Annotated in this window: 52 protein-coding genes (2 of these 52 only partly in view); 10 read left to right on the forward strand and 42 right to left on the reverse strand. The window is 60.7% G+C overall.

The genetic code is table 11. The annotated features are described in order from the left end of the window. From ACSQ2W_RS18240 to ACSQ2W_RS18260, 5 genes are all read right to left on the reverse strand, one after another. On the reverse strand, positions 1–224 hold the beginning of the coding sequence (locus tag ACSQ2W_RS18240) for a caspase family protein (RefSeq protein ID WP_436087516.1). Its footprint begins 1,312 nt before the window's first position; 224 of the gene's 1,536 nt are visible here — the first part of the coding sequence; it begins with the start codon at positions 222–224; the stop codon falls past the left edge of the window. Further along, complete coding sequence (locus ACSQ2W_RS18245) at positions 225–1,184, reverse strand: OmpA family protein (protein WP_436087517.1); 960 nt, start codon at positions 1,182–1,184, stop codon at positions 225–227. It lies immediately after the preceding gene. Then, on the reverse strand, positions 1,181–4,426 hold the full coding sequence (locus ACSQ2W_RS18250; RefSeq protein WP_436087518.1) for a c-type cytochrome: 3,246 nt from the start codon (positions 4,424–4,426) through the stop codon (positions 1,181–1,183). The genes ACSQ2W_RS18245 and ACSQ2W_RS18250 overlap by 4 nt, the downstream gene beginning before the upstream one ends. 47 nt (positions 4,427–4,473) lie before the next feature. Next, positions 4,474–5,733 (reverse strand): ferredoxin reductase family protein, encoded by a 1,260-nt coding sequence (locus ACSQ2W_RS18255; protein ID WP_436087519.1) that lies wholly within the window; start codon positions 5,731–5,733, stop codon positions 4,474–4,476. Between the two features lie 405 nt (positions 5,734–6,138). Next, positions 6,139–7,032 carry a dihydrodipicolinate synthase family protein gene (locus ACSQ2W_RS18260; RefSeq protein ID WP_436087520.1) on the reverse strand — a complete coding sequence of 298 codons (894 nt, stop codon included), beginning with the start codon at positions 7,030–7,032 and terminating at the stop codon, positions 6,139–6,141. An 89-nt stretch (positions 7,033–7,121) separates the two neighbouring features. Here ACSQ2W_RS18260 and ACSQ2W_RS18265 point away from each other — a divergent pair, with 89 nt between their 5' ends. After that, entirely contained in the window at positions 7,122–7,742 is a 621-nt protein-coding gene (locus ACSQ2W_RS18265) for a GntR family transcriptional regulator (RefSeq protein WP_436087521.1), read from the forward strand. Between the two features lie 80 nt (positions 7,743–7,822). On the opposite strand, the gene ACSQ2W_RS18270 is transcribed toward ACSQ2W_RS18265, so the two are convergent. The 5 genes from ACSQ2W_RS18270 to cysG form a co-directional block, all read right to left on the reverse strand. After that, positions 7,823–8,638: a ferredoxin--NADP reductase gene (locus ACSQ2W_RS18270; protein WP_436087522.1), complete on the reverse strand. Its 816-nt coding sequence runs from the start codon at positions 8,636–8,638 to the stop codon at positions 7,823–7,825. 138 nt (positions 8,639–8,776) lie between these two features. Next, on the reverse strand, positions 8,777–9,274 hold the full coding sequence (locus ACSQ2W_RS18275; protein WP_436087523.1) for a DUF934 domain-containing protein: 498 nt from the start codon (positions 9,272–9,274) through the stop codon (positions 8,777–8,779). Between the two features lie 32 nt (positions 9,275–9,306). After that, positions 9,307–10,980, reverse strand: a complete 1,674-nt coding sequence (locus ACSQ2W_RS18280; protein WP_436087524.1) for a nitrite/sulfite reductase — start codon at positions 10,978–10,980, stop codon at positions 9,307–9,309. A 13-nt stretch (positions 10,981–10,993) separates the two neighbouring features. Further along, positions 10,994–11,308, reverse strand: coding sequence for a DUF2849 domain-containing protein (locus tag ACSQ2W_RS18285; protein ID WP_436087525.1), 315 nt, complete (start codon positions 11,306–11,308; stop codon positions 10,994–10,996). A gap of 1 nt (position 11,309) precedes the next feature. Beyond that, a complete protein-coding gene (gene cysG, locus ACSQ2W_RS18290) occupies positions 11,310–12,779 on the reverse strand; it encodes a siroheme synthase CysG (protein ID WP_436087526.1) in 1,470 nt (489 codons plus the stop codon). Positions 12,780–13,026: 247 nt separating this feature from the next. Between cysG and ACSQ2W_RS18295 the strand changes: the two genes are divergently transcribed. Beyond that, positions 13,027–13,614, forward strand: coding sequence for a deaminase (locus ACSQ2W_RS18295; RefSeq protein ID WP_436087527.1), 588 nt, complete (start codon positions 13,027–13,029; stop codon positions 13,612–13,614). A gap of 5 nt (positions 13,615–13,619) precedes the next feature. Further along, positions 13,620–14,453: a nucleoside triphosphate pyrophosphohydrolase gene (mazG, locus tag ACSQ2W_RS18300; protein ID WP_436087528.1), complete on the forward strand. Its 834-nt coding sequence runs from the start codon at positions 13,620–13,622 to the stop codon at positions 14,451–14,453. A gap of 82 nt (positions 14,454–14,535) precedes the next feature. On the opposite strand, the gene hflX is transcribed toward mazG, so the two are convergent. From hflX to dusB, 8 genes are all read right to left on the reverse strand, one after another. Continuing rightward, a complete protein-coding gene (hflX, locus tag ACSQ2W_RS18305) occupies positions 14,536–15,861 on the reverse strand; it encodes a GTPase HflX (protein ID WP_436087529.1) in 1,326 nt (441 codons plus the stop codon). Positions 15,862–15,939: 78 nt separating this feature from the next. After that, a complete protein-coding gene (hfq, locus tag ACSQ2W_RS18310; RefSeq protein ID WP_018325164.1) occupies positions 15,940–16,182 on the reverse strand; it encodes an RNA chaperone Hfq in 243 nt (80 codons plus the stop codon). A gap of 111 nt (positions 16,183–16,293) precedes the next feature. Further along, positions 16,294–17,157, reverse strand: a complete 864-nt coding sequence (locus tag ACSQ2W_RS18315) for a D-amino-acid transaminase (RefSeq protein ID WP_436087530.1) — start codon at positions 17,155–17,157, stop codon at positions 16,294–16,296. Between the two features lie 30 nt (positions 17,158–17,187). Then, a complete protein-coding gene (ntrX, locus tag ACSQ2W_RS18320) occupies positions 17,188–18,552 on the reverse strand; it encodes a nitrogen assimilation response regulator NtrX (protein ID WP_436087531.1) in 1,365 nt (454 codons plus the stop codon). Then, entirely contained in the window at positions 18,542–20,815 is a 2,274-nt protein-coding gene (locus ACSQ2W_RS18325; protein WP_436087532.1) for an ATP-binding protein, read from the reverse strand. The genes ntrX and ACSQ2W_RS18325 overlap by 11 nt, the downstream gene beginning before the upstream one ends. A 216-nt stretch (positions 20,816–21,031) precedes the next feature. After that, positions 21,032–22,486 (reverse strand): nitrogen regulation protein NR(I), encoded by a 1,455-nt coding sequence (gene ntrC / locus ACSQ2W_RS18330; protein ID WP_436087533.1) that lies wholly within the window; start codon positions 22,484–22,486, stop codon positions 21,032–21,034. Next, the gene (locus ACSQ2W_RS18335; protein ID WP_436087534.1) at positions 22,483–23,637 is read right to left on the reverse strand and encodes a two-component system sensor histidine kinase NtrB; all 1,155 of its coding nucleotides are present in this window, start codon (positions 23,635–23,637) and stop codon (positions 22,483–22,485) included. Before ACSQ2W_RS18335 ends, ntrC begins: the two co-directional genes overlap by 4 nt. Next, positions 23,634–24,659, reverse strand: a complete 1,026-nt coding sequence (dusB, locus tag ACSQ2W_RS18340; RefSeq protein ID WP_436087535.1) for a tRNA dihydrouridine synthase DusB — start codon at positions 24,657–24,659, stop codon at positions 23,634–23,636. Before dusB ends, ACSQ2W_RS18335 begins: the two co-directional genes overlap by 4 nt. 212 nt (positions 24,660–24,871) lie before the next feature. On the opposite strand from dusB, the gene ACSQ2W_RS18345 reads away from it, so the two are divergent. Together ACSQ2W_RS18345 and ACSQ2W_RS18350 are read left to right on the forward strand one after the other, a co-directional pair. Beyond that, positions 24,872–26,086, forward strand: coding sequence for a bifunctional 2-C-methyl-D-erythritol 4-phosphate cytidylyltransferase/2-C-methyl-D-erythritol 2,4-cyclodiphosphate synthase (locus ACSQ2W_RS18345; protein WP_436087536.1), 1,215 nt, complete (start codon positions 24,872–24,874; stop codon positions 26,084–26,086). Continuing rightward, entirely contained in the window at positions 26,083–26,583 is a 501-nt protein-coding gene (locus tag ACSQ2W_RS18350) for a CinA family protein (protein WP_436087537.1), read from the forward strand. Before ACSQ2W_RS18345 ends, ACSQ2W_RS18350 begins: the two co-directional genes overlap by 4 nt. Before the next feature lie 44 nt (positions 26,584–26,627). Here the strand turns inward: ACSQ2W_RS18350 and ACSQ2W_RS18355 are convergent, their stop codons facing one another. The 15 genes from ACSQ2W_RS18355 to ACSQ2W_RS18425 all read right to left on the reverse strand — a co-directional run bounded on the left by ACSQ2W_RS18355 (position 26,628) and on the right by ACSQ2W_RS18425 (position 41,836). Further along, the gene (locus ACSQ2W_RS18355) at positions 26,628–27,080 is read right to left on the reverse strand and encodes a type II toxin-antitoxin system RatA family toxin (protein WP_436087538.1); all 453 of its coding nucleotides are present in this window, start codon (positions 27,078–27,080) and stop codon (positions 26,628–26,630) included. Between the two features lie 56 nt (positions 27,081–27,136). Next, a complete protein-coding gene (locus ACSQ2W_RS18360) occupies positions 27,137–27,721 on the reverse strand; it encodes an AAA family ATPase (RefSeq protein ID WP_436087539.1) in 585 nt (194 codons plus the stop codon). Between the two features lie 65 nt (positions 27,722–27,786). Continuing rightward, the gene (lipA, locus tag ACSQ2W_RS18365; RefSeq protein WP_436087832.1) at positions 27,787–28,764 is read right to left on the reverse strand and encodes a lipoyl synthase; all 978 of its coding nucleotides are present in this window, start codon (positions 28,762–28,764) and stop codon (positions 27,787–27,789) included. Between the two features lie 103 nt (positions 28,765–28,867). Beyond that, entirely contained in the window at positions 28,868–30,313 is a 1,446-nt protein-coding gene (gene lpdA, locus ACSQ2W_RS18370; RefSeq protein WP_436087540.1) for a dihydrolipoyl dehydrogenase, read from the reverse strand. A 20-nt stretch (positions 30,314–30,333) separates the two neighbouring features. Continuing rightward, positions 30,334–30,915, reverse strand: coding sequence for an N-acetyltransferase family protein (locus tag ACSQ2W_RS18375; protein WP_436087541.1), 582 nt, complete (start codon positions 30,913–30,915; stop codon positions 30,334–30,336). Then, on the reverse strand, positions 30,916–31,557 hold the full coding sequence (locus tag ACSQ2W_RS18380) for an SGNH/GDSL hydrolase family protein (protein ID WP_436087542.1): 642 nt from the start codon (positions 31,555–31,557) through the stop codon (positions 30,916–30,918). Between the two features lie 213 nt (positions 31,558–31,770). Further along, entirely contained in the window at positions 31,771–33,114 is a 1,344-nt protein-coding gene (locus ACSQ2W_RS18385) for a pyruvate dehydrogenase complex dihydrolipoamide acetyltransferase (protein WP_436087543.1), read from the reverse strand. A 14-nt stretch (positions 33,115–33,128) separates the two neighbouring features. Beyond that, a complete protein-coding gene (locus ACSQ2W_RS18390; protein WP_436087544.1) occupies positions 33,129–34,496 on the reverse strand; it encodes a pyruvate dehydrogenase complex E1 component subunit beta in 1,368 nt (455 codons plus the stop codon). A 21-nt stretch (positions 34,497–34,517) separates the two neighbouring features. After that, positions 34,518–35,579, reverse strand: coding sequence for a pyruvate dehydrogenase (acetyl-transferring) E1 component subunit alpha (gene pdhA / locus ACSQ2W_RS18395; protein WP_436087545.1), 1,062 nt, complete (start codon positions 35,577–35,579; stop codon positions 34,518–34,520). Positions 35,580–35,728: 149 nt separating this feature from the next. Further along, positions 35,729–36,037 carry an FtsB family cell division protein gene (locus tag ACSQ2W_RS18400; RefSeq protein ID WP_113006855.1) on the reverse strand — a complete coding sequence of 103 codons (309 nt, stop codon included), beginning with the start codon at positions 36,035–36,037 and terminating at the stop codon, positions 35,729–35,731. A gap of 132 nt (positions 36,038–36,169) precedes the next feature. Beyond that, complete coding sequence (gene eno / locus ACSQ2W_RS18405) at positions 36,170–37,444, reverse strand: phosphopyruvate hydratase (protein WP_436087546.1); 1,275 nt, start codon at positions 37,442–37,444, stop codon at positions 36,170–36,172. A gap of 135 nt (positions 37,445–37,579) precedes the next feature. After that, positions 37,580–38,419 carry a 3-deoxy-8-phosphooctulonate synthase gene (gene kdsA, locus ACSQ2W_RS18410; protein WP_436087547.1) on the reverse strand — a complete coding sequence of 280 codons (840 nt, stop codon included), beginning with the start codon at positions 38,417–38,419 and terminating at the stop codon, positions 37,580–37,582. A gap of 2 nt (positions 38,420–38,421) precedes the next feature. After that, a complete protein-coding gene (locus ACSQ2W_RS18415; RefSeq protein ID WP_436087548.1) occupies positions 38,422–39,315 on the reverse strand; it encodes a VOC family protein in 894 nt (297 codons plus the stop codon). Positions 39,316–39,446: 131 nt separating this feature from the next. Further along, positions 39,447–40,019 (reverse strand): transglycosylase SLT domain-containing protein, encoded by a 573-nt coding sequence (locus ACSQ2W_RS18420; RefSeq protein ID WP_436087549.1) that lies wholly within the window; start codon positions 40,017–40,019, stop codon positions 39,447–39,449. Between the two features lie 89 nt (positions 40,020–40,108). Next, entirely contained in the window at positions 40,109–41,836 is a 1,728-nt protein-coding gene (locus ACSQ2W_RS18425) for a GH32 C-terminal domain-containing protein (protein ID WP_436087550.1), read from the reverse strand. 873 nt (positions 41,837–42,709) lie between these two features. On the opposite strand from ACSQ2W_RS18425, the gene ACSQ2W_RS18430 reads away from it, so the two are divergent. Next, the gene (locus ACSQ2W_RS18430; RefSeq protein ID WP_436087551.1) at positions 42,710–43,360 is read left to right on the forward strand and encodes a glutathione S-transferase family protein; all 651 of its coding nucleotides are present in this window, start codon (positions 42,710–42,712) and stop codon (positions 43,358–43,360) included. Positions 43,361–43,590: 230 nt separating this feature from the next. On the opposite strand, the gene ACSQ2W_RS18435 is transcribed toward ACSQ2W_RS18430, so the two are convergent. From ACSQ2W_RS18435 to tpiA, 3 genes are all read right to left on the reverse strand, one after another. Continuing rightward, on the reverse strand, positions 43,591–45,228 hold the full coding sequence (locus ACSQ2W_RS18435; RefSeq protein WP_436087833.1) for a CTP synthase: 1,638 nt from the start codon (positions 45,226–45,228) through the stop codon (positions 43,591–43,593). 145 nt (positions 45,229–45,373) lie between these two features. Continuing rightward, entirely contained in the window at positions 45,374–45,835 is a 462-nt protein-coding gene (gene secG, locus ACSQ2W_RS18440; protein WP_436087552.1) for a preprotein translocase subunit SecG, read from the reverse strand. Positions 45,836–46,040: 205 nt separating this feature from the next. Then, positions 46,041–46,811 (reverse strand): triose-phosphate isomerase, encoded by a 771-nt coding sequence (gene tpiA, locus ACSQ2W_RS18445; RefSeq protein ID WP_436087553.1) that lies wholly within the window; start codon positions 46,809–46,811, stop codon positions 46,041–46,043. A 189-nt stretch (positions 46,812–47,000) separates the two neighbouring features. On the opposite strand from tpiA, the gene ACSQ2W_RS18450 reads away from it, so the two are divergent. The 3 genes from ACSQ2W_RS18450 to ACSQ2W_RS18460 all read left to right on the forward strand — a co-directional run bounded on the left by ACSQ2W_RS18450 (position 47,001) and on the right by ACSQ2W_RS18460 (position 48,943). Further along, positions 47,001–47,606 carry a cytochrome b gene (locus tag ACSQ2W_RS18450; RefSeq protein WP_436087554.1) on the forward strand — a complete coding sequence of 202 codons (606 nt, stop codon included), beginning with the start codon at positions 47,001–47,003 and terminating at the stop codon, positions 47,604–47,606. Then, positions 47,603–48,184 (forward strand): YceI family protein, encoded by a 582-nt coding sequence (locus ACSQ2W_RS18455; protein ID WP_436087555.1) that lies wholly within the window; start codon positions 47,603–47,605, stop codon positions 48,182–48,184. Before ACSQ2W_RS18450 ends, ACSQ2W_RS18455 begins: the two co-directional genes overlap by 4 nt. Positions 48,185–48,394: 210 nt before the next feature. Then, positions 48,395–48,943, forward strand: a complete 549-nt coding sequence (locus ACSQ2W_RS18460; protein WP_436087556.1) for an OmpA family protein — start codon at positions 48,395–48,397, stop codon at positions 48,941–48,943. 37 nt (positions 48,944–48,980) lie between these two features. Here ACSQ2W_RS18460 and ACSQ2W_RS18465 read toward each other — a convergent pair whose 3' ends face one another. The 6 genes from ACSQ2W_RS18465 to ACSQ2W_RS18490 form a co-directional block, all read right to left on the reverse strand. Then, complete coding sequence (locus tag ACSQ2W_RS18465; RefSeq protein ID WP_436087557.1) at positions 48,981–50,447, reverse strand: aspartate aminotransferase family protein; 1,467 nt, start codon at positions 50,445–50,447, stop codon at positions 48,981–48,983. A 17-nt stretch (positions 50,448–50,464) separates the two neighbouring features. Beyond that, entirely contained in the window at positions 50,465–51,475 is a 1,011-nt protein-coding gene (locus ACSQ2W_RS18470; protein ID WP_436087558.1) for an NAD-dependent epimerase/dehydratase family protein, read from the reverse strand. Then, the gene (locus ACSQ2W_RS18475; protein ID WP_436087559.1) at positions 51,472–51,927 is read right to left on the reverse strand and encodes a transporter; all 456 of its coding nucleotides are present in this window, start codon (positions 51,925–51,927) and stop codon (positions 51,472–51,474) included. Before ACSQ2W_RS18475 ends, ACSQ2W_RS18470 begins: the two co-directional genes overlap by 4 nt. 94 nt (positions 51,928–52,021) lie before the next feature. After that, positions 52,022–53,344 carry an FAD-binding protein gene (locus ACSQ2W_RS18480; RefSeq protein ID WP_436087560.1) on the reverse strand — a complete coding sequence of 441 codons (1,323 nt, stop codon included), beginning with the start codon at positions 53,342–53,344 and terminating at the stop codon, positions 52,022–52,024. Then, positions 53,341–54,783, reverse strand: coding sequence for a UbiA family prenyltransferase (locus ACSQ2W_RS18485; protein WP_436087561.1), 1,443 nt, complete (start codon positions 54,781–54,783; stop codon positions 53,341–53,343). The genes ACSQ2W_RS18480 and ACSQ2W_RS18485 overlap by 4 nt, the downstream gene beginning before the upstream one ends. A 130-nt stretch (positions 54,784–54,913) precedes the next feature. Then, positions 54,914–55,798, reverse strand: a complete 885-nt coding sequence (locus ACSQ2W_RS18490; RefSeq protein ID WP_436087562.1) for an alpha/beta fold hydrolase — start codon at positions 55,796–55,798, stop codon at positions 54,914–54,916. Between the two features lie 241 nt (positions 55,799–56,039). Here ACSQ2W_RS18490 and parE point away from each other — a divergent pair, with 241 nt between their 5' ends. Then, a protein-coding gene (parE, locus tag ACSQ2W_RS18495) for a DNA topoisomerase IV subunit B (RefSeq protein WP_436087563.1) crosses the window boundary here: on the forward strand, positions 56,040–57,045 show its beginning. Its footprint extends 1,070 nt past the window's final position; 1,006 of the gene's 2,076 nt are visible here — the first part of the coding sequence; its start codon is at positions 56,040–56,042; its stop codon lies beyond the right edge, outside the window.

Raw genomic sequence — 57,045 nt, forward strand, 5'->3', positions numbered from 1 at the left:
ATATCGTCCTTGCGCGCAGCCGCATCGAAGAAGGTCGCCATCCGGTCGATGCCCGCCCCCCGCAGCGCGCCTTCGACGTCGGTCGCATCCTTCACGGCGCCATCAAGGCTCACCTCATAGGGATAGGCATCAACGCCGACCACCAGGGCATAGGTTTTCGCCGAAGCGGCACTGAGCGGTGCGGCGGAGACCAGAAGGGACAACAGCAGGCCGCGCAGCATCATTCAGTCCTCCACATCGACTTCGACGCGCCGGTGCATCTGGTTGAGCGTTTCTTCGTCATAGGCGCTGGCATCGTCCGCCTTGAAGGGGTCGTCCTCGCCCCTGCCCACGGTTTTCCACTCGCCGGCATATCCTGCGGCGGCAAGGTATTGCCCCAACGCCTCGGCGCGCTCCAGCGACAGCGCGCGGTTGGCCTCAGCACCTCCAATCGGGTCCGTGTGACCGATCAGCGTGATGGCCTTCGGCTTCACCGACTTGAGACACTCGGAAAGGTCCTTGGCCGCACCCAGCCCCTCCGGCGTGAATTCGGCGGTGCCGAAAACGTATCGCACCGGCGTCGATTTCTTCTTCAGCGAAACGCCGCGATAGCTGACCTTGCAGGCGCCGCGCATGGCAAGTTTCACGGGCCGCGGTGCCGCCAGCCGCATTTCGGTCGCCATGCGATCGAGCCGGACAATGTATTTTGCATCCGGGGCCATCCAGCCCGGCGTCAGCACTTCGTTCGACGCATCCTCCAACGCCAACTGATAGTAGCGCGCTGCCGCCTCATAGTCCCGGCGGCCGCGGTTAATATCGCCCAGCGCGTCGAAGACCTGCCAAGGTGCCGCATTGCTTGTGCGGATCGTTTCGAGTTCCGGCTCGAAATCCGTAAGGTCAGCGCCCTGCCCGACGGCGCCGACGATCCGGTTGAACGACGCGAGCGCCGCGACACGATTGATCATCGCCTTGTCATCCGCCCTACAGCCCGGCGCCTGGCCGCCGGCAATCTGCCTTGCCAGCGCCTCATTTCCGGCATTGGTCGCCTCGGCAACCTGCGTAAGCGCATCGCAAGCCGCAAAGGCCGGGCCAGCGACGAATGCCAATAGCGATGTCACAACCACGATCTTCATGGCCCCGTCGTCTCCATTCCACAGTGTTTCGAACATCGCCCGGCCGCCGATAGCGACCGGGCGCTCCGTCATTGCTTGATTTCGAACGTCACGACCTGGAGGCCGCTTGCGCCCTTGTCGTCTTCGGCCTTCTTCGCCAGGTTGATGGCGAGCCCGCGCGTCGGCGGCAGATGCGACGCTGCCACCAGCTGGCGTGCGCGTTCCACTGTGAGCTTCTGATCGCCAAGGCCGCCTTCACGGCAATAAGCGATCATTGTCTCGGCTGGCGCTGGCGTATCGAAGGTGAGGTTGCCGGTGCCTGGCTGCGGGATCTGGCGCTTCTCGCCGGCCTGCAATGTCGTATTGCCGATCATCGCATCCGGTATGACCTCGACATTGCCGGTTTCCTCGACATAGAGCACCTGCAGTTCGCAGGCCTTGTTGGAGCTCAGCTCGAACGAGAGCTGATCGCCAACCTTGGCCGTCGTCGAAGCGACCTGGAGTGCGAGTTCCAGTTTGCCTTCGGCCGGTTTTTCCTGCCGATAGGCCGGTGTTGCCTGCGCAATCGTCTCCGCTTTGACGGGGGTCTGCTGGGCGGTCTGGCCGGCGACCTCCTGCGTCTGCGCCATCGCCGCAACCTTGACCGTCGTCGTGTCGAGCGCCTTCAGCTGCATCAGCGGCGACAGAAGCAGCGGGAATTGCTGTTCGACCTCGACGCGCGGGATGGTTCCGCCCGCTTCCAGCGTCGTCACCCAATCGAGCCCCAGCCGCAGCACATCGACATCCTCGACCCGCTTGATCGTCGCAGAAAACTCGTCCGGCTTCATGTCGAATTCCGCCGCCAGAGCTTCGAAATCGAGCTCGTCCTCATATTTGTCACCGAAATAGGTGACGAGTTCCGCGTTGCCTGGCGCCAGCATGCTTTGCGCGCTGCCATCCGGCGTCGGCTCGGTCACGCCAAGCTTCACAAGAGCTTCGACAAAGCGCTGCCGATCCTTGTTATAGGCAGCGTCGAGCTCTTCCTGCGGCACGTACATGTCAAGCAGGATCGCCTGCTGATCCTTGCTGAACAGCGTTGAGGTCTCGATATGCTCGCGCAGCTGGTCGCGCTTCGACAGGATGCCGTTGGCATGACAGTCGAAGCAGGAGCGGGCATTGGTGATCTCGACGCCCTTGCCGATCGGCCGCTCGCGGAACGAGACGACGCTGGTCGGGCCGACATCGAGCTGCTTTCCTTCCGCGTTGGACAGGTAATATCCTTGCAACCCGTTCGGCAGCGAGAAGATCATTTCGCCGCCGTCATGCTGGAAGGCGGTCAGACCGGCATCGAGCGGCTCGATCTCCTTCGGGCCATGCGGGAAGCGTTTCAACACCTGCTTGCCGACATCACCGCCGAAATCATAGGATTTCCAGTAGTAGCCGCCGAACGGCATGTCATGGCGTTCCAGCATGCGGTTGTGATCCGACACCCCGGACGAACCATCGGCAAAACCGGCTCTGAGCACCTGACGGCGGCGGATGTTCTCATCCACGTTGATCTGGAAACGCTTCTCAAGCTCCCGGATTTGGGTCGGCAGTTTCATCAGCTGATTGTAGATCTTAGGCTTGGCGGCATTGGCCATGAACCAGTCGATGCGCATGATCGGCAGGATGGTATCGGTTTCCTTGGTCAAGGCCAGCAGCGAAGCGTCGCTCGCCGGATCGACGCCATAGAAATATTGCGAGATCAGGAAGTTATAGTCCTCGGCCGACCATTGCAGGTCGCGAAGGTCGACGCGTACCATCAGACCGTTGGTTCCCTCGACTTCCTGCGGCAGCACCAGCTTCGGGCCATAGGACAGCGAGTTCAGGAGCTTCTTGAAGCCGCCGGCCAGCACCTCCATGCGCTTCATGAAGGTCTTGTCCGCCTCGCAGCCCATCATGCCGTTGTACTGGTTGCGATAGGAGAAATAGCGCATGTGTTTCCGGTCGAGTTCGCCGACCAAGGAAATGTCCTTCAGTCCCGCCTCGATGAAGTCACGATAGGATAGCATCGGCCGGGTTCGGTCCGGCTTCGTCGCCGCCGTCTGCGGCAGGTGCGACTGATTGAGCGAATTGATCCAGTCCTCGAGGCTTTTCACCTCCTCGGCGGTCGGGCGCTTGCCGAGCGGCATACGGCCGCTGGTCACGGACGTGAACAGCCGGGATTTCGAGGCATCGCCGGGAACCACGAAGGCGGCGTCTGCGGCGATCGATTTCAGGTCGCCGGCCGAATAGCTGCCCTGCGAGCTTTCACCCGGCCCGTGGCAATTGCGGCAATATTTGCCGATGAAGGCATCAGCCTGCACCGCAAGCGCTGCATTGTCTCCCGACAACGCGGCTTCCGGCGTGCTTTCCTTGCAGACGGCAGTCGCCGATTGTGCGACCGGTTCCGGCGGCTTGACCTCGCGGTCGGACAGGAAGGCATAGATCGCCGTCCTGTCCTTTTCCGTCAGCTTCGACAGGCCGTGCGCGATCTCGCGCATCACCGGATCCGTCAGCGGCGCGCCGGACAGCTTCTTGCCTTCGTCGATCAGCCCAACGGTGAAGACTTCGGGAGAGGCAAGGCTTGCCATGCGCGCCTTGGTGATATCAGGCGCAACCGCACCGGTCAGGCCCTTTTCGCCGGCATAGGCGTTCTCGACATCGAGGCCGTAGGTGGTGGTTCGGGGCGTATGGCAATCGCCACAGCCACCGACGTTTTCGACGAGATAACGACCGCGCTCCATCTGCGTCTCTTCGCGCGACTGATACACGGGTACATTGAAATGACTGCGCTTCCACAGCGTAATCGTCGTCTGGCGGCTATAGGGGAAGGCGATCTCGTGTTCCTGCGAGACGGCATCGGATTGCACCAGCGTGTCGATATAGGCCTTGATGTCGAGAACGTCTTCCGGCTTCATGCCGCCGTAGGACGTATAGGGCATGACCGGGTAGAGATGGTTGCCGTCACGGTCGATGCCCTGCATCACCGCATTGAGAAACTGTGCATTGCTCCAGCCGCCGATGCCATTGGTATGCGGTGAAATATTCGGCGCATAGAACTTGCCGATCGCCGTATCCATCTCCATGCCGCCGGAAAGCAGCTCCGTATTGCTCCCCGACCCGTGGCAGGCGCCGCAGCCGGCTGCGCTGAACAGATATTTGCCGTTGTCCACATTTGCCTTGTAGGTCGCATAGGCATCATCGGCAAAGGCATCGCGCGCGGAGGCTGTCTGCGGACAGTGCGCCATCGCCAGCACGGCCGCCGCCATCGCCAGCATGTGTCGCGGCAGGCTGCGGATCATTTTCCCAGGCATTTGATCGAACATGCGCATGGCTTGTTCCCCTTGCTTTCTCAAACGATAAAATATGCGATGCGGTATCAGCGGAACTCGAACAGCTCGAACTCGACCCGTCCGGGCTTTTTCCCGAGTTCTTTCAGTCCTTTTTCAATGGCTTTTCGTAGAGGTGGCGGGCCGCAGAACCAAAGGTCCGCTCCCGCCGGATCGACTGCGCTCGCGGCCGCGAGTTTCGTCGCATCGAGACGTCCGTCGGTTTTTGAATCATGCAAAGTAAAACTGAAATTCGGAAGTTTTTCTGCCTGCGCCTCGAACGTCTCGAGACCGATCGCCTCGCTTCGATCACGCACGCAATATACCATATGAATGTCCTGGCCCTCGTCACCCTTGAGGCGCCCGGCCATCGCGAGGAAAGGCGTCACACCGATGCCGCCAGCGAGCCAGATCTGCTTCTTGCCACCACGGCGATGATTGAACCGGCCGTAGCCTCCTTCGAGCTTCAATCGATCGCCGACGGCGATGTTTTCACGCAGCGCCATGGTGAAATCCCCCAATGGCTTGATCGCGAAACGGACGATACCGCCCTCCTCCATGCCGGCGATCGTGAAGGGGTGCGGCTCGCGAAGACCCGGCTTGCTGACCCGGAAAAAGCCGAACTGGCCGGGTTTTGCCTTGAGCGGCCGGCCGGTCGGACGCGCCGAAATGATCGTCGCCCCGTCATGGCGCTTGACGTCGAAGACCTCATAGCTGCGCGTGCGCAACCACGGAAATAGCTGCGTGTAGATATAGCTCGCCGTGCCGATCAGCGCGAAGATGTTGAGATAGGTCGCCAGCATCGCGGTGCCGTCATAGGGCCGCTTGATGAAGGTCTGGTGGAAGGCTACCATGATGAACAGCAGCCCGATGAAGCGGTGCGTCAACCGCCAGTAGTGATAGGGGATCTCGATCTTCGTCTTCGGGATGATCTTGAAGATGCTCAAGAGCAGCAACACGACCAGGCCGTAGAACGCGTATTCCCCCATCGATGCCGCCAGCTTGTTCAACCCGCTCGTCAGGGACAGGCCCTTGAAATCCGGCGTGATGAAATAGTGCACGAGGATCAGGATAAAAACCGTTATGCCGACCCGGCGGTGGGTCCGGTAAATCCGGTCGAGGCCGCCGAAAAGGCGCTCCATCAGCGGTGGGCGCGTCGCCATGAACTGGGCGATCCCCATGCCGGTGAAAGCCATCGACGAGGCCATCAGCGAGAGGGTCGTGCCGGCATTGGTGTGACTGACCGCGGGAACGGCCAGAAGCCCCGCGAATCCCATCAACGACCAGACAAGAACACCACCCGCGCTCACAGAATATTCCCCCACAATTCCCGCCGTCGCCGGAATCCCCGAGGCAAGACTGGCAAGCCCCTCGAGCTTCGTCAACAGCTATTGTAGAGCATACGATTTTCGGGCGGGCTTTATTCGGCGTGCTCAAGTTTTTGTGTTTGCGGGCAAATTCCGCTCTGGGCAAAAGCGGCAAGGCAAGACATCCGCAGGTTACTTCAGATCGCCTTTTGCAAGCGCCTCGCGCGCCTTTTCGACCAGCGGATGATCCGGACGGCGACAAGAAGGCGGATTTTGCCGTCCATCTTGATGACGCGATCTCGATGCAGAGGGGCTATTTCGTTCTCTAGCAAGCGCCCGCCATTTGATAAAAAGGGACTTGATCATCACGATCCGGCCCCCTTTTTTTCTTGATCCGACCCGGAAGTCTCAGAGCGTGGGAAGTTCCGGGCGCACGGCAAGCGCCTTTTCGATGATCGCAGCCACGCGCTGGCGCTCGGCACCGGACAGCGGGAGGCGCGGCGCGCGGACGCGGTCGTTGCTGTCGATGGCAAAGACTTCGGCAAGCTTGATGTTCTGGACGAGATTGGTCGAGACATCGAGATCGAGCAGCGGCCGGAACCAGCGATAGATGGCGCGGGCCTCGTCCAGACGGCCGGCCTGGACCAGCTTCCAGATTGCCACGGTCTCCTTCGGGAAGGCCACGACAAGGCCGGCGACCCAGCCGTCAGCACCCATCAGCAGGCTTTCGAGTGCCAGATTGTCGACGCCGGTGAAACAATCGAAGCGGTTGCCGAAACGCGTCAGGACGTCGGTGACGCGACGGATGTCGTCGGTCGATTCCTTCATGGCAACGACGAGATCGTTCTTTGCCAATTCATCGAACATCGAGAGAGTGATATCGACGCCATAGGCGACGGGATTGTTGTAGACCATGATCGGCAGGCCGCCGGCAGCGGCAATTGCCTGGAGATGACCGAGCGTTTCGGCCGGCGCCGACTTGTAGGGAACACCCGGCAGGACCATGAAGCCATCGGCACCGGCCTTGGCAGCCGCCTTCGCGACAGCCTCGCCGCGGCGAGTGGAACTTTCGCAGACGGTCATCAGCACCGGCTTGTTGCCAGCGACCGATTTGGCGATTTTCAGGATTTCCAGCTTCTCTTCCGGATCGAGCGCCATGGCCTCGCCAAGCGAACCACAGACGATCATGCCGTCGACGCCGGCTTCAAACTGCAGCGCAAAGCAACGCTCCATCTCCGCCTTGTCGAGATCGCCTTCACCTGTGAATTTCGTTGTTACTGCCGGGAATACGCCGCGCCACATGGGAACCTCCGTTGCTGTGATATATCAGCATTCTTGCCATTCATTTTCCGTTGTGTCAATGTCTGATATATCAGAGTTCAGGGAAAAGCATGTCGGGATCATCATCACAGGCGCATCTTGCCTATCTGACGCTGGAAAGCCTCATCGTCACCCTGAAGCTCAGGCCCGGCTCGCTGGTGACGGAAAAGCAGCTGATCGATCTGGCCGGCCATGGCCGCACACCGGTGCGGGAAGCAATCCAGAAGCTGTCATGGCAGGGTCTGATCGAGGTTCGCGCCCGCGTCGGGCTGCAGATCACCATGATCAAACCCGACGACCACCGCCATGTCATGCAGGTGCGCCGCACGCTGGAGCCGCTCGCCGCGGGCCTCGTCGCCGAAAATGCAAGTGCGCACGCGCGCGCGGCCATGATCGAATGTGCCCAGACGATGACGGCATGCTCGATCAATGCCGACATGGAGGGCTTTCTTGCTGCCGACAAGGCTTTCGATGAAATCATGGAAGCCACCTGCCCCAACGCCTACCTGACATCGGCCTTGGCGCCCCTGCAGACGCACGCGCGAAGGCTGTGGTTCAGTGCCGCTTCAACGCAACGCATGGACCGCTCGGTGGATCTGCATGTCAAGGTCATTCGCGCCATCAACCAGGCGGACCCGAAGGCTGCATCAGCGGCGATGGAAAAGCTGATGGATTATCTCGGCGAACGGTAGTGCGTTGCCGCGGCTTGCATCGCAAAAACAGAAAAGGCGGCCCGCAAGCCGCCCCTCAACGTCCAAACTCAGCAGTGGCGTCAGCCGACAAAGGCACGCTCGATGACGAATTCACCCGGTTTGTTGTTGGCGCCTTCGGTCAGGCCGGCCGCTTCGAGAATTTCCTTGGTTTCCTTCAGCATCTCGGTCGAGCCGCAGATCATGCCGCGATCGACAGCCCGATCGAAGGCCGGAAGGTTCAGATCGGAGAACATCTTGCCGTCGCGCATCAGGTTGGTGATGCGGCCCTTGAATGGATAATCCTCGCGCGTCACCGTCGCGTAATGCCGCAGCTTGTCGCCGACCAGTTCCGCCAGGAATTCATGGTTACGGATTTCCTCGATCAGGTCGAAGCCGTATTTCAGTTCGGCGACGTCGCGCGTCGTATGCGTCAGGATGACCTCTTCGAACTTCTCGAAGGTTTCCGGATCGCGGATCAGGCTGGCGAACGGCGCAATGCCTGTGCCGGTCGAGAACATATAGAGGCGCTTGCCGGGCGTCAGGGCATCGAGGACGAGCGTGCCGGTCGGCTTCTTGCGCATGAGAACCTGATCGCCGGGCGTGATGCCCTGCAGACGCGAAGTGAGCGGACCATCCTGAACCTTGATCGAGAAGAATTCGAGCTCATCGTCCCAGGCCGGGCTTGCTATCGAATAGGCGCGATAAATCGGCTTACCGTCGACCATCAGGCCGATCATGGCGAATTCGCCCGAACGGAAACGGAACTCCGCCGGACGCGTCATCCGGAAGCTGAACAGCCGGTCCGTATAATGCTTGACGGCAGTCACCGTTTCGGCAAACACGCCGGCGGGCACAGCAGTTGCGGCAAATTCTTCGATCTTGGCAGGAGCATTCATCTCGGCGTCAGGTCCTGTAATGATGACTGTTTATTTCAGGTATCAGCGGATATTCCAAACGGCACGGCTTTGGAAGCAAATCCGTTCCAATTATAGCGCTTTTTGCGAATTGATGCGCGCTTTAGACTGTCGCAGCTCTCAGGAGACCCGGCGCCAGCTGTAGGATTTCGCATCCGCCGACGGGCGGGCCGTCGGCTGGTAGTGATTGTCGATCCCCGGCAGCCGCCCCTCGGATAGGCGCTTGAGCGCCGTTTCGTTGGTGACGGCGAAGCTGTCGATGCCACAGCGCAGCATCAGCGGCACCTGGTCGATCAGAACATCGCCGACGGCGCGGATTTCCTTGCCATAACCGAGGCGTGCCCTGAGCAGCGAGGCATGGCTGAAGGCCCGGCCGTCGTTGAAGGCCGGGAAAGCCACGGCGATCAACGAGATCTGCTCGATAAACGGAAGAAGTCGCGTCACATCGTCCGCCGGGTTGATCAGCACGCCGAGCCCGCTGTCACCGGACGATGCCTTCTCGATGAAGGCATCGAGGCCAAGGATGGCCTTCTCGTTCGAGCCGGCCTTGGTTTCCTCGGTCTCGACGACCCAGGGGTCGTCTGTCACGAAGCCGGTTTCTTTCCAGATTTTCGTCATGTCTGTGTCCTTGCGCCCCATTTCCCCGGGCATTAGGCGGCTTCCTGGGCACTGCCGCCATACAACGCATCCTTGAAGGGCTGCGGCCCGACACGGCGATAGGCATCGAGGAAAATCTCAGATGAATCCTGGCGCAGGCCAAGATAGGTGTTGACGATCGTCTCGATCGCATCCGTCACCTTTTCCGGCTCGAAGCCGCGCCCGATGATTTCACCGATCGAGGTCTGCTCATCACCGGAACCGCCGAGCGTGATCTGGTAGAGTTCGGCCCCCTTCTTCTCGACCCCGAGCAGCCCGATATGGCCGACATGATGATGGCCGCAGGCATTGATGCAACCGGAAATCTTGATCTTCAGTTCGCCGATCTCCGCCTGCCGGTCCGGATTGCCGAAACGGTTGGAGATTTCCTGCGCCAGCGGAATCGAGCGCGCATTGGCAAGCGCGCAGTAGTCCAAGCCGGGACAGGCAATGATATCCGTGATCAGTCCGGCATTGGCCGTCGCAAGGCCTTGGGCAACCAGCCCGCGGTAAAGCGGCTCGAGATCGGCCAGCGCCACGTGCGGCAGGATGATGTTCTGCTCATGGCTGATGCGGATTTCGTCGAAGGCATATTCCTCGGCCAGATCGGCAATCGCATCCATCTGGCTGTCGCTGGCGTCGCCCGGAATGCCGCCGATCGGCTTCAGCGAGATCGTCACCATGCCGTAGTCTGGATGCTGGTGCGGCTGGACGTTCTGCTGCACCCAGCGAGCGAAATCCGGATCGGCCTTCTTCCAGCCGGCCAGATTGGCCCAGCCTTCCGGCCGCTGGTTAAGCGGCGGCAGCGCGAAATAGGTGGTGATCGCCTGGATGTCTGCTTCCGGCAGCTTCAGCTCGGTGTTCTTCAGTTCAGCAAACTCCGCGTCGACCTGCCGCGCCAACTCCTCGGCACCGGTTTCATGCACGAGGATCTTGATGCGGGCCTTGTACTTGTTGTCGCGGCGGCCATGGAGGTTGTACACGCGCATGATCGCGGTCGTATAGGACAGGAGGTCCTCTTCGGCCAAGAAGTCGCGGATTTTCTTGGCGATCATCGGGGTACGCCCCTGCCCGCCGCCGACATAGACGGCAAAGCCGATCTCGCCCTTTTCGTTCTTCTTCAGGTGCAGGCCGATATCGTGTACCTGGATTGCCGCGCGATCACGCTCGGCGCCGGTGACGGCGATCTTGAACTTGCGCGGCAGGAACGAGAATTCGGGGTGAACCGACGACCATTGACGCAGGATTTCGGCGTAGGGGCGCGGATCGGCGACCTCATCGGCGGCTGCACCGGCGAAATGATCGGCCGTGACATTGCGGATGCAGTTGCCCGACGTCTGCAGCGCATGCATTTCGACCGAGGCCAGCTCGGCGAGGATATCCGGCGTATCCGACAGCTTCGGCCAGTTGTACTGGATGTTCTGGCGCGTGGTGAAATGCCCGTAGCCGCGGTCATACTTGCGAGCGATATGGGCGAGCATGCGCATCTGCCGGCTGTTCAGCGTGCCATAGGGAATGGCGACGCGCAGCATGTAGGCATGAAGCTGCAGATAGACGCCGTTCATCAGCCGCAGCGGCTTGAACGCATCCTCGGCAAGTTCGCCGGAAAGACGGCGCGCAACCTGATCGCGGAATTGCTCAACGCGGCCGGAGACAAAGGAATGGTCGAATTCGTCGTAACGGTACATCGTCTTCTTTTCCTCAAGCCGCCTGCACGGGGCCGGTCAGGCCCTTGTATCCCGGCGCATAATCGATCGTCGGCCCTTCGGCGCGAACACGCTCGCGCAAACGTAGCGGCCGCAGGACGCCCGCTACTTCTTCAATATCGATGACATTCACGTCAACCACCTTGTTGTCGGCATAAGCGGCTTTTCCGGTTACTTCCAGTGCGGCAACGGCTTCGGCATGCCGGGCGACGAAGGCGTCCTGCAGCGATTCCACCCAATGGCCGGAGGCATCGAGCCAGACGGAAATTCCGTCCGACAGGCGGTTTGCGGTCAGCACTTTGTCGGCCATGTCAGTTCCTCACTTCGTCTTTATGTTTGCGCGACAGGTCCGCGCTGCGAACAGGAGCGCTCTCGCCACCGGCCTTCGCCCTGACAAGCGGCTCCGAGCGCTCGAAATTCGCGCCGGCGACGGCGTCGCCGATGATCACCATGACGGGACCGTCCAGTTCATCGCGATATTGCAGGTCCGGCAGATCCTTCAGCGTGCCGTGCAGCAGCTTGCGACCCGCGCGGCTGGCGTTTTCGACGACGGCCACCGTGGTTTCGGCGGGAAGCCCCGCCTGCATCAGCCGGGCCGCGACCGACGCGGCGACCGTGCGCCCCATATAGACGGCAATCGTCGCACCGGAAATGGCAAGGCGTGCCCAATCGGGCAGGACATCGCCGGCCAGGTCGTGGCCCGTCGTGAAAATCAGCGAGGAAGCCACACCGCGCAGCGTCAGCGGCAGCTCGAAATCGGCGGCGGCTGCGAAAGCCGAGGTGATGCCGGGCACGATCTCATAGGTAATCCGGGCGTCGCGCAGCGCAGCCATTTCTTCACCGGCACGGCCGTAAACCAGCGGATCGCCCGACTTCAGCCGCACGACACGCTTGCCGTCCTGGCCGAGGCGAACCAGCAACTGGTTGATTTCTTCCTGTGACTTCGAATGGCAGCCCTTGCGCTTGCCGACCGGCAGGCGCTCGGCATCGCGGCGGCCCATATCGACGATCGCCTGCGGCACCAGAGCATCATGGACAATGACGTCGGCTTCCATCATCACGCGCTGCGCCCGCAAGGTGAGCAGATCCTCCGCACCCGGACCGGCACCAACCAGCCAGACATGGCCAGGCACGCGATCCACGGATGTAAGCAGCCGTGACGCTTCACGGCGGGCTTCCGCGACATTGCCGAGCGCGACCTGATCTGCCACGGCACCGGAGAAAAAGCGGCGCCAGAAGACGCGGCGCGACACGCCGCGCGGCAAGAGGCGGTCGGCAGCATCCCGATAGGCCTGCGCCAGCGATGCAAGTGCGCCGAGCGAGGGCGACAGCAGTTGATCGATCTGGGCGCGGATCATCTGCGCCAGCACCGGACCAGCGCCTTCGGTTCCGATCGCCACGGCGACCGGCGCGCGATTGACCAGCGCCGGCGTCAGGAAATCGCAGAATTCAGGTTGATCGACGGCGTTGGCGGGAATTTTCTGCTCGCGGGCAGCCGCGACAATGACACGATCCTGAGCCGCATCGCCGGTGGCGGCAAAGACCAGCGTCGCGCCTTCGAGCTGGACGGCACGAAATGGCTCTTGCACAGTCTCAATGGCATTCACAGCCAGAAAGGCCGCGAAATCCGCTTCCGGTTCATCCGCATAGGCGACGATCCGGGCCTGTGTGTTCATCAGCAGCCGTACCTTGGCAAAAGCCTCGTCGCCATTGCCGAACACCGCCACGCTTTTTTGCGCAACGCGAAAGAAGGCCGGGAATACGGTCAGCTGCTCGGTCATGACGTTAGGAATCTGATCCTGTTACAGGTACTGGGGAATATCCCTTTTATCGGAGGAAAATTGAAGAAACAGAAATTCGCAGGCTTTTGAAGCAACGTATTCTTTTGCTCGACTTCAGCATAAATTGAGCAAATATCTCCGACTATGGCGCGGCTGTAACAGCAGCTTGACGCGACCATGCGGCATTGCGTATTGCGATCCATAGCCTTTTAAATGCTGCCATGCCCCTTTCCGGAGTCACAATACGATGACGAATTCCGATCTCGCCGAACGCCTTCTGACCGTCATCGAAGCCGACATTCTTCCGCTGACGGAAAAGGGCGTTAGCGCCGGCAACAAGGTCTTCGGGGCCGCCATCCTGCGTAAATCGGACCTGTCGCTGGTCATCGCCGAGACGAACAACGAAACCGAAAATCCGCTTTGGCACGGCGAAGTGCACACGCTGAAACGCTTTTATGAAAGAGCAGAGAAGCTAGACACCAAGGGTTTGATTTTCCTGTCCACCCACGAGCCCTGCTCGATGTGTCTTTCGGCCATTACCTGGGCCGGCTTCGACAATTTCTACTATTTCTTCAGCCACCAGGATTCCCGGGACAGCTTTTCCATCCCGCACGACCTGAAAATCCTGAAGGAGGTCTTCCGGCTCGATCCGGGCGGCTATGCGAAAACCAACGCATTCTGGCGATCCTCGTCGATCGCCGATCTGGTCGCGACATCCGACGAGACCGCGAAATCGGCGCTGCGAGCCCAGGACAAGCGCATCCGCGAAAAATACCAGTCCCTGTCCGATGCCTACCAGTCCGGCAAGGACGACAACGCGATCCCGCTGAATTGAGCCCCATGCAGCCATCCAAGGACATCACGCGCCTCCTCGACATCATGGCAGCCCTGCGCCAGCCCGGAACCGGCTGCCCCTGGGATGTCGTCCAGACCTTCGAGACGATCAAGCCTTATACGCTTGAGGAGGCCTACGAGGTCGCCGACGCCATCGAGCGCGGCGACATGGATGATCTTTGCGACGAGCTCGGAGACCTTCTGCTGCAGGTGGTCTTTCACGCCCGCATGGCCGAGGAAGCCGGAGACTTCGCCTTCGGCGACGTGGTCGAGGCAATCACGCGCAAGATGATCCGCCGCCATCCGCATGTCTTTGCCCGTTCGGATGCCGACACGCCGGAAGCGGTCAAGCTGCAGTGGAGCGAGATCAAGCAGGCGGAAAAAGACGAACGTCGCGAGCGGCGCGCGCGGCACGGTTTGCCCGAAGATGGAAACAAGGGTCATCTCGATTCGGTCCAGCGCAGTTTTCCAGCCCTCGTCGAAGCGCTGAAGCTGCAGGAGCGAGCGGCAAAAGTCGGCTTCGACTGGTCATCGCCGGAACCGATCCTCGACAAGATCGAGGAAGAGATCGCCGAACTGCGCGAAGCGCTCGCCGCCGACGATAAGGCCAAGGTGGCGGACGAGCTCGGCGACCTGATCTTCGCCGTGGTCAATATCGGCCGCCATGTCGGCTCCGATCCGGAAATGGCTCTGCGCGGAACAAACACAAAGTTCCGGCGTCGCTTCAGCCACATCGAGACGGAACTAGAGTCGGCCGGAGAAACTCTTGAAGATGCGACGCTGGAGCGGATGGAACAACTCTGGCAGGCGGCAAAGGCGATCGAGCGGCAACTAACGTAACGGCATTCCGCAACGTTACAGCGCCGCGCGTCAAACAGGACGCGTAAACTGTGCAGTAATGCTTTGAAACTGCTGCCGAAACCTACCAATCCCGAGCGGCAGTTTTCGGACCATTGCCCAGCCGGCGCTCGAGTTCTTCCGCCTCGGTGGCCGTCAAGCGTAGATCCAGGCTGACCGACCCGTCTTCCATGTCTTCGCGGCCGTCGACGATTGCGTGCCCGTAAACCCATGACAGCAATTGCAACTTTTCGACCGGCAGCACGACCGTGCATTCGGTCATGACGCCGGAAAGACGGCTGCCGATTTCCTCGAGCAGATGGTCGATACCGTCGCCGGTGATCGCCGAAACAGCCGTGGTATTGTCCGTGTTTTCAGCCTTCTGGACGAGGCCCGCCCGCATTTCGGCGTCGAGCAGGTCGATCTTGTTCCAGACCTCGATGATGCGTTCTGCCCTCGCTTTTTCATCGATGCCGAGATCGGTCAGGATGCGCAGCACGTCTTGTGCCTGCACCTGGTTGTCGGGATCCGCGAGATCGCGGACATGCAGGATAAGGTCGGCTTCCAGAACCTCTTCCAACGTTGCCCGGAAGGCGGCGACCAGATGGGTCGGCAGGTCGGAGATGAATCCGACGGTATCGGACAGGATCACCATGCGCCCATGTGGCAGCTTCATGCGGCGCAGTGTCGGATCAAGCGTGGCAAACAGCATGTCTTCGGCAAGAACGCCGGCGCCGGTGATGCGATTGAACAGCGTCGATTTGCCGGCATTGGTATAGCCGACAAGGGCGACGATCGGATGCGGCACTTTCTTGCGCTTGGCGCGGTGAAGCTGGCGCGTGCGGCGGACCTGCTCCAGTTCCTTCTCAAGCTTGACGATCTTTTCCTGCAGCAGCCGGCGGTCGGCTTCGATCTGCGTTTCACCCGGGCCACCCATGAACCCGGCACCGCCGCGCTGGCGCTCGAGGTGGGTCCAGCTGCGGACCAGCCGGCCCTTCTGGTAGTTCAGATGCGCAAGATCGACCTGCAGCGTGCCTTCCCGGGTTGAAGCGCGGCGCCCGAAGATTTCAAGGATGAGACCCGTCCGGTCGATAACCTTGCAGTTCCATTCCTTTTCGAGATTTCGCTGCTGAACCGGCGTCAGCGGATGATCGACGATCACCAGGCCGGCATTGTTCTCGATGAGCAGATGACCGATCTCCTCGATCTTGCCGCTTCCAAGCAGCGTTCCGGGCTTCGGCTGGGCGATGGGTACGATCGTGCCGTGCACGACCTCCAGATCGATCGCAAGGGCCAGCCCGATGGTTTCCTCGAGCCGGCTTTCGTCGCTGCGCGTCGAGGTCGCGACAATCACGTCCGCGCTCTGCCTGCCGGCCTTTTTCAGGACCGGGACAATGACCACGGCGCGCATGTCATCACGAAGCTTGTCGAGCTCCGGGATGATTGACGCCGATTTTGTATCACGTTTGGTAATGTGCCTTGCTTTCCGTCAGGATGCGGATTCTTCGCTCTCGAACATCTGCATCGGCTGGCCCGGCATGATTGTCGAGATGGCGTGCTTGTATACGAGCTGGGAATGCCCGTCACGCCGCAAGAGGACACAAAAGTTGTCGAAAGACGTGACAACGCCCGTCAGTTTCACACCATTGATAAGAAATATCGTCAGAGATATCTTCTGCTTGCGGACGGTGTTTAGAAAAAGATCCTGCAAGTTCTGAGAACGTTCCGCCATAGCGCCGCTTCTTTCTTATTTGCCGGTTCAATGTAACCGGTTGATTTTTCGTTCTGTTTATCTCGAACGCCGTCAGAAGTCCTCTTCATGGCGTCCCCCAGGATTTTGGTATCAAATCGCAGTCTTTTCCGCAATGTCGAAAAAGACTTCACGAATTTTCTGTGACACGCTGCCTGGGTGACCGTTGGCGATGGTTTTGCCGTTAATCGCCACCACCGGAAAACAGATGCTGGTTGCCGCCGTGATGAAAACCTCGCGCGCAGCAAGCATTTCTTCGACCGAAAAAGCCCGCTCCTCTATGTCGATGCCGGTCGCGGCAGCCACGTCCATCAGCGTCGTGCGGGTGATGCCGCGAAGAATGCCGTGATCGGCATGACGCGTCCTGAGCGTCCCGTCCTTGTCGACGATCCAGACATTGGTCGCAGCGCCTTCCTTCACCGTGCCGTCCGGCTCGACGAAGATCGCCTCCTGGGCGCCCTCCTCCTTCGCCGCCTGCCGGGCGAGAACGTTCGGCAGGAGCCCGACGGTCTTTACGTCGACACGATCCCAGCGGTTTTCCGGCACGGTAATCGCGCGGATTCCAATTGCGTTTTTCTTGGCGATGAGGGAAGCGTCGGTTCGCTTCGCCGTGACGACGAGCGTCGACGGCGTGGCCTCTGCCGGAAAGACATGGTCGCGGCGCGCTGCTCCGCGCGTGACCTGCAGGTAAAAAAGGCCGTTGCGTATTCGGTTGCGCCGCAGGACTTCGCGAATGACGACAACGAGCGCCGCCCGCGTCATCGGCCAGGCAATCCGGATTTCCTTGAGCGATCGGTCGAGCCGGTCGAGATGCCGCGTCAGGTCGACGATGAACCCATGACGAACCTCGCAGACTTCATAGACGCCATCGGCGAATTGAAAACCCCGATCCTCGATGTGGACGGCGGCATCGGCATGACGCCGGTACGCGCCGTTGACATAGGCAATTCTCGACATGGTTGACTTAATTTCAAGAGCCCGCGGTTTTTAGACGCCGAGCGATTTCAGTTTCCGGTGCAAAGCAGAGCGCTCCATACCGACGAACTCGGCCGTGCGCGAAATATTGCCGCCGAAACGATTGATCTGGGCGATCAGATAGTCCCGCTCGAACATTTCACGCGCCTCACGCAACGGCAGCGTCATGATGTGCTGGTCGCCTTGCGCCGAAATCTTCGGCAGACTGTCGCCCACTTCCGTCGGCAGCATGTCGGCCGAGATTGCCGTGTCCGGGCCGTCGCTGCGGGCGAGAATCATCAGCCGCTCGATGTTGTTGCGCAGCTGACGGATATTGCCTGGCCAGTCATGCGCCTGCAGAACGGCCAGCGCATCGTCGCCGATCTTGCGAGCGCGGATACCCGCCTGCTCGCTGACCTGCCGCATGAACATGTCGACCAGGAACGGAATATCCTCGCGGCGCTCCGCAAGCGCCGGCACCCGTACCGGAATGACCGCCAGACGATGGTAGAGATCCTCGCGGAACGCACCCTCGGCAATCTGGCTTTCGAGGTTGTAGGCCGTCGAGGAGATGATGCGAACATCGACCTTGACGCGCTTGGATCCGCCGACGCGCTCGAACTGCTGATCGACCAGCACGCGCAGGATCTTGTTCTGTGTTTCACGCGGCATTTCGCCGACTTCGTCGAGATAAAGAATGCCGCCATGAGCCTCTTCCAGCGCACCGGTCTTGCGCGGCTGGCCTGGCGTTCCCTCCGTGCCGAAGAGGGCAATTTCCATGCGGTCCGGCGTGATCGCCGCCGCGTTCAGCGCCACGAAGGGGCCTGCCATCCGTGAAGACTTGCGGTGGATCATCCGCGCCACGAGCTCCTTGCCCGACCCGGACGGTCCCTGGATCATGATGCGGCTGTTTGTGGGCGCGACCTTCTCGATTGTCTGGCGAAGCTGCGACACGGCAACGGAGGTGCCGATCAGTTCAACGGGATCGCCAGAGCGTTTCTTCAGCTCGGAGACTTCCCTCTTCAGCTTCGAGTTCTCCAGCGCGCGCTCGGCGATCAGAATCAGACGATCGGCCTTGAAGGGCTTTTCAATGAAATCATAGGCACCACGGCGGATCGCCGAAACGGCCGTTTCGATATTGCCGTGCCCGGAAATCATCACAACCGGCAGGTCCGGATAACGGCCCTTGATCTCGTCGAGGAGCGCCAGACCGTCAAGACGGCTGCCCTGCATCCAGATATCGAGAAAGACGAGGCGCGGCAGCCGGTCGCTGATTGCCTGCAACGCGCTATCGCTGTCGAACGCGGTGCGGGTTTCGTGACCCTCGTCGGACAGAATGCCGGAGACAATCTCGCGAATGTCCTCCTCGTCGTCCACAACCAGAATGTCAGCCGCCATGGGAAGTATCCTTGTCCTGTCTGTCTTCACTGCCGCCGCTCTGTCCGGCTGGCGGCAAAATAATGCGAATCATGGCGCCCTGCCCGTGATCGAAATCAGCGGGCGCGTCATGCAATTCCAATTGTCCGCCATGGTCCTCAATGATCTTCTTGACGATCGCAAGGCCAAGGCCAGTGCCCTTCTCCCGCATCGTCATGTAGGGTTCGAGAATCCGGTGGCGGTTTTCGGTCGGTAGCCCCCTACCATTGTCGATGATGTCGACAACGAACTGGCCGCTCGTTTCATTCCGTCGCGAACGGACCATCACGCGGCGGTCGCCGCGAACGGCATCGGCCGGCAAGGCCTCGATCGCCTCGACCGCGTTCTTGATGATGTTGCCGAAAGCCTGGCCGAGCATGCGGCCGTCGAAGGTGCCGTCGAGCGGTTCGTCGCCCAGATCGCGGATGAAGGTCACATGGGTGTTGCCCATCTCGCGCAGGAAGATCGCATCCTTGAGGATGTTGCGCAGGTCCGCCTGTTCTTTTGTCGGCTTCGGCATCCGCGCAAAGCCGGAGAATTCATCGACCATGCGGCCGATATCCTCGACCTGGCGAACGATCGTGTCGGTACATTGATCAAACACGGTCCGGTCGTCCTGATCGATCTGCTTGCCGTAGCGGCGTTTCAGGCGCTCGGCCGAAAGCTGGATCGGCGTCAGCGGGTTCTTGATCTCATGGGCGATGCGGCGCGCGACGTCGGCCCAGGCGGTCGAGCGCTGGGCGATGACCAGATCGGTGATGTCATCGACGGTAATAACGTAGGATTCCTTGGCGTCGTGCGATTCCTCGCGCGTCACCTGAACATTCAGCGTGCGCTCCGTGCCGCCGCGTATGATATTGATCTGCTTGCGATAGTCATTGCGATGGCGGCCCGCGGCTTCGCTCAGCACCTGTTCGATTTCAGGCGCCACGTCGGCAAGTCTTTCCCCGACAAGCTCCAGGATCGGGCGCGAGAGGAAATGTTCGGACGACGGATTGGCGATTGTAATACGCCGGTCATCCTCGACACCGATCACCGCGGCCGTCACGCCGGAAAGAACCGCCTCGATGAACCGGCGCCGGTCGTCCATCTCGTCCTTGGCTTCGAGGATCTGATCGCGCTGTGTGCGGATTTCGGCAATCATCTTGTTGAAGGTACGCGACAGGCTGCCAACGTCGCCATCGACGGCGTGAACGGGCACCACCACATTCAGGTTTCCGCTCGCCACGCTGTCGGCGGCCCCGATCAAAAGCCGGATCGGCCGCACGATCCGGTCGGCGACGGCAATCGCGGTCCAGATGGCAGCCAGAAGGACAATCAGCGCAAAACCGAGATAGAGCACGCCGAAGGCCACCTGCAACGATGTGCGTCCAGCCTCGAGATTCTTGTATTCGGCGGTATTCTCTTCCATCAGCCGCATCGAGCGCATGACCTTGGGGTCAACGCTGCGCACGGTGTAGAGATAGGCACCGTTGATATTGTCGATCGGGATGACTGCACCAACGAGGTTGGTCACGCCGGGCGGGATGAGGGTCGGTTGCCCGGATGCGGTGCTGAGCAACGCATCCTTCGGAATGGCCGGCAATGGCCGCTCGGTCGGGATATTCGCCTGAAGGATGGGCGAGCCGTCCGCGCGCACCAGGAACGCGCCCAACATACCTCGCCCACGGGCCTGGCGTGTCATCAGGTCGATAAAACCGGTCCGGTCGAGACTGTAGAGCTGACGGTTGCGTTCCAGGTCGTTGGCCATGGAGACCGTCTGGCCCTGTAGATAGCTAGCATTTTCAAGCACATAGGCCTGGGCGACGTCGAGCGACGAATTGACGATCGACTGCGTGCGCAGCGAAAACCAGCGGTCGAGACCGACATCTAGCGTGATGCTGGCGAAGAGCGCAACCAGAATGGCCGGCGTGATCGCAACGATCGAAAACAGCGCAACGATGCGGACATGCAGCCGAGCCGCTGCCCGGCCGCGGTTGCGGGCTTTCAGAAGGCGCAGAATTTCTCGGCCGATCAGGAACATCAGGCCAATGACAAACAGCGCATTGATCGCGGCTGAGCCGATGATGATGTTGGTTTCGGGCCTGATCGGCGTCAGGCCGAGAAGAATAAGCAGTGATGCGATCGCGCAGGCGAGCGCGCCGGTCGCCAGAACAAGACCGGGAAACGCGAAGGACGCGCGCCGATCATGGCCGATCATCGTAGCCTCGTCTTTCGCCACTGGCACAACAAGCCCTTCGGCCATCAAACATGCATCCCCCGACCTGCCGTCGTTCCCAATGAACGGCGACAGGCACTTCACGCCTTGCGGTCAAGAAAATGACCTTACCGGCTACTTTTTCCTGTTTGCTTTCATCCGCCGAAACGGATTCAGCGGATGACGCACCACAAGAATCAACGCCACTCGTGTGCTTTCTAAGCAACATATTGTGGCGAAAATGCAACGGTTATCGTGGGGAAGTCAAGCACTGCGTGAGCTACGGTAAACCGAAACGCCAAGCTCTCGAATTTTCTTGCGCAAGGTGTTCCGATTCAAGCCAAGCAGATCGGCGGCCTTGATCTGGTTACCGCGTGTTGCCGTCAGGGCGGCGAGAATCAAGGGATATTCCATCTCGGCCAGCACCCGGTCATACAGTCCGGCGGGCGGAAGGCTGTCGCCGAAGCCGGCGAAATATTGCCGCATATTCTCTTCCACTGCCTGGGAAATCGACATCGACCCCGAGCGGCTCGACGCCTTCTCGATCGGACTGTCGGGAATGTCGGAGCGCAATTCGCTCTCGATGATCTCCCTGGTGATCACGTCCTGTGGGTAGAGCGCGGTCAGCCGGCGGACGACGTTTTCGAGCTCGCGGACGTTGCCGGGCCATGGATGTGCCTTCATCAGCTCAAGCGCTTCCTGGTCGAAACGCTTGACGTCGAGGCCTTCCTTCTCCGCCTGCTGGACGAAATGACGGACAAGATCGGGGATATCCTCGGCGCGATCCCGCAGCGGCGGCAGGCGCAGCGGCACGACGTTGAGACGATAATAGAGATCCTCGCGGAAAAGGCCCTGGTTGATCGACTGTTTCAGGTCTTTGTTGGTCGCAGCGACGATGCGAACATCGGAGCGGATCGGCGTGCGGCCACCGACAGTGGTGTATTCGCCCTGCTGCAGCACGCGCAGCAGCCGTGTCTGCGCGTCCATCGGCATATCGCCGATTTCGTCGAGAAAAAGCGTGCCGCCCTCGGCCTGCTCGAACCGGCCCGTCGATCGGTTTTGCGCACCCGTGAAAGCGCCCTTCTCATGGCCGAAGAGTTCCGATTCGATCAGGTCGCGCGGGATGGCGGCCATATTGATCGCGACAAACGGGCCATTGCGGCGCTTGCCGTAATCGTGCAGCGCACGCGCCACCAATTCCTTGCCGGTCCCGGATTCGCCGGTGATCATCAGCGTCAGGTCTGTCTGCATCAGCCGCGCCAGAACGCGGTAGATTTCCTGCATCGCGGCCGAGCGGCCGACCAGCGGCATGCCGTCCTGCGTGTCGTCGTCCAACTTCGCCGGCTTGCGCTTCGGCTCGGCGAGCGCACGGCCGATGATGGCGATCAGTTCCGTCAGGTCGAAGGGCTTGGGCAGGTAGTCATAGGCCCCCTTCTCGGACGCCTTGATTGCCGTCATGAAAGTGTTCTGGGCACTCATCACCAGCACCGGCAGGTCCGGCCGCGCCTTCTTGATACGCGGCAGCAGATCGAAGGCGTTTTCGTCCGGCATGACCACGTCGGTGACGACGAGATCGCCGTCACCGGCCGATATCCACCGCCACAGCGTCGCGGCATTCGAGGTGATGCGCACGTCGTAGCCGGCGCGGCTGAGCGCCTGGTTGAGCACGGTGCGGATGGCAGCGTCGTCGTCAGCGACGAGTATAGTGGCGCCTGTCATCGGGATTGTCCTTTTACTGTCAGTGGTTCGCTGTCTTCTGCCGTTGGTCCTTTCGACGCGGGCATCAGAACGCGAAATGTCGTGCGGCTCGACTGGCTGTCGCATTCAACGATGCCGCCATGGCCGCCAATAATCTTGGCAACCAGCGCCAGCCCGAGGCCGGAGCCGTTGGTTTTCGTGGTGATGAATGGGTCGAACAGATGTGGCACCAGATCGGACGGAACGCCCGGCCCATTGTCGTGTACGCAGAATTCCAGCGGCAGCGAGATCTTCTCGCGCGTCCCGGCGACGGACAGACGGATGCCCGGCCGATAAGCCGTCGTCAGCATGATCTCGCCATCCGGCTTGTCGGCCACCGCCTCGGCAGCGTTCTTGATCAGATTGAGAAAGACCTGAATCAGCTGGTCGCGATTGGCATAGACCGGTGGCAGCGACGGATCGTAATTTTCGGTGATGCGTATCTTGCGGGCGAAGCCGGCCCTGGCGACCGCCTTCACGTGGTCCAATACGGAATGGATGTTGACCGGATGCCGGTCGACCGGTCGCTCGTCGGAGAAAACCTCCATGCGGTCGACCAGCGAGACGATGCGGTCGGTCTCGTCGCAGATCAGCCGCGTCAGCGCCCGGTCGTCGTCATTGACCGAGGTCTCCAGAAGCTGGGCAGCGCCCCGGATCCCCGACAGCGGGTTCTTGATTTCGTGGGCGAGCATCGAGGCAAGCCCCGTGACCGAGCGCGCGGCGGCACGATGGGTAAGCTGCCGATCAATCTTGTCGGCCATCGAGCGCTCCTGAAAGACGATGACGACGGAACCCGGCTCCGAAAGGACCGGCGCGACATAGAGATCGACGAGCTTGTCGGCGCCGAGCCGCGGCGAGCTTAGATCGACGCGGTATTCGTTGACGGCGGCACGGCGCTCGCGCACCTGTTCGATCAGTGTCAGGAGCGGGCTGCCGAAGGGAATGAAGGCGCTGATGTCGTGGCGGGCGAGATAGTTGGCGCTGGCGCCGAAAAAGGCCTCCGCCTCCCAGTTGGCAAAAGCCACGAGACCATTTTCGTCGACAAGGATGACCGGGTTCTGGATGGCGTTCAGCACCGCCATGGGCAGGGAATCAGTGATCTTCTGCTCCTCGTCGCGCAATTTCTCGGTCATGCCACGTCCCTTTCTTCTTCGTACCCCGATCCCGCAGCGATCGCTGCGACGGCGCGGGAGAGGACGGCTTTCGGGTCGGTAGAGGTCATGATCGCCGCCTTCGCCGGCGACGACAGATGCGGCGCGAAGCGGTCGAGATACCAGCCGATATGTTTTCGGGCATGCCTCAGGCCGATATCGGCGCCATAGAATTCAAGCATCATGCCGTAATGCTCGGCGACGATATCCTGAACCTCCGCGGCTTGCGGATGCATAACCGCGCTCGCAAGCACGCCGGCATGCCAGGGCCGGCCCTGGCTGGAGCGGCCGACCATCACCGCGTCGGCGCCGGAGCGTCGCAGAATCTCCTCAGCATCAGTCGTGGTGGTAACGTCGCCGTTGGCAACAAGCGGAACCGAAATCACGTCGCGAACGGCGCGGATCGCATCCCAATCGGCGCTGCCATTGTAGAACTGCATGCGCGTGCGGCCGTGGATGGTGATCATCTGCACGCCGGCCTCTTCCGCTCTCCTGGCGATGTGTGGCGCGTTGATGGAGTTCTCGTCCCAACCAAGACGCATCTTCAGCGTCACGGGCACATCGACGGCGTTTACAGTCGCCTCGATCAGCGACAGCGCATGATCAGGCTCGCGCATCAAGGCTGAACCGGAGTAACCGCCGGTCACTTTCTTGGCCGGGCAGCCCATGTTGATATCGATGACATCGGCGCCGTTATCCGCGGCGATCCTTGCCGCTTCCGCCATCCAATGCGCCTCACGTCCGGCGAGTTGGACCATATGTGGATCGATGCCGGAGTTCTTGAGGCGCGCCCAGCTTTCCGAAGCGTTACCGACGAGTTCGCGGCTCGCCACCATCTCGGTGACGACGAGACCGGCGCCGTAACGCCAGGCCAACTGCCGGAAGGGCAAGTCCGTCACACCCGACATTGGCGCGAGCACGATGCGGTTCCGAAAGGAAAGCCGCCCAACCCGAAACGGCGATGACAAATCCGGTATCTGCAAATGATTATCTTTCAGGCACATCATTATTCTGCACTATTTTTAGACATAGTTGATAAGCTTGCCAAGCGATTTCAGAGCCGCACGACAAAATTCCCTGGACAACTGGTAAAGGCCCGACCTTCGCGGTAAATCACCCACGGCGTTTGAAGTGACGCGCGCCGAAACGGCCCTTGTTAAGAGGGGTTGACAGGGTATGACCGGCGCATAAGCATTCGCGGGAAGCCATATAGAACATGCAGGCAAAAGAACAGCTTTCCTGTGGTATCGTCCTCGTCGCTGCTGGGCGCGGTGAGCGCGCCGGTTCGCCACAGGACGGCCCCAAGCAGTATCGCTTGATCGGCGGACGGCCGGTTATCTCCCATACCCTTGATGTTTTTGCGACATGGCCGCGGGAAAAAACGATCGTCGTCGTCATTCACCCCGATGACGAGGCCTTGTTCGAGCAGGCTGTTGGCCACATGGCAGGCAACAAAGCGCCCGTCCGGTTCGTCCATGGCGGACCGACGCGCCAACTGTCCGTGCTCGCCGGGCTGAAGGCGCTGGAAAAATCCGGCATCACGCATGTCATGATCCAGGATGCGGTTCGCCCGTTCATCGATCATGCCCTGCTGGATCGGTGCTTCGGGGCACTCGCCGGCGGCGCCGATGCCGTACTTCCCGCCATTGCCGTTCCCGACACGCTGAAGCGAGGCTCGCCCGACGGCAAGGTCATCGAAACCGTACCGAGAACCGGCCTGTTCGCTGCCCAGACGCCCCAGTGTTTCCGCTTCGGGCCAATCCTTTCGGCGCATATTCAAGCGGCGGCTTCCGGCCGCTCCGATTTCACCGACGATGCTTCGATCGCCGAGTGGGCCGGCATGCCCGTGGCGTTGGTCGAGGGCTCCGTCGACAATATCAAACTGACGCTCAAACGGGATATCGCCATGGCGGACGAAAAACTGAGCCGGAACCCCCTTCCCGACGTGCGCACCGGCAATGGCTATGACGTGCACCAGCTGGTCGATGGCGACGGCGTGACGCTCTGCGGCGTTTTCATCCCGCATAACCAGAAACTGCTCGGCCATTCCGATGCCGATGTGGCGCTACACGCCCTGACCGACGCGCTTTTGGCGACCTGCGGCGCCGGTGATATCGGCGATCATTTCCCCCCTTCCGATCCGCAGTGGAAAGGCGCTGCCTCGCGCATTTTCCTCGAACACGCAGCAAAGATCGTTCGCGACAACGGCGGCACGATCATGAACGCCGATATTTCGCTGATCGCCGAAGCGCCGAAGGTCGGGCCGCATCGTCTGGCGATGCGCGAAAATCTCGCTTCCATGCTCGGTATCTCCCTTGACCGGTGCTCGGTGAAGGCGACGACAAACGAAAAGATCGGCTTCGTCGGCAGGCGTGAGGGCATCGCAGCCATTGCGACAGCAACGGTGGTTTATGCGGGAGGCGGAAAATGAGCGGTTGGCCCGAGGATATCGAACGGAAGGCACGCGCGTTGATCGCTGCGTTTTCCGAACAAGGCCTGATGGTCGCGACGGCGGAATCCTGCACCGGTGGACTGATCGTGGGCGCGCTGACCGAAGTCTCGGGCTCCTCCTCGGTGGTCGATCGCGGTTTCGTCACCTATTCCAACGATGCCAAGATACAGATGCTGGGAGTCGATCCGGCAACGCTTGCCGCGCACGGGGCGGTGTCGCGCCAGACCGCGGTTGAAATGGCACGCGGCGCCCTTTCCCATTCGCAGGCCGATATCGCTGTCGCCGTGACCGGCATTGCCGGCCCAAGCGGAGGCACTGACGAAAAACCCGTCGGGCTCGTGCATCTGGCAGCCGCAAGCCGTGGCGGCAGCGTGCTTCATCGCGAAATGCGCTATGGCGACATCGGCCGCGATGCCGTCCGGCTCGCCACGGTGCGCACGGCGCTCGACATGCTGGAGGATGCGGCGGAACGTTGAACCGCCATCAGGGACTGCAGTGAAGAAATAGGCGGCAGCACTCTTTACACGGCGGCGTAGATTGCATCGGCGCGCTCCTCGAATGCTTCGGAAAACATCCGGAAGGCCCGGTCGAACATCGACCCCATCAGGGCACCGAGAATGCGGCTCTTGAATTCGTAGTCGATGAAGAAATTGACCGAACAGCCGCCCACACCGGTGTCTTCGAAACGCCAGAGATTATCGAGATATTTGAAGGGACCATCGATATATTTCACGTCGATCATCCGCTCTGCCTTGTTCAACAGCACCTGTGTCGTAAAGGTCTCACGGATCGCCTTGTAGCCGACCGTCATATCGGCCAGCAGCAACACCTTGCCGTCACGCTCCTTGCGCGAACGAACCGTCAAGGCTTCGCAAAGTGGCAGGAATTCCGGATATTTTTCAACATCGGCGATCAGATCGAACATCTGGTCTGGTGAGTGCTTGACTGGCCGGTGGGTCTCGAACTGGGGCATGGATGTCAGATATTCAATGATTTCTAGAAAAACAAGATGGCGGGATGGCGCAGGCGTCAGGTGCAGGCGGCCGGAACAAGTTGCTTCAGACGATGGAGTAGCCTTTGGGTCTGCGCGTGTGACCTGACGACGAGCACCGGTACGTCGGCGCCGTAGTCTGCCAGTTTCTGCTCGATTTCCGGGCTTTCGGTCTTTTCGAAATTCCAGATATAGCGCAGGAAATCGCCGGTTAACCGCTCGGGGCAATCTTCCGCCATTTCCGGACGCGTGCTGCCACGATGGCGCAGCCAACGTATAATGACGCCGTACAGCGACACGCGCCGTGGCGGCCGGATCCAGAGAACCAGATCCGTTCGCGGCAAGCGCAAGGGCAATGTGCCCGGGCTTGTACCATCCATGATCCATTGCGCCTGCGCCACGATCCGCTCGACGATGCCGAGCGCTTCCGCCCTCGGGCGCTGCTGCCAGCCGGGCAGCCAGAAGACATCGCGATCCATGGAAACATAGGAAATGTGCAGCATTCTCGCGAGCGCCTGCGCAACCGTGCTCTTGCCGCTGCCAGAACAACCGATGATCAGGATTCGGTTCGCCTTGCCAAGAAGGATTGCCGCCGCATCGATGTCATCCAGATATCGTGCCATTCCGGCCTCCCAAAACAAAAAAGCCGCGGTGTTTTCGACCGCGGCCGTTCAAAGGATTTGGATTTCTATTCGGCCGCAGCCAGCAGCTTCTTTTCCCGCGCCGCGCGCAGCCGCGCGAAGTCGTCGCCGGCGTGATGCGACGAACGCGTCAGGGGGCTGGAGGCGACCATCAGGAAGCCCTTGGTATAGGCGACGGTCTCGTAGGACTTGAACTCCTCCGGTGTCACGAATTTCTCGACCTTGTGATGCTTGCGGGTCGGCTGCAGGTACTGGCCGATGGTCAGGAAGTCGACATCGGCGGTCCTGAGGTCGTCCATCAGCTGCAGCACTTCGTTGCGCTCTTCGCCCAGCCCCACCATGATGCCGGACTTGGTGAACATCGTCGGATCGAGTTCCTTGACCCGCTGCAGAAGCCGGATCGAATGGAAATAGCGCGCACCGGGGCGGACCGTCAGATAGTTGCCGGGCACGGTTTCCATGTTGTGATTGAAGACGTCGGGCCTGGCAGCAACGACGCGTTCCAGCGCGCCGGGCTTCTTCAGGAAGTCGGGCGTCAGGATTTCGATGGTCGTTGCCGGCGAAGCGGCGCGGATCGCCCAGATCACCTTTTCGAAATGCTCGGCGCCGCCGTCGCCCAGATCATCGCGGTCGACCGAAGTGATCACGACATGGGACAGACCCATCTGCTTGACGGCCTTGGCGACGTTTTCCGGCTCGGCCATGTCGAGCGCATTCGGCTTGCCGGTCGAGACGTTGCAGAAGGCGCAGGCGCGGGTACAGATCTCGCCCATGATCATGAAGGTGGCGTGCTTCTTGTCCCAGCACTCGCCGATGTTCGGGCAGCCGGCCTCCTCGCAGACCGTGACGAGCTTGTGCTCCTTCACGATCGACCGGGTCTCCTGATAACCCTTCGATACCGGTGCCTTGACGCGGATCCATTCCGGCTTGCGCAGCATTTCGGTATCCGGCTTGTGGGCCTTTTCCGGATGACGGATGCGCTTGGCGTCGCTCTCGATATTGGTGCGGTCGAGAATGGTGACCATCTTGGCTTTCACTTTCTTCGAGCAGTACGGGCTTCGAGCAGTACGGGCCTTCAGGCCGGAAATGCGGCCCGCCTTTTTGAGATGGAGGCGAGCCCTAACACAATCAAGCGTTCAGTGCACGCCCATAGGCGTCGAGCACGCTTTCCTTCAGCGTTTCCGAGATCGTCGGATGCGGGAAGATGGTGTGCATCAGTTCTTCCTCGGTCGTTTCCAGGTTCATCGCCACGACAAAGCCCTGGATCAGTTCGGTGACTTCGGCGCCGACCAGATGGGCGCCGATCAACTCGCCGGTCTTCTTGTCGAAGATGGTTTTGACCATGCCCTGGTCTTCGCCAAGCGCGATCGCCTTGCCGTTGGCGACGAAGGGGAAGCGGCCGACCCGGATATCGCGGCCTTCGGCCTTGGCCTTGGCTTCCGTCAGGCCGACCGAGGCGACCTGCGGGTTGCAATAGGTGCAGCCCGGGATCTTCAGCGTGTCCATCGGATGCACATGCGGCAGGCCGGCGATCTTTTCGACGCAGATGACGGCTTCGTGCTCGGCCTTGTGGGCAAGCATCGGCGGGCCGGCAACGTCCCCGATCGCATAGACGCCCGGCACGTTGGTCCTGCCATAGCCGTCGATGACGATGCAGCCGCGGTCGGTCTTGACGCCGAGCGTTTCAAGGCCGAGGTTCTCGATGTTGCCCTGGACGCCGACAGCCGAGATCAGCCGGTCGGCGGTGATCTTCTCGACCGAGCCGTCCTTCTTCTCGACATGGGCGGTTACCGAATTGGCAGCCTTCTCGACCTTGGTCACCTTGGCATCGAGAAAGATCTTCATGCCCTGCTTGTCGAACTGCTTCTTGGCGAAGGCGGAGATTTCCGCGTCCTCGACCGGCATGACCTGCGGCAGCAGTTCGACGACGGTTACATCGACGCCCAGCGTGCGGTAGAAGGAGGCAAACTCGATGCCGATGGCACCGGAGCCCATGACCAGCAGCGACTTCGGCATAGAGTCCGGGTTCATCGCCTCGAAATAGGTCCAGATCAGCTTGCCGTCCGGCTCGATGCCCGGCAGCGCGCGCGGCCGTGCGCCGGTTGCGATGATGATGTGCTTGGCGGTATAGGTGCCCTCGCCCAGCGTGTTCTTCGGCAGCGGCGCCTGCGGCTGGACGATCGCCTTGCTGGTCTTGGCAACGACGATCTCGTTCGGCTTGGTGAGCTTGGCCTCGCCCCAGATGACATCGACCTTGTTCTTCTTCATCAGGAAGCCGACGCCGCCGTTCATGCGCTCCGCAATGCCGCGCGAACGGGCGACGATCGCCTTCAGATCCGGCGTCACCTTGCCTTCGACCGTCAGGCCGTAATTCTTGGCATGTTGGGCGAGATGCAGCACTTCGGCGGACCGCAGCAGCGCCTTGGTCGGGATGCAGCCCCAGTTGGAGCAGATGCCGGCCAGGTGCTCGCGCTCGACCACGGCGGTCTTCAAGCCCAATTGTGCGGCGCGGATTGCAGCAACATAGCCGCCGGGGCCGGAGCCGATAACGATGACGTCGTAGGAATTTGCCATTCTTGTTTCCTGCCTCTTGCTTAGGTCATGTCCCGGGCAAACAAGACCCAGTCATGCCTTTTGCTGTCCTCAAAGAGCGGCACGGCCGGAAGCCTCGCCTTCTCCACAAATCCGCTGGCTCGATAAAGCGCCTGCGCCGTTTCATTGTGGCTTTCGGTGATCAGGCTGACCTGTCTGCCCTTGGCCTTTTCGATTTCGCGGGCAAGCAGCGCTCGCCCGATACCCTTGCGGCGGTGGTGCCGATAGACACCGAGGCTGTCGATGAACCGGCTGCCGATCACAGTCACCTGCAGATCCAAGAGCGGCTTGATCACCGGATGCGGCGCGACGATATCGCGAACGCTTTCCTCAAGATTGTAGCCGATCGACACGCCGGCAATCTCGCCATCCCACTCCGCCAGCGTCGCATCCTTCCAGGCGCCGGGTTCATGGTCATCGCGCATTCTCGACCGCCCCTGCTCCATGGCGGTGTCCTTGTTCCCCCGCATCACCGCTCCGTACCAGAGCCAGGTCGCAAACCCGTGCGACGCGATTTCGACCAGCACCGCGAGTTCCGCCGCATCCCGCCGCTCCGCCGCACGTAGAACAAGAGCCGCCGTCATTTAGAGCCCGGCCATCATCCGGACCATCGGCTCGAGGCCGCGTCCGATGGCGCGCGTATTCTCGGCATCGAGATGCACTCCGTCGAGCGGCGTGGTCGAAGCAACCGAACCGGCATCGAAGAAACCGCATCCCATTTCGTCGGCAAGATCGGCGTAAAGCGAGGCAAGCATCGACGACTGTTCGACAGCGCCGGCATACATTGCCGCAAAGTTCGCATTCGCCGTCCCGCAGATCGCCGGCGGTGCGACGATCAGAATCTCCGGCGCCTCGGCCTGCACACCCGGCCAGCTGTGATGCCATACGAGCTTAACGAGCCTCTCGATGCCCTTCACCGCGCCGAAAGCGGTCCCGTGCACCACAGGCTTCATATCGTTGGTGCCGAGCAGGATGATCACAAGATCGATCGGCGCATGGCTTTGCAGGATGGTCGGCAGGATGCGCGCGCCATTGCGGTCGCAGTCGGCCAGATGATCGTCGTAAGCAGTGGTACGGCCGTTCAATCCTTCGGCAACAACGTTCACGCCCCCGCCAAGCCCCTTCTGCAAGACACTTGGCCAGCGGTCTTCCAACGCATGGCGACCACCGGTCTCCGCGTCATATCCCCAGGTCAGACTGTCACCGTAGCAGAGGACTGTTTTCATATTGAAACCTAGCGTAGGGGCTCAGGAGGGCGCCCACCCTGACAACGCGGGCACTTCCTGATGTGTATATCGCAACCATTTGCGCCGTATTGATTGTCACATTGGTTGCAGCGCAGTTCCCAAATTCGTTGATTTCCGTGGGTCGTTGAAGAACGGCCGGTGTTCAAAATCACCACCTGACCGTTCTTCGTAATTTGCCCCACCGCTGGCATGCTAAACCAGCATGCCCATCGGATTTTCGATGTAGCGCTTGAAGGCGCCGAGCAGCTCGGCTCCAAGCGCGCCATCAACTGCCCGGTGGTCGGTCGAGAGCGTCACGGTCATGACGTTGGCGACGACCATCTGGCCCTTCTTGACGACGACCCGTTCCTCGCCTGCGCCGACCGCCAGGATCGTCGCGTGCGGCGGATTGACGACGGCGGCGAAGTTCTTGACGCCCATCATGCCCATGTTGGACACGGCTGTGGTGCCGCCCTGATATTCTTCAGGCTTCAGCTTGCGGCTCTTGGCACGGGCGCCGAGATCCTTCATCTCGTTGGAGATCGCCGACAGGCTCTTGGTCTCGGCGCTGCGGATGATCGGGGTGATCAGGCCGCCCGGGATCGACACGGCAACGCCGACATCGGCGTGCTTGTGCTTGACCATATTGCTGTCCGTCCAGGAGACGTTGGCGTCCGGCACGTCACGCAGGGCAAGCGCTATGGCCTTGATGACCATGTCGTTGACCGAGAGCTTGTAGACCGGCTTGCCGTCCTTTTCCGGTGCCGAAGCGTTGAGCTGGGCGCGCAGCGCCAGCAACGCATCGAGCTCGCAATCGACCGAAACATAGAAATGCGGAATGGTCTGCTTGGATTCCTGCAGGCGCTTGGCAATCGTCCTGCGCATGCCGTCATGCGGCACGAGCTCGTAGGAACCTTCGGCGAAGTTCTTGAGGACGGCTTCGTCCGACGGCCCCTTGGCGAGCGGTGCTGCCGCCGGTGCCGGTGCAGCCGCAGACGGGGCAGCCGCCGCGGCCGGCTTGAGACCACCGCCGGCGACAGCCGTTTCGACGTCCTTCTTGACGACGCGACCGCGCGGGCCGGTGCCGGAGACGGCTGAAACATCGATGCCGGCTTCCTTGGCAAGCCGTCGAGCAAGCGGTGACGCGAAGGTGCGGTTGTCGGAGGACGCAGCTGCAGACACCTGGGCAGCAGCCGGAGCGGGAGCGGCCGCGGGTGCAGCCTTTGCAGCCGGAGCGGCTTCAGCCTTCGACGCTTCCGCCTTGGCAGCGGGTGCAGCAGCGCCATTGCCCGAGGCAGCGACTGACACATCCTCACCTTCGGCGGCAAGAACGGCGATCACGGCATTGACCTTGACGCCTCCGGTGCCGGCGGGAACGACGAGCTTGGCAACGGTGCCTTCGTCGACCGCTTCGACTTCCATCGTGGCCTTGTCGGTCTCGATCTCGGCGATCACGTCGCCGGAGGAAACCTTGTCGCCTTCCTTGACCAGCCACTTGGCGAGGTTGCCCTCTTCCATGGTCGGCGAAAGGGCTGGCATGGTGATGTTGATAGGCATCTCTTCACCCTCCCTTACTTGTAGCAGACGGTTTTCACCGCCTGAACGACTTCGCCGACATTCGGCAGGGCCAGCTTTTCAAGGTTGGCAGCGTAGGGCATCGGTACGTCCTTGCCGGCAATCGTCAGGATCGGCGCATCGAGATAATCGAAGGCCTGCTGCATCACGCGGGTGGCGATTTCGGTGCCTACGGAAGACTGCGGGAAGCCTTCCTCGACGGTCACCAGACGGCCTGTCTTCTTCACCGATTCGATCACGGTCGGCATGTCCATCGGACGGATGGTTCTGAGATCGATGATTTCGACGTCGATTCCTTCCTTTTCCAGTTCGGCCGCCGCCTTGATCGCATAGGTCATGCCGATACCGAAGGAGACGATCGTCGCGTCCTTGCCGACCTTGTGGATCCGTGCCTTGCCGATCGGCAGCACGAAATCATCCAGCTTTGGTACGTCGAAGGAGTGACCATAGAGGATTTCGTTCTCGAGGAAGATCACCGGGTTCGGATCGCGGATGGCGGCCTTCAAGAGCCCCTTCGCGTCGGCTGCCGTGTACGGCATGATGACCTTGAGGCCCGGAACGTGGCTGTACCAGGCGGCGTAGCACTGCGAGTGCTGGGCGCCGACGCGAGCAGCCGCACCACTTGGACCGCGGAACACCATCGGCGCACCCATCTGGCCACCGGACATGTAGAGCGTCTTGGCGGCCGAGTTGATGATGTGGTCGATCGCCTGCATGGCGAAGTTGAAGGTCATGAACTCGACGATCGGCTTGAGGCCGGTCATCGCCGCACCGACGCCGACGCCAGCAAAACCGTGCTCGGTAATCGGTGTATCGACGACGCGGCGGGGACCGAATTCCTGCAGCAACCCTTGCGTGATCTTGTAGGCACCCTGGTATTCAGCGACTTCCTCGCCCATGACGAAGACATCGTCGCTGCGGCGCATTTCTTCCGCCATCGCGTCGCGAAGCGCTTCGCGCACGGTGGTCGAGACCATTTCGGTTCCGGCCGGAATATCCGGATCGGAAGCGACTTCGACCTTTGGCTGGGCGGCGACAGGTGCGGCGGCAGGCGCTTCAGCCTTCGCAGGCTCGGCGGCCGGTGCGGCAGCCTTGGGTGCGGCCATATCGCCGGCGCTCTCGCCGTCCTGCAGCAGGACCGCTATCGCCGTGTTGACCTTGACGCCTTCGGTACCGGCGGCAATCAGGATCTTGCCGATGGTGCCTTCATCGACCGCTTCCACTTCCATGGTCGCCTTGTCGGTTTCGATCTCGGCGATCACGTCGCCCGAAGTGACCTTGTCACCCTCGTTTTTCAGCCATTTGCTGAGCGTGCCTTCTTCCATCGTCGGGGACAGAGCAGGCATCAGAATTTCGATAGGCATGATGTTTTCCTCGTCCCGGTCTTAAAGCAGAATGTCGGTGTAGAGCTCGGATACATCCGGCTCCGGATCGGCCTGAGCGAAATCGGCACTGTCGGCGACGATGTCGCGGACATCCTTGTCGATCTGCTTCAGCTCGTCCTCGCTCGCCCATCCCTTTTCAAGGATGCGTGCCTTCACCTGTTCGATCGGGTCAGACTCTGAGCGCATCTTCTGCACTTCGTCCTTCGAGCGATATTTCGCCGGGTCGGACATGGAGTGGCCGCGATAGCGGTAGGTCTGCATTTCAAGGATGATCGGCCCCTTGCCGGCGCGGCAATGCTCGACTGCCTCGTCGCCGGCGGCCTTGACCGCGCGAACGTCCATGCCGTCGACCTGGAAACCGGGAATACCAAGGGCAACGCCGCGCTGGGAGAAGTCATGACCCGCCGAGGCGCGCGCCACAGAGGTACCCATGGCATAGCGATTGTTCTCGACGATATAGATCACCGGCAGATTCCAGAGAGCGGCCATGTTGAAGCTCTCGTAGACCTGGCCCTGGTTGGCGGCGCCGTCGCCGAAATAGGCGAGCGAGACGTTGTCATTGCCGCGATAACGGTTGGCGAAGGCAAGGCCCGTGCCGAGCGATACCTGCGCGCCGACGATGCCGTGGCCGCCATAGAAATGCTTTTCCTTGGAGAACATGTGCATCGAGCCGCCCTTGCCGCGGGAAAGACCGCTGCGACGACCGGTGAGTTCAGCCATGACCCCGCGCGCACTCATGCCGCAGGCCAGCATGTGGCCGTGGTCACGATAGGCCGTGATGACCTGATCGCCTTCCTTCAGCGCCATCTGCATGCCGACGACGACAGCTTCCTGGCCGATGTAGAGGTGACAGAAACCACCGATGAAGCCCATGCCATAGAGCTGGCCAGCTTTTTCCTCAAAACGCCGGATAAGGAGCATTTCGCGGTAAGCCTTCATATCGGCATCGCGATCGAACTCGGCAACGGTACCGTGGACGAAGTCCTTCTTGGCGGGTTTGGCTGTGGCGGGCTTGGCGGCTGCTTTGCGGCTGGAAACGGACGCGGTTTTTCGCGGGGCCATTCATTCCTCCCTGATGGTTGCCTTTTACCGGTACCATAGGGAAAGAATGCCGCCACAGCAATGCCATATTTGCATGGCTTATATTCTTGTTAATTGCTTGATTTAATTTAACAATTTACGATTAACCAGATTTCGGTTAATTCGAAAACTCAATGAAATATCACGATTTCATCGGGGCGCGACATGTTCAGCCCGAAGCGAGCCTTTTCGTCAAGCATGTCGCGTTCGAGCGAACCATCGCTCAACAACGCCACTTCTTTTTCCAGCGTCTTGCGCTGCCCGGTCAGTTCGTCGAGACGCGTCTGGCGCTCGACGCGCTGGCGGTCGAACTTTTCCGTCGCCTTCAGGCCAAACTCGCCGTGGATGGAATGATAGCCGAAATAGGAAAGAAAAGCGACGGCGATCAGCGGCATGACGAACCGCCCGAGCTTCCGTTTTTTATGGTGTTTTGTCCACATGATCATGCCCTGATACGCAATACAAAGGCATCCTACGGGTCATTGATTAACCGACCGTTGACCATAACCGGCGGCAACAAAAAACCCGCGTCCGTTTCCAGACGCGGGTTTCATCATGCGGACGGCGGTGGTTCAGCCGCGCAGGATCGAGCGGCCGGCGTATTTTGCCTGGGGACCAAGCTGTTCTTCGATGCGGATCAGCTGGTTGTATTTTGCGGTGCGGTCGGAGCGCGCCAGCGAACCGGTCTTGATCTGCCCGCAATTGGTGGCGACGGCGAGATCGGCGATGGTCGAATCCTCGGTTTCGCCCGAGCGATGCGACATGACGGCCGAGTAGCGAGCCTTGTGTGCGGTTTCGACGGCATCGAGCGTTTCCGACAGCGAGCCGATCTGGTTGACCTTGACGAGAATCGAGTTGGCGACGCCCATCTTGATGCCGTCCCGCAGGCGGGCGGAATTGGTGACGAACAGATCGTCGCCGACGAGCTGGCATTTGTTGCCGATAAGATCGGTCACGGTCTTCCAGCCTTCCCAATCGTCTTCTGCCATGCCGTCCTCGATCGAGAAGATCGGGTACTTTCCGGCGAGTTCCGCGAGGTATTCGGCCATCGCGCCAGGCTCGAGCGTGCGGCCTTCGCCTTCAAGCACATACTTGCCGTCCTTGAAGAACTCGGTGGAGGCGCAGTCCAGCGCGATATGCACGTCTTCACCCGGGCGGTAGCCAGCCTTCTCGATCGACTTCATGATGAAATCGAGCGCAGCGGGAGCTGATGCAAGACCCGGCGCAAAGCCGCCCTCGTCACCGACATTGGTGTTGTGGCCGTCGGCAGCAAGCTGCTTCTTCAGCGTGTGGAACACTTCCGAGCCCATGCGGACGGCGTCGCGAATGGTGTCGGCACCGACCGGAACGATCATGAATTCCTGGAAGTCGATCGGATTGTCGGCATGGGCGCCGCCATTGATGATGTTCATCATCGGCACCGGCAGCAGCCGCGCGTTCGGACCGCCGACATAACGATAGAGCGGCAGGCCGGCAGCAGAGGCAGCAGCCTTGGACACCGCAAGGGAGACGCCGAGGATCGCATTTGCCCCGAGGCGGGCCTTGTTCGGCGTGCCATCGAGCTCAATCATCGTATTGTCGATCAGAATCTGGTCCTCGGCATCGAAACCGCCGATGGCTTCGAATATCTCGCCGTTAACGGCTTCGACGGCCTTCTCGACACCCTTGCCGAGGTAACGCGTGCCGCCATCGCGCAGCTCGACGGCTTCATGGGCGCCGGTGGAAGCGCCCGAGGGAACAGCGGCCCGGCCGAAGCTGCCGTCTTCGAGATGGACGTCGACTTCGACAGTCGGATTGCCCCGGCTATCGAGAATTTCGCGGCCGATGATGTCGATGATTGCAGTCATGATCTCTTCCCTGCTTCAAACATGGTGGTGGACGGATGGCCCTGTCATAATTCATGGACCGGAAATTACAATGGCGGGCACGGGCAATTGCTCCCCCGCGCCCCGGCCTTCAAGAAAATTTCACAAAGGCCGCATTCAGCGCTTGGCGATCGCATCGAAGGCAAGCAGCGTTTCGAGAAGCCGCGGCATGTCCTTCAGGTGCACCATATTCGGTCCGTCGGACGGCGCGTTATCCGGATCCTCGTGTGTCTCGATGAAGACGCCGGCGACGCCGACGGCAACAGCTGCACGGGCAAGCGTCTCGACGAATTCGCGCTGACCGCCCGAGGACGAGCCCTGCCCGCCCGGCTGCTGCACGGAGTGTGTTGCATCGAAGACGACCGGCGCGCCAAGACCTGCCATGATCGGCAGCGAGCGCATGTCGGAGACGAGCGTGTTGTAGCCGAAGGAGGCGCCGCGCTCGCACAAAAGCACGTTCGGATTGCCGCTTTCGGTAAACTTGGCAAGCACGTTCTTCATGTCCCAAGGGGCGAGGAACTGGCCCTTCTTGACGTTGATGACACGGCCAGTCCTGGCAGCCGCAATCAGAAGGTCGGTCTGGCGGCAGAGGAAGGCCGGGATCTGCAGGATATCGATCGTCGGCGCGACAAGGGCGCACTGTTCCTCGGTGTGAATGTCGGTCAGGACGGGAAAGCCGTATTCCTTCTTCAGGTCAGAGAAGATTTCCATCGCCTTTTCCAGCCCGATGCCGCGCTTGCCGGAAATCGACGTGCGGTTGGCCTTGTCGAAGGAAGATTTGTAGACGAGGCCGATACCGAGCGACTTGCAGAGCTCGGCCATCTTACCGGCGATCATGAAGGCATGATCGCGGCTTTCCATCTGGCAGGGACCGGCGATCAGCGACAGTTTTTGGGTGTTGGAAAACACCACCTGGCCCGCGCCTGTGCCGGCGACCACATTTGCATTTGCCTGCATGATTATTCTCCGAATGCGAAAATGAGACCCTGCCCCGGCGCTTCCGGGACGATCAGGCGATTGCCTTTTCTGGTGAAGGACACCGCGTTGGCGGTGAGGAGATGCTCGATCGCCGACACATCGGCAACCGTGAAGACGACGGCGCGGCCGCGCAGACCGCGCGAATGGCCAGGCGTCTTGCGATCGAAGAAGCCGGACATGCCGGCCTGATTGAGGACGGAAATCTTGACGCCGTTGCGCGTCTCGATGTCCATGCCGAAGGAATGCGCGGAGACCTCGCGCTCATCGACCGCTTCCTGGAGGATGTACTGGAAATCGGTGGGGTTCGGCTCGGACAGAACGACTTCACTGAGACCGATCACGCCGTTGGCATGGGTTTCGAGCGCGGACCTGTCGGACGGAAGCGGCCTTACGCGCTGACAGGTAAAAAAGAAGAAATCCGGCGAACGCAGATCGGCGGCGAAGGCAAGGCGGAAACTGCCGGTTGCCTGCGCGCCATCCGGCAGCGTCATCGGGCGGGAAAATTCCAGCATCTCGCCGGCCGAAATGCCCGCTTTGCGGAAGCGAACATCATCGGCCGCGGCATCATCGGAACTGAGCGCGATTGCCGAGAACCCGTCATGGCCCCGGCGAAAGCGATAGGCCTGATCGCGGGCGACGAAGACGTTGCCAGCCAGCGCTGCGGCCTCGCATTCCTCGCGATTGGCGATCCCGAGCGGTTCGAGATAGGTCTTGTCGGCCAGGAAGACGCAGGCGTTTTCCGTCCCGAAGGGGTGAAGCGCATCGGCGGCGACCGTGAAGCCGAGCGTTTCCAGGCGCTGCCTCGTGACCGCGAGGTCTCCAACCGGCAATACCAGATGGTCGAGCATACGGGCTGTGCGAGTGGCTGCGGTCATGACATTTCCTGAGACTGGCCTTCGGCAGGTGCTTTGCCCGTTTTGACCGGCAATTTCAAGGAAATGTTCAATCGCGATTGTTGCGGGCGACGGGCTAAACGTGAAAGATCCGGTGTTCGGCGCGCCGGGCGTCAGTCGCAGGAGCGCAACTGTTTGCCGTAGGTGCGGGCAATGTTTGCCGAGCGTTGCGCGGCGCGCTGCAGTTGCGCGTTGCCGCGCCAGGCCCCCTTGGCATAGCCGCCATCTCCCAGATAATAGGCGAGATAGAGACTGTAAGCGTCGTCGCGGGCGATGCCGTTCTTCTTGCTGCTCTGGTTGTGGTACCAGGCAACAAAGTGGATGGCGTCGGAGAATTTCGTCCGGCGCGCCAACCAGTCGCCCGTCTCCCGCTGGTACTGCGACCACGTGCCGTTCAGCGCCTGCGAGAAGCCGTAGGCCGTCGATTGGCGCTTCCAGGGAATGAAACCAAAAAGTTTCGTGCGCGGTGGGCGGGCGTTCGGGCGGAAGCCGGATTCGGTATAAATGGTCGCCATCAGGACCGGTACAGCAATGCCGTATTGCCGCTCCGCATGCTTGGCGGCGCGTTCCCAATTGTTGAACCAGCCGTCGCGCTCCTCGAAAATCGCGCAGGCGTTTCTTGTCTCTCTCGGCGCGGTCGCACAGCCCGCCAAAAGCAGCAGGGCGACGATAAACGCAATACGCATCGCTCAGATCTCTCACACTCGGAGAGATTACTAACCGGTAAACGTTAAAGAGACGTTTTTAGATAAATTTTGGCTGCGGTGACGTACCTTCAGCCTCCACGGTTAAGCTTCAGGGCGTGGATCCGGGCGGATCGGATAGCGCCGACACCCGAGGCGAGGCGCACGGACTGGACCGGCTCGAAACCTTCGATCCGCTTCGTTCCGGCCCAGCGGCCGCCATCGGCGAATACTTCGATCGAACCAACATCGAGGAAAATGCGCAGGTTCTGCGGCCGCGCACCGGTCGCAATGTAACTTGGCCCCGTTTCCTGCTCCGGGGCAGCATAGCTGATGGACAGCCCCTGCTCGGTGACACTGACGTCAAGCGTGACCAAGCTATGATCAAATACCAGTTCGAAGGGGGCGCCTGGCCTGATCAGGTCGATAACAATCTCGACGGCGCCATTGTCAAACGCCACCACCTCCCCCGCCATCAACCGGCGTTCATCGACCAGCTCCGCTCGCAAAGTCTCGACCGCCGAAACGGGCGGTGTCAAAATTTCATCGTCCCGAAGCAGAAGATTGCGCGGCAGGGTCATGGCGGTCGGAAAATCGATCGTATGGGAAACATCGGCCCAGTTCGCCAGCCAGCCGATGCCGACCGCCGTGCCCTGATCGACAAAAGCCTGGAAGGCATAGTTGTCGGTCCCGAAATCGAGTTCCTGTTCGAACGCGCGATGGAACCGGACGCCATCGAACCGCCCCACGGCAATGAGGGTCAAGTTCTTGCGTCCCGTCTTCTTTTCGAGGCTGTTCATCAGGCCGTAGATCAGTCCCCAACGGGTCTCGGGGCCATCCGCCGGTCCGTCCAGCGGGATCAAGCAGGGACATTCGATGACGGCCGTCCCGAACCGTTCCTCCAAGAGAAGCGTGCCGATGAAACGCCAGCCATCTGCCGCCGCGGGGTCGTCCGTCTCATAGAGAAGAATGACACCGCCCTGATGGCTGAGGCTGCCGAGAACCATCTTCCACAGACCGTCCGGCCCCTTGACCACGTAAGGGTCGCGGAAATCGAGCGTCAGACCCAGGCCGGACGGCCTGTTCGCCAGGATCACTTCAGCCTGGCTGGCGGTAATGATGTTGTGCGAGGTTGCGGTCAACTGGATCTGTGTTTCCGGAATGCGTTCGCTCACCTGTTCGGTGAAGAAAACGCGGATGCCCGCATCGTTTTCCAGCGGAATTGCAGAGCCGGAAAAGGCCCCGCCCCGCCGGTCCGGCCGCGCGGTGAGATCCTCCGACGGGAACAGGAAGATCGGCATGTGATGCCAATGGATATAGTCGGTGGAGATCGCATGCCCCCAATGCATCGTGTTCCACCGAAGCCCGTGCGAATAATGCTGGTAGAACAGATGCGGACGGCCGCCAAAGCGGCCAAAACCGTTCGGGTCGTTCATCCAGCCGAAGGGCGGGCGGAAATGATAACCGTACGGCACGGGCGCCGGCGCGTTGGCGACACTGGTGTGCATGACGGTAATGCCCTTGTCGACGACCTCCGCCGCATTGAAGAAGTAGGCGACGGAAACAGCCGTGGTCTCCGTGTCGTAGACGCAGGAGAGATCACCGCCGCTCACCGCGGTGAAGGTGCGGAAGACATATTCCTCGCAATTGCTGACCGAGACGTCACCGATCTTCTCGCCGTCGAGAATGAAGGCCATTGTGCCGGGCTCATCGCTGCCTATCGCCTTCAGCCACACATGCAGCGTCGCGCTCACCGGCACCTGGGCCTGCAGCGTCCGTAGTGTCCCGGCCGTTGTCGCCTGCACTGTATCGCCAGTCATGTCCGCTTCACTCCTTCGTCCAAACTCTGCAACAGCGACCTAGTGCCGAAGAGCAGGATGTAAAGACGGCAATCGCCAATTGGGGACAGCAGGAAACCTCCCCGCGCGTTGCCGCCGTGGTCTTCGAAAAATGCATTCACTCGGACGGGGCACTGGAAACCGCCTCTAACGAATGAATATATGTGACGCCTTCCAGCGCCCCGTTTGGCGTTCTCTCGGGAGCTTTCCTCCCTACAGACCCCGACTTCAGACCCTCTGCCTCGGAACGACTTCGTAGCGTAGGTTTCCGGACCGGCATTAAGCATCTCGATCCGGTACGTCACGCGTCCTGTCCCGACATGTGTGCCCCACAGGCACGCCCGCCCCATAAGGACGGAGGGGATCCATTTTCCGGGGGCTCTCCTTCCGGTCCGCCTGACGTTCGCAGCCTCCTTGCCGAAGGCCACGAGGTTTCCCGTGGAGCGCCAGCCTGCCTCGCCGCAAACGTCTTGCGGTGTCTCCATGACAGGACGCCATGATCATGGCACGGGATTTCCGGGCGGGGATGAGCGGGGATAATTTTTTCAGAAGGACGATATCGCCTGGTCGCAAACCGGAGAGGTCGCAAGGGGCGGTCTCGGCGGTATTTGCGACCGATATCCGCGACGGAAATCCCCATGGTTTTCAGAGCCCGTATTTCTGTTTAGGATTTATGCGACGCGTTCTTCCGCTGGCGCCAGAAGCCGACGCTCAACGGCAGTGTCACAATCTCGAGCCAATCGTCTTCAAGAGACAGGCTATGGAGGACAACATTGGCGCCAGAAGCCGACGCTCAACGGCAGTGTCACAATCTCGAGCCAATCGTCTTCAAGAGACAGGCTATGGAGGACAACAATGTCTGCTACTATTACCGCCTTTGAACGATCGCCCGATGGCGGTAAGGGGCTGGCGCGTGATATGCCCGTCCGCTGGGCACTCGAAGAAGTGGGCCAGCCTTACAACGTTCGTCTTCTTTCGTTCAAAGCGCTGAAGGAACCCGCGCATCTCGCGCTTCATCCATTCGGGCAGATTCCGACCTATGAAGAAGGCGAACTTGCCATGTTCGAGTCAGGGGCGATCGTGTTCCATATCGCAGAGCGCCATGCGGGCCTTCTGCCGGACGATGCGAATGCCCGGGCGCACGCGATCATGTGGATGTTCGCCGCGCTCAACACGGTGGAGCCGCCGATCTTCAACCTTACCCTCACCAAAGTCCTTGAGCGCGAAGAGCCTTGGTACGAGCAGCGCCTGCGTGTCCTCGAAAACAACATCCGTAATCGGCTGGGCGCACTTTCCGGTCGCCTTGGCGATGCCAACTGGCTCGACGGCGAGTTCAGTGCCGGTGACCTGCTGATGGTGACAGTACTGCGCAGGTTGAAAGGATCGGGTATGCTGGACGAATATCCGAACCTCTCTGCCTATGTTGCCCGCGGCGAAGCACGGCCCGCATACAAGCATGCTTTTGACGCTCAGCTGGCGGTTTTCACCGCCACATCGGCCGGCTAGGATTGGTCGGCTCCGGGCCGAAAGCAGACCAATCGTCTGCCTCAAAAAATCCTGATAAAAACGCCTGTTCGTGAAGGATTTGCGCCATCACAAAACGGTCTTCTGCAGCGACGGTCGCCCAAGATATCTCAAGGGAATATCAGAACACACCCGCTCGCAACGCCTTGTCGTGAGCGGGTCTGGAATCCTGAATCGGCTGATCAGCGGCCGGCGCTGGCCCGCCGCAATCGTCAGACCAGCCGGCTCTGCTCGACGGCGGCCTCGATGAAGCTTGCAAACAGCGGGTGCGGGTCGAGCGGGCGGCTTTTCAGTTCGGGATGGTACTGAACACCGATGAACCACGGGTGATCCGGGTATTCGACGGTTTCCGGCAGAACGCCGTCCGGCGACATGCCAGAGAAATCGAGGCCGCAGGCCTCCAGCCGTTCCTTATAGTCGACATTCACTTCGTAGCGGTGGCGATGACGCTCGGAAATCTCCGTCGAACCGTAGATTTCCGCGATCTTGGTGCCCTTCTTGAGGCTCGCCTTGTAGGCGCCAAGGCGCATGGTGCCGCCGAGATCGCCGGAAGCGGCGCGCTTCTCCAGCGCGTTGCCCTTCACCCACTCCGTCATCAGGCCAACGACGGGCTCATCGGTCTTGCCGAATTCCGTCGAGGAGGCCTTTTCGATGCCGGCGAGATTGCGGGCGGCTTCGACCACCGCCATCTGCATGCCGAAGCAGATGCCAAAATAGGGTACCTTGCGCTCGCGGGCGAAGCGGGCAGCCAAAATCTTGCCCTCGGAACCGCGTTCGCCAAAACCGCCGGGAACGAGAATGCCGTGAACCTTTTCGAGATAGGGCGCCGGGTCTTCCTGTTCGAAGACTTCCGATTCGATCCACTCGAGCTTGACCTTGATGCGGTTGGCAATGCCGCCGTGATAGAGCGCCTCGATCAGGGACTTGTAGGCGTCCTTCAGGCCTGTGTACTTGCCGACGATGGCAATGGTCACCTCGCCTTCCGGCGTGCGGATGCGGTTTGCGACGTCGAGCCAGTTTTCGATACGCGGCGCCGGCGCCGGCTCGATGCCGAAGGCGGCCAGAACCTCATTGTCGAGGCCCTCCTTGTGATAGGCGATCGGCACGTCGTAGATGCTCGCAACATCGAGCGCCTGGATCACGGCAGACGGACGGACGTTGCAGAACAGCGACAGCTTGCGGCGTTCGGCTTCCGGGATCTCGCGGTCGGCGCGCACCAGGAGGATGTCGGGATGGATGCCAAGCGCCTGCAGTTCCTTGACCGAATGCTGGGTCGGCTTGGTCTTCAGCTCGCCTGCCGCGGCGATATAGGGCATCAGCGTCAGGTGAAGATAGATCGCGGTGCCGCGCGGCAGATCGTTCTTGAGCTGGCGGATCGCCTCCATGAAGGGCATCGCCTCGATGTCGCCGACCGTCCCGCCGATTTCGCAGATGACGAAGTCGTAGTCGTCATTGCCTTCGGTGACGAAGTTCTTGATCTCGTTGGTGACATGCGGAATGACCTGGACGGTGGCGCCGAGGTAATCGCCGCGGCGTTCCTTGTCGATGATGTTCTTGTAGATGCGGCCGGTGGTGATGTTATCGGTCTTGGTCGCCGAGCGGCCGGTAAAGCGCTCGTAGTGGCCGAGATCGAGGTCTGTCTCCGCGCCGTCATCGGTCACGAACACTTCGCCGTGCTGCGTCGGGCTCATGGTGCCCGGATCGACGTTGAGATAGGGGTCGAGTTTGCGAAGCCGCACCCGGTAGCCCCGGGCCTGCAGCAACGCTCCGAGAGCAGCTGCGGCAATCCCTTTTCCAAGGGAAGAAACCACGCCGCCAGTGATGAATACATATCGCGCCATGGGCTTCACCGGATACCGTTTCAAAAATGATTCCGCCACCGAAAAATTCATCTTCCAGAATTTTTCCGTTCAATAGGTTCAGGCTGCGGAATTCAAACAAAAGAAAACCGGCGGAAGACTGGCTTCCGCCGGCGGTTCAAGTCTTCTATCGGCCTTACTGGCCGGTAGGAACATCCGAGCTGGATGTTGCGGGCTTGGTCTCGGTCGTTGCCGGGGTCTGCGTCGCAGGGGTTTCGGTCGCCGGAGTCTGGGTGGTTGCAGGCGTCTGGGTATCGGCGCCGGACTGCGCAGGGGTCTCGCCTGCCGGCGGGGTGGTGCCGCCGCCGAGCGAATCGAGAACGCCCTTGCCGTTGTTGGTCGTACCGGGGATCCGTTCAAGAACGTCGGTCGCATCCGGCTGGTAACGGGCGAGAATGCCCATGGCGATTGCCAGGACGAAAAAGAGGGCAGCGAGGATCGCCGTAGTGCGGGTCAGCGCATTGGCCGTGCCGCGGGCGGACATGAAGCCGGAACCGCCGCCAATGCCGAGGCCGCCGCCTTCGGAACGCTGAATGAGCACGACGCCGATCAGCGCCAGCACAACCATGAGATAGATGACAAGCAATACGGTCTGCATTTTGTCCAGTCCTGCCTTGGATCGTGCCTCCTCCGGCTTGGGGAAGCCGGGAACCGGAAGCGCAATCGAGTGATCGTCCGGCGTGGGAGGCGCACGGAAACCAAGGCAGGTTTCAGCGCCCGCACCACGCGGGAAAAATTCGTGTTGGCGGCTGCATATACCAAGCCACCGCGCATTAAAAGCCCCTCCTCGCCGTTCGGCGAGTTCAGGCCGTCAAATCTTCATACGCCCGGTAGATGGCGAGGAAGTCGTCGGCTTTCAAGCTGGCGCCGCCGATCAACGCACCATCGACGTTGGCGACGCCCATCAATTCCCTGGCGTTGCCCGGCTTGACCGAACCGCCGTAGAGAATGCGCATCTTGGCACCGGCAGCGCCAAACCGCGCGACAAGCTCCGAGCGTTGGAAGGCGTGGGCTTCCTCGACATCCCTGGCGGTCGGCGTCAGGCCCGTGCCGATCGCCCAGACCGGCTCATAGGCAATGACGGTATTTTCGGCGGTGGCGCTACCCGGAACGGAACCGGCGAGCTGGCGCTTCAGGACGTCGAGGGTCTGGCCCGCCTTGCGCTCGTCACCGGTTTCGCCGATGCAGATAATGGCGACCAGGTCGGCCGCGAAGGCCGCTTCGGCCTTTGCGCACACGAGGGCGTCCGTCTCGGCGTGGTCGGTGCGGCGCTCGGAATGGCCGACGATCACATGGGTGCCGAAACAATCGGCGATCATCTCGGCCGAGATATCGCCGGTATGGGCGCCGGAAACCTTTTCGTGGCAATCCTGGGCGCCGATCAGAAGCGGGCTGTCGTCGCAAAGCGCGGTTGCCACATAAAGCAGTGTCGCCGGCGGGCAGATCAGGGTCTCGACCTTTTCGGACAGTTCGCCCTTGACGCCTTCCGCCATCGCCTTGATCTGGTCGAGCGAAGCCCGCAGACCGTTCATCTTCCAGTTTCCGGCAACAAGCGGTCGTATCTCGGGCGTCATGCGATCTCCTCACGGCAATAGTCGTTTCCCGGCAACGGCCTAGCAAATATGCCGGGCAAAGGAAAGCTGTCGCCGGGCAACAATGGTTTGCTGACGGTTCGGTCTCGAAACTGTGATGACGCCGGTGCTTGCCCGGCGATCATCAAAGAACGATGGTTGGGTTTTCTATTGCATGACTGGAGATCGACGATGCTATACAACCGGCAGGATACTTTCGGATGGGGCACGATCGTCCTCCATTGGATGATCGCCCTCCTCATCGTGGGCTTGATTGTCCTCGGCTATGTGATGACCCGGCCGGATATCGATCCGGAGCTGCAGTTTTCGCTCTATCAATGGCATAAGTCCTTCGGCATGACGGCGCTTGCGCTGGCTTTCATCCGGCTCGTCTGGTGGCTGGCTAACATCCATCCGGACCCCGTTGCCAGCCTCTCTGGCCTCGAAAGGCGGGCCTCCTCGGTGACCCACGCATTTTTGCTGGCATTGACCATCGCCGTGCCGCTGGCCGGCTGGGCGGTCGCCTCGACCTCGACGCTCAATATTCCGACCCTGCTTTTCAACCGGGTGCTGATTCCGCATCTGCCGATGGAAAAGTCGGAGGCTGCCGAAACGTTCTGGAGCAACGCGCATGCCTGGCTCGCCTACGGATTGGCCGGTCTCGTGGTCTTGCACGCGGCCGCGGCCCTGCTGCATCACTTCTGGCATCGGGACGAGGTTTTGCGGCGGATGCTTGGAATATTCCGGCGGGGTGCGGCGTCCAACGCCCATCAGCAGACGGAAGGAACCGACCGATGAGCCAATTTTACGGACCATGCCTCGCCGCCTGCGCGCTGGTCCTCGTTGCGACGAGCGCGCTGGCACGTGCGCCCTCGCTCGATGACGCGGCCGGGCGGTACGATATCGATGGATCGTCGCAGATCAACTTCTCGGTCGCGCAAACCGGCGGTGGCGGCATCTCGGGAAAATTCGGCAAGTTTTCCGGCACATTCCGGCTCGATGGCAAGGACATCCGCAAATCGGTGGTCGAATTCTCGCTCTTCCCCGACACCGTGCAGACCGGTGAGCCACGCATCGAGAAGTTCCTGCGCTCGTCAGCAATTTTTGATAGCGCCAATTATCCAAAAATCGTGTTCCGCTCGACGAAGATCACCCAGACCGGCGAAGATACGGCCGAGATCGAGGGCAAGCTCACGGCAAAGGGCACGACCAAAACCGAGCATTTCAGCGCGAAATTGACGAAATGGAACCGCCGCGTCATCAGCTTTCATATCCAAGGGGACATCTATCGCGACCGCTACCACATGTCTGCCGGTTTGCCGATCTATTCCAACATCGTGCAGTTCGACATGACGGTGAATGGTCAGAAGCATTAGCACGGAGAGGTCTTTTCAGCCCCGCCGGCGCGCGATTTTTTCCATTTTTCAGGCTTGTTACCGCGGTAACAAGCCTGAGGACATGCCGACACCATACTATGCCAGAAACTCCAGCGCTCCCCTTGGGAATTGACGGTGTATAGATGGGCTCTTATCCTTCGAAAAACATTATTGATTTACTGCATGGCCCGGCAAACACGGGGTGGATCGATGCACTGTAAATTCCTCACATCGCTGATGGCGACGTTGAGTATTGTTGCCGGGACGGCAAGCGCTCAGGAAGTGCTGACGACGGCAACGCCGGACCTTCTCGTTCGCTCGCTCGATCCCGTCCTGGTGCAGAAGGAGAAGACACGCGGCTTGAAGATCATCGGCGCCAAGGAACTGGAGGCGATCAACAGCTACGGCGACAAGCTCGCGGCGACGGTCAATCTCGCGGTCAACTTTCACCTCGGTTCCGCCGAGTTGACGCCGCAGGCACAGCGGCTTCTCGACAATGTCGGCAAGGCGCTTCAATCGAGCGATCTCGCCTCCTACCGGTTCGTGATCGGCGGTCATACGGACGCGACCGGCACCGACGGCGATAATCTCCAGCTCAGCCGGGCACGGGCGGCCTCGGCGACGCAGTATCTGGTCTCGCACTACAAGATCGCCCCGAGGCGGCTGGTCGTGCGCGCCTTTGGAGAAACCGCCCTGCTCTTTCCGGATAGCCCGGAGGACGGCCGCAACCGCCGCGTCGAGATTTCGACTTTGAAATAACAAGAGGCCCGGCATTGCGAATGCCGGGCCTCGTTTTTCAGCCGAACTGGCTGCCAATGAAATCCTTGACGATGCGGATAATGCCGCGGCCAAGCAGATCATCGAGCGCATCGACGAACTGGTCGACGTGCTGACGTTCGCAGATCAGCGGCGGCTCGAGTCGGATGACATTGCGATTGTATTCGGTGAAGGCGACGAGCGTATCGTAGTCCTTCAAGAGCAAGGCGCCGATGAAGCCCGAGAGCGAGCCCTTCAGCTTGTCGTCAAGCACGCCGACGACCGGGCGCAGAACCATCGGCAGGGTCTGGCTGAAATCCTGGAACTCCAGCCCGACCATCAGGCCCTGGCCGCGGACATCCTTGATGATTTTCGGATATTTCGCCTTCAGCGCATTCAATCTTTCGAGCAGATAGTCGCCCTGCACCGCCGCGTTTTCGATCAGGTCCTCGTCATACATGATGTTGAGGCCTTCGATTGCCGTGATGCAGGCCTCGCCGATGCCGCCAAAGGTGGCCTGGGCGTGGATCATCGCGGTGTTCTTCGTGCCATAGGCCTTCATGTAGACGTCGCGCTTGGCGATCATCGCGGCCATCGCCGACTTGCCGCCGCCGAGCGACTTGGCAAGCGCTGTCACGTCCGGAACGACGCCAGAATGTTCGAAGGCGAAGAAACGGCCGGAGCGGCCCATGCCGCACTGGACCTCATCGGCGACCCAGATCACGCCATGCTTGTCGCAGAGCGCGCGAACCTCGCGCCAGAATTCCGGCGGTGCCGAAATGATGCCGCCGCCGCCCTGAATGGTTTCAAGCACCAAGACACCGATCGTCGGATCGCGTTCGAAGGCGTTGCGGATCGCATCGATATCGCCGAACGGCACTTTAACGTTGTTGTCGAGCAGCTTGAATTCGCCGCGATAAAGCGGGCCGTCGGTGATCGACAGCACACCCTTGGTCTTTCCGTGGAAGGAATTCTCGGCATAGACGATCCGCGGGCGCTTCGGGCCGGCGGCCCGCTCGGCCACCTTGAGCGCCGCCTCCATCGCTTCCGAACCGGAGGAGCCGAGGAAGACCATATCGAGATCGCCCGGCGCGATGGCCGCGAGGTTTTTGGCGAGCGCCGACGCATATTGCGACATGAAGGCGATCGCGATCTCGTGGCGATTTTCGTCCTGGAATTTCTTGCGGGCCGAGAGGATGCGCGGATGGTTGTGGCCGAAGGCGAGCGAACCGAAACCGCCGAAGAAATCGAGGATCTTCCGGCCGTTCTGGTCGGTGTAGTACATGCCCTCGGCGCTCTCGACCTTCACCTTGTTGAAGCCGAGCAACTTCATGAAGTGAAGCTGACCCGGGTTCAGGTGATCCTTGAAGAGCGTCGTCATGTCGGCAAGGCTCATCGCCTTGGCCTGTTCGACGGTGATCAGATCCGGCTTCCTGATGCCGCCGTCAAGAACAGGGGCATCGAGGGCGGGTGCGTCGACTGTGACGCGGGCTGGCTTGTCGAGCATTGTGATGATCCCCTCGTTCATTCCGCCGGCACAGTCGATGTGTGCGCGTAAACTTTTCCCGCCTTCTTGGCGCAATATTCATCGTAAGCCGCGATCAGCATGGTCCCGTCATTGTACTCAGCCTTCCAGCCAAGTTCGCGTTTCAGCTTGCCGGTTTCGCGAATGCACATTTCATCGGCGATCAGGTACTGTTCCGGGTCCATGATCGGCATGTTGATGAAATCAAACGCAGCCAGCGTCGCCTTGACCGCGAAAGCCGGTGTCGGCAGCAGGAACGACTTTGAGCCGGCGTGAACGATTAGGTCGCCGAGCAGCTTGCGCACGGACGGCGGGTTGTCGGAGCCGAGATTATAGGCCTCGTTCGGCACCCCGCCCTTCCAGGCAAGCCGGGCGGCCTCGGCACAGTCGAACACCGAGATGAACTGATATGGGTTCTTGCCCGAACCGATCATCGGTACCGGCAGGTTGGCGTCGATCAGCTTGAACAGCTTTTCCAGGATGCCAAGTCGGCCGGGGCCGATAATCAGGCGCGGGCGGAAAATCGAGATGTTCATACCCTGCTTGCGCCACTCAGCCGCCAGCTGTTCGGTTGCCCATTTCGACTTGCCATATTCGCCGAGCGGCTTGGCCGGATGGTCTTCCGTCTGCGGCGATTGCACCGTGTGGCCGTAGATCATGTCGGTGGTGAACTGCACCAGCCGGCCGGCGCCGGCTTTGGCCGTCGCCTTCATGATATTTTCGGCACCGTAGTAATTCACCGGCCAGAAGAATTCCCAGCGCTTGGCGCGCACCTGCAGCGGCGACAGCATCTTGGCCGCCATGTTGTAGACCATGTCGTCCGGGCCGATTTCGACTTTCATCACGTCGTCCGCGTCGGTCACGTCACAGCGCACGAAGCGGGCGCGGGCATAATGGGGCAGATCGGACTTGACGATATCGGCGACGAGAACCTCCTCGCCGTCCTGTACGAGGCGTTCAGCCAGATGACGGCCGACAAAACCGTCACCGCCGAAAATGATATGCTTCATGATGCGCTCCCGATTTTTGCTGTTTTTGCGCCCGCGGCTTCAAGCGGCGACCGGCTGTCGTGGGAAGACATTCCCGCCCCAGACATGCCAGATTGGGCAATAAGGATTGTTCCGACGCAGATGAACGCGATGCCGGCGATGCGCCAGGCGTTCAGGTCCTCGCGGAAGACGAAATAGGCAAAGACGGCCACGGCCACATAGGCGAGGCTGAGGAATGGATAGGCGAAGGAAAGTTCCACCTTCGACAGGACGTAGAGATGCGACGCCATCGAAATGACGAAGGTCGCAAGTCCGGCGAAGACCCAGGGGTTGAAAACCACCTGGAAGATGCGGGTAATGAAAGTATCAGCCGTGAAGCTCAAAGGTCCAAGCGACAGCATGCCCTGTTTCAGCATGAGCTGGGCCGCGGCGTTGGTGAGTACGGTGAAGAGAATGAATACGATATACTTCATGTCGGTGTTCCCTGTTCCCATCCACACACCTATATGCAAGAGCGGTATATTCCGTGAAATTCCCGAGTTTATTTAATTCAAATTGTAGCTGTTCTCATTTCGGCAAAGCCAAGGCCGTTCTCTTCCAGAAGTTCGAGACCATCGCCGGATCGCGCATTTTTTCCAGCTGACGCCACTGCGGGAACGAAGAATCAAAGGTTTGCGGGCTCATCCGGGCGTCCTTGTAGGGATTGACGGCACCGCCGGCCTCGATGACGATGGCATCGAGCCTATCGAGGAGCTTCAGGGTCTGTTCACCCTGATTGGCGAAATCCAGCGTCAGTGTAAAACCCGGCCGCGGAAATGAAAAAAGCGCCGGCGACCTTTGCTCGCCGAACTTCTTCAGGACTGTCAGGAACGAGGCATGGCCGGCCTGGCGCGCCGTTTCCATGAGCCGGGCGGTAATCAGCACCGCATTGTCCGCCGGATAGACGCTCTGGTGCTGGTAGAGGCCTTTCGGCCCATAGAGCAGGTTCCATTGGCCGATGGCGTCCAGCGGGTGGAAATAGCCGGGCCATTTTACGGTCGTAACCGTCTCGCCGCGTTTTTCCTTGCGGAAGTAGAATTCGTTGAACGCCTTCAGCGTGAACCGGTTCAGCAGATTGAACGGTGGGGAAAACGGCACCGACAGTTTCGTCGAGCGCGGCATGTCGGGAAATTCGCAGGACGCATCCGCGTGATCACCGGCCAGCAGGACGCCCCTGCCCGCGCGTTTGCCCGTTGCCAGCTGGTCGATCCAGGCCACCGAATATTCATGCTCGCCGTCCACCCGCTCGACCATGTCGAAGTAGTCCTCGAGCCGGTTGAAGCGGATTGCGTGCTGCTGGATATGGGGCGACGGCACTTTCATCAATTGCAGATCGACCGACAGGATCAGCCCGGTCAGCCCCATCCCGCCGATGGTGGCACGAAATAGGTTTGGATTTTCCGTTGCCGAGCAGGTCAGCAATTCTCCGGTGGAACGCAGCAGCGTCAATCGCAGGACATGCCTGCCGAACGTGCCGCGCGCATGATGATTCTTGCCGTGAACGTCGTTGGCAACCGCGCCGGCCACCGTCACAGCGGCGGTTCCAGGCGTCACCGGCAGGAAGAAGCGGTGCGGGATCGCCTGTTCAAGGATGGCGTGAAGCGTCACGCCCGCATCGCACGAGACAATTCCAGTCCCCGGATCGAAGCCGAGGATGCGGCTGCGCATGCGGCTGTCGATCAAGGCGCCCTGGTCATTGTGGCAGCTGTCGCCGTAGGACCGGCCATTGCCGAACGGTAGGAACGCGCCGGCGGCCGCCTTGTCCCACAGGTTTTCATAGGCGTCCGGCGAGACGCTTTGGCGGGGATGGCAGTCGATCCGTCCCCAGCTGTCGAATGAACGATCGGTCATTGCCGGCCCAGCGCACCTGCGAGAATGAGCATGGCGCCCATCGCCATCGTCACGAGGCTGCGCCAGTCGCGCATGATGAACACGACCGGATCCTCATGCAGCATGCGGCGGCGGGCGAGCATCCAGATCCGCAGGAGCATGTAGAGCACCAGCGGGCAGAGCGGCCACAGCGCCCAGGGCAGCGTGTACATTTCCTGCATCTCCTTGCTGTGTATGTAGAGCGCAAGCACCAGAGCAGAGGCAAAGGCGGATGCGACCCCTGCCTGCCCGACCATCTCGAAATCGACCGCGACATAGCCGCGGCCGGGAACCTGGTTGCCGTCGCGCCCGTCATATTCGTCGAGTTCGACGTAGCGCTTCACCAGCGCCAGGCTGAGGAAGAAGAACACCGAGAAGGACAGGAGCCAGAAGGATAGCACCGTGCCGGTGGCGGCGGAACCGGCAACAATACGGACCGTATAGAGGCCGGCCAGCGTGAAGACGTCCACCAGCAACTTGCGCTTCAGCACGAAGGTATAGGCGGTCGTCGCGATTGCATAGAAACCGAGCACGAGCGCAAAATCGTAAGGCAGCACGGCCGTCAGAGAGAGAGACGCGACGAGAAGGCAGAGCGCGATGGTCAGCCCCATCGGCACGGACATCTGGCCGCTCGCAAGCGGCCTGTTGCGCTTCGTCGGGTGGCGCCGGTCGTTGGTGAGATCGGAGAGATCATTGATCACATAGACGGCGGAGGCGAGAAAACTGAAGGCGAAGAAGGCGAGAATGACGTTGATCACGGCATCGAGGTGCAGAATGTCGTGATTGAGCACCATCGGAACGCCGATCAGGACGTTTTTCGCCCATTGATGCATGCGGATCGATTTCAGGGCCGCGAGACGGCTGGTCTTGCCGATATCGAGCTGCTCGGCATCATGCGCACGCCGCCATTTCTCAGCTGCCGCATCCGGTGCGACGACGATCGCCTTGCGGGCTGCGTCGAACACCGGAACGTCGTCACGGCTGTTGCCCATATAGTCGAAACCGCCCTCGCCGAACTGCTCGATCAGCTTTTCGCGTTTGCGGCGGCTGGTGAGGTTGATGTCGGTCGAGCTGTGAAGGACAGAGGAAAAGACCCCCGCATGGGCTGCGACCCCGAGTGCGACGCTTTCCGCCGCGCCGGTGACGAGGACGAGCTGCCGGCCGGTTGCGCGCTCGTGCTCCAGACGCTTAAGGACCGCCTCGCGATAGGGCCAGTCGGCTGCCTGGCGTCCGGAGCGGGCCGCGACTTCATATTTTAGCCGTGCCTTACCCTTGGACATCCAGTACAGAACAGCAAACAGCATCAGCGGATTGCGCAAAAGAACGATCGCCACGCCCTCCCAGAGCGTGTCGGCGGCCAGCAACGTGCCGTCCAGATCGACGCACAGCGGAATATGCCGTGTTTCAGTACGAGCATCCATAAGATCAAACCCCGAGAAGACGTGCCGGGGACAGTCCCATGATCAGCTTTAAGAAAAGCAAACAGTGCACGCGTCCACGAGTATCAAACTACTGCGGTGGTTAACGAGTCCCCGAGATAAATAAGAAAATTCAATCAAGTCCGATCCAGTTCAGCGCATCGCGCCAATCGGTCATGCGAACCGGCGTCCCGTGCGATCCGGTCTGGAACAGGACGAAGCGGCTCGGATAGCCCGCCGTTTTCAGCGACCGATAGAGCGCGACCTGATCGGCTGCGGCGTAGACGCTGTCGGCGCTGCCATGGCTGAAGAACATCGGGAGCTTCTTTTTGTAGGCGGCACTCTTCGTGAAAGTCTGATCGGTGGGACCGCCCAGGATCATCATGCCGTTAAGCGCCGCTACCGCCTGCGGATTGCGCGTCAGGCCCCAGCAGATGAAGCTGCCCATCGAGGCGCAGGCCAGCACCACCGGCCGACCCGGAGATTGCTGCTGCGCATAGGCGATCAGTCCGGCAATGTCGGCGACGCCGTTGTCATCGAATGAGCGGACACTCGGCGCATAATAGACACCGCCGTTTTCGACGGCGAGGTTCTTCAGCCGGTTGAAATTGCCGCCGAAGGACCAGTCGTTGGCCCCGAGGCGCCGATCACCACCGCGGCCGTGGATAAAGATCACCGAGAACGCCGCACCCTGCTTGCGGCCGACACGGGTAATGTCGAGCGGCCGCCCTGCGGCATCGATGGTCTCGTTGGCCTGCTCGCTCTTCACACCCAGTGCAACATAGGCGCGTTTTGCCCGGCGCTCGGGAACCTGATCACGGCCATTGATGTCGCGCATCTCCTGATAGTCGACGACGCGATAATCGCCGCCATCCGCCGTTTCGAGGAGGGTTCCATAGGAAAACAGCTCGTCCTTGAAGGGCTTCAATTGTCCGGCGGCGGCTGGAAAAGACGAAACCGCCATTGCGGCGCAGGCAAAAAGGCTGCGAAAGATCAAATGAGCTGTGGACAGGTGCATTCGGAATGTTCCTCTTTTGGTCCAAGCCTTGCCATCGGGCCTTCCGCAACGCAACAGTTGACGGTATTGAAGGCGTAACAGGTGTATTTGCGGGCACTCGGCCGAACGACATGACCAGTTTGGTCGCTCTGATGCCAAGAGTCTGGCAGAATTCCGGCGATTCGCGCAGACATTCATGGCGGCTTATCCGTAACTTGATCGAGCCGAAAGCCGCCACCACGGAAAGACCTCTGAACAGACCATGACCGACAGCAACGATCTCTTTTCAGCATTTCCCGAGAAACCCAAGCCTGCGATGGAATCCGTCGTGCCGAAGCCGGTGACGCCGGCCGTTGCTCAGCCGGCGGCCGAACAGCGCGCGCATGCGACGCCTGCGCTGAAAACGGACAACGGCGACTACAACGCATCGGCCATCGAAGTGCTCGAGGGGCTGGAGCCGGTGCGCCGCCGTCCCGGCATGTATATCGGCGGCACCGACGAAAAGGCGCTGCATCACCTGTTTGCCGAAGTCATCGACAACTCGATGGACGAGGCTGTCGCCGGACACGCGAATTTTATCGACGTCTATCTCGATGCCGAAGGCTGCCTCTCCGTCACCGACAACGGCCGCGGCATTCCGGTCGAGAACCATCCGAAGTTTCCCGGCAAATCGACGCTGGAAGTGATCATGACCGTGCTGCATGCAGGCGGCAAGTTCGACAGCAAGGTGTATGAGACGTCAGGTGGTCTGCACGGCGTCGGCGTCTCCGTCGTCAACGCATTGTCGGATATTCTCGAAGTCGAGATCGCCCGCAATCGCAAGCTCTACCGCCAGCGCTTTTCGCGCGGCATTCCGCAGGGCGGGCTGGAGGAGCTCGGCGACATCCAGAACCGGCGCGGCACCAAGGTCAAATTCCATCCGGATCCGGAGATCTTTGGCGCGCATGCCAAGTTCGATCCGGCCCGGCTGTTCCGCATGGCCCGCTCGAAAGCTTATCTGTTCGGCGGTGTCGAAATCCGCTGGTCCTGCGATCCCTCCCTCATCGAAGGCACGGAGACGCCGGAAAAGGCCGTCTTCCACTTCCCCGGCGGCCTAAAGGATTACCTCCAGGCGACGATGGGCAAGGAATTCACCGTTACCCGGGAAATCTTTGCCGGCAAGACGGAAAAGAACGGCGGCCATGGGGCGCTGGAATGGGCCGTCACCTGGTATGGCGGCGATTCTGTCGTGCATTCCTATTGCAACACCATCCCGACACCGGAAGGCG

Source organism: Pararhizobium sp. LjRoot255 (assembly GCF_964252905.1).
GTDB lineage: Bacteria > Pseudomonadota > Alphaproteobacteria > Rhizobiales > Rhizobiaceae > Pararhizobium.

Excerpts from the sequence above, each read along its gene's own strand:
- ACSQ2W_RS18460 (WP_436087556.1), top strand. The coding sequence starts at position 48,395 with ATGCACTGTAAATTCCTCACATCGCTGATGGCGACGTTGAGTATTGTT.
- ACSQ2W_RS18400 (WP_113006855.1), bottom strand. The coding sequence starts at position 36,037 with ATGTGGACAAAACACCATAAAAAACGGAAGCTCGGGCGGTTCGTCATG.
- ACSQ2W_RS18375 (WP_436087541.1), bottom strand. The coding sequence starts at position 30,915 with ATGACGGCGGCTCTTGTTCTACGTGCGGCGGAGCGGCGGGATGCGGCG.
- dusB (WP_436087535.1), bottom strand. The coding sequence starts at position 24,659 with ATGTGCCTGAAAGATAATCATTTGCAGATACCGGATTTGTCATCGCCG.
- ACSQ2W_RS18380 (WP_436087542.1), bottom strand. The coding sequence starts at position 31,557 with ATGAAAACAGTCCTCTGCTACGGTGACAGTCTGACCTGGGGATATGAC.
- ACSQ2W_RS18335 (WP_436087534.1), bottom strand. The coding sequence starts at position 23,637 with ATGACCGAGAAATTGCGCGACGAGGAGCAGAAGATCACTGATTCCCTG.
- ACSQ2W_RS18360 (WP_436087539.1), bottom strand. The coding sequence starts at position 27,721 with ATGGCACGATATCTGGATGACATCGATGCGGCGGCAATCCTTCTTGGC.
- ACSQ2W_RS18280 (WP_436087524.1), bottom strand. The coding sequence starts at position 10,980 with ATGTACCGTTACGACGAATTCGACCATTCCTTTGTCTCCGGCCGCGTT.
- tpiA (WP_436087553.1), bottom strand. The coding sequence starts at position 46,811 with ATGACGCCCGAGATACGACCGCTTGTTGCCGGAAACTGGAAGATGAAC.
- mazG (WP_436087528.1), top strand. The coding sequence starts at position 13,620 with ATGCAGCCATCCAAGGACATCACGCGCCTCCTCGACATCATGGCAGCC.
- ACSQ2W_RS18295 (WP_436087527.1), top strand. The coding sequence starts at position 13,027 with ATGACGAATTCCGATCTCGCCGAACGCCTTCTGACCGTCATCGAAGCC.
- ACSQ2W_RS18420 (WP_436087549.1), bottom strand. The coding sequence starts at position 40,019 with ATGCGTATTGCGTTTATCGTCGCCCTGCTGCTTTTGGCGGGCTGTGCG.
- ACSQ2W_RS18485 (WP_436087561.1), bottom strand. The coding sequence starts at position 54,783 with ATGGATGCTCGTACTGAAACACGGCATATTCCGCTGTGCGTCGATCTG.
- lipA (WP_436087832.1), bottom strand. The coding sequence starts at position 28,764 with ATGGTCACCATTCTCGACCGCACCAATATCGAGAGCGACGCCAAGCGC.
- eno (WP_436087546.1), bottom strand. The coding sequence starts at position 37,444 with ATGACTGCAATCATCGACATCATCGGCCGCGAAATTCTCGATAGCCGG.
- ACSQ2W_RS18455 (WP_436087555.1), top strand. The coding sequence starts at position 47,603 with ATGAGCCAATTTTACGGACCATGCCTCGCCGCCTGCGCGCTGGTCCTC.
- ACSQ2W_RS18350 (WP_436087537.1), top strand. The coding sequence starts at position 26,083 with ATGAGCGGTTGGCCCGAGGATATCGAACGGAAGGCACGCGCGTTGATC.
- ACSQ2W_RS18275 (WP_436087523.1), bottom strand. The coding sequence starts at position 9,274 with ATGACGAAAATCTGGAAAGAAACCGGCTTCGTGACAGACGACCCCTGG.
- ACSQ2W_RS18270 (WP_436087522.1), bottom strand. The coding sequence starts at position 8,638 with ATGAATGCTCCTGCCAAGATCGAAGAATTTGCCGCAACTGCTGTGCCC.
- ACSQ2W_RS18480 (WP_436087560.1), bottom strand. The coding sequence starts at position 53,344 with ATGACCGATCGTTCATTCGACAGCTGGGGACGGATCGACTGCCATCCC.
- ACSQ2W_RS18425 (WP_436087550.1), bottom strand. The coding sequence starts at position 41,836 with ATGACTGGCGATACAGTGCAGGCGACAACGGCCGGGACACTACGGACG.
- ACSQ2W_RS18250 (WP_436087518.1), bottom strand. The coding sequence starts at position 4,426 with ATGCGCATGTTCGATCAAATGCCTGGGAAAATGATCCGCAGCCTGCCG.
- ACSQ2W_RS18265 (WP_436087521.1), top strand. The coding sequence starts at position 7,122 with ATGTCGGGATCATCATCACAGGCGCATCTTGCCTATCTGACGCTGGAA.
- ACSQ2W_RS18285 (WP_436087525.1), bottom strand. The coding sequence starts at position 11,308 with ATGGCCGACAAAGTGCTGACCGCAAACCGCCTGTCGGACGGAATTTCC.
- pdhA (WP_436087545.1), bottom strand. The coding sequence starts at position 35,579 with ATGGCCCCGCGAAAAACCGCGTCCGTTTCCAGCCGCAAAGCAGCCGCC.
- ACSQ2W_RS18385 (WP_436087543.1), bottom strand. The coding sequence starts at position 33,114 with ATGCCTATCAACATCACCATGCCAGCCCTTTCGCCGACCATGGAAGAG.
- hfq (WP_018325164.1), bottom strand. The coding sequence starts at position 16,182 with ATGGCGGAACGTTCTCAGAACTTGCAGGATCTTTTTCTAAACACCGTC.
- kdsA (WP_436087547.1), bottom strand. The coding sequence starts at position 38,419 with ATGCAGGCAAATGCAAATGTGGTCGCCGGCACAGGCGCGGGCCAGGTG.
- hflX (WP_436087529.1), bottom strand. The coding sequence starts at position 15,861 with ATGCGCGCCGTGGTCATTGTCCCGGTCCTGAAAAAGGCCGGCAGGCAG.
- secG (WP_436087552.1), bottom strand. The coding sequence starts at position 45,835 with ATGCAGACCGTATTGCTTGTCATCTATCTCATGGTTGTGCTGGCGCTG.
- ntrC (WP_436087533.1), bottom strand. The coding sequence starts at position 22,486 with ATGACAGGCGCCACTATACTCGTCGCTGACGACGACGCTGCCATCCGC.
- ACSQ2W_RS18355 (WP_436087538.1), bottom strand. The coding sequence starts at position 27,080 with ATGCCCCAGTTCGAGACCCACCGGCCAGTCAAGCACTCACCAGACCAG.
- ACSQ2W_RS18475 (WP_436087559.1), bottom strand. The coding sequence starts at position 51,927 with ATGAAGTATATCGTATTCATTCTCTTCACCGTACTCACCAACGCCGCG.
- ACSQ2W_RS18470 (WP_436087558.1), bottom strand. The coding sequence starts at position 51,475 with ATGAAGCATATCATTTTCGGCGGTGACGGTTTTGTCGGCCGTCATCTG.
- ACSQ2W_RS18245 (WP_436087517.1), bottom strand. The coding sequence starts at position 1,184 with ATGACGGAGCGCCCGGTCGCTATCGGCGGCCGGGCGATGTTCGAAACA.
- ACSQ2W_RS18490 (WP_436087562.1), bottom strand. The coding sequence starts at position 55,798 with ATGCACCTGTCCACAGCTCATTTGATCTTTCGCAGCCTTTTTGCCTGC.
- ACSQ2W_RS18315 (WP_436087530.1), bottom strand. The coding sequence starts at position 17,157 with ATGTCGAGAATTGCCTATGTCAACGGCGCGTACCGGCGTCATGCCGAT.
- ACSQ2W_RS18345 (WP_436087536.1), top strand. The coding sequence starts at position 24,872 with ATGCAGGCAAAAGAACAGCTTTCCTGTGGTATCGTCCTCGTCGCTGCT.
- ACSQ2W_RS18465 (WP_436087557.1), bottom strand. The coding sequence starts at position 50,447 with ATGCTCGACAAGCCAGCCCGCGTCACAGTCGACGCACCCGCCCTCGAT.
- ACSQ2W_RS18450 (WP_436087554.1), top strand. The coding sequence starts at position 47,001 with ATGCTATACAACCGGCAGGATACTTTCGGATGGGGCACGATCGTCCTC.
- ntrX (WP_436087531.1), bottom strand. The coding sequence starts at position 18,552 with ATGGCGGCTGACATTCTGGTTGTGGACGACGAGGAGGACATTCGCGAG.
- cysG (WP_436087526.1), bottom strand. The coding sequence starts at position 12,779 with ATGACCGAGCAGCTGACCGTATTCCCGGCCTTCTTTCGCGTTGCGCAA.
- ACSQ2W_RS18390 (WP_436087544.1), bottom strand. The coding sequence starts at position 34,496 with ATGCCTATCGAAATTCTGATGCCTGCTCTGTCCCCGACGATGGAAGAA.
- ACSQ2W_RS18325 (WP_436087532.1), bottom strand. The coding sequence starts at position 20,815 with ATGGCCGAAGGGCTTGTTGTGCCAGTGGCGAAAGACGAGGCTACGATG.
- ACSQ2W_RS18430 (WP_436087551.1), top strand. The coding sequence starts at position 42,710 with ATGTCTGCTACTATTACCGCCTTTGAACGATCGCCCGATGGCGGTAAG.
- ACSQ2W_RS18415 (WP_436087548.1), bottom strand. The coding sequence starts at position 39,315 with ATGACCGCAGCCACTCGCACAGCCCGTATGCTCGACCATCTGGTATTG.
- ACSQ2W_RS18260 (WP_436087520.1), bottom strand. The coding sequence starts at position 7,032 with ATGTGGCGCGGCGTATTCCCGGCAGTAACAACGAAATTCACAGGTGAA.
- lpdA (WP_436087540.1), bottom strand. The coding sequence starts at position 30,313 with ATGGCAAATTCCTACGACGTCATCGTTATCGGCTCCGGCCCCGGCGGC.